This window comes from Micromonospora sp. A202 (assembly GCF_006715105.1).
GTDB lineage: Bacteria > Actinomycetota > Actinomycetes > Mycobacteriales > Micromonosporaceae > Micromonospora > Micromonospora zamorensis.
On the sequence record NZ_VFMP01000001.1, the window covers coordinates 3563773 to 3621443 of the forward strand.

At 71.4% G+C, this 57671-nt stretch carries 45 protein-coding genes (2 of these 45 only partly in view); 18 read left to right on the forward strand and 27 right to left on the reverse strand.

Going from position 1 to position 57671, the window contains the following annotated elements:
- On the reverse strand, nt 1–57 hold the start of the coding sequence (locus FBZ33_RS16670) for a hypothetical protein (RefSeq protein ID WP_141909764.1). The gene continues 1698 nt to the left of window position 1, outside the view; the window shows 57 of its 1755 coding nt (coding positions 1–57); it begins with the start codon at nt 55–57; its stop codon lies off the left edge, out of view.
- 143 nt (nt 58–200) lie between these two features.
- Here FBZ33_RS16670 and FBZ33_RS16675 point away from each other — a divergent pair, with 143 nt between their 5' ends.
- Complete coding sequence (locus FBZ33_RS16675; RefSeq protein WP_141909765.1) at nt 201–3233, forward strand: BTAD domain-containing putative transcriptional regulator; 3033 nt, start codon at nt 201–203, stop codon at nt 3231–3233.
- A 5-nt stretch (nt 3234–3238) separates the two neighbouring features.
- Here the strand turns inward: FBZ33_RS16675 and FBZ33_RS16680 are convergent, their stop codons facing one another.
- The 6 genes from FBZ33_RS16680 to FBZ33_RS16705 form a co-directional block, all read right to left on the reverse strand.
- The gene (locus FBZ33_RS16680) at nt 3239–3793 is read right to left on the reverse strand and encodes a dihydrofolate reductase family protein (protein ID WP_141909766.1); all 555 of its coding nucleotides are present in this window, start codon (nt 3791–3793) and stop codon (nt 3239–3241) included.
- Nucleotides 3794–3866: 73 nt separating this feature from the next.
- Nucleotides 3867–4445 (reverse strand): hypothetical protein, encoded by a 579-nt coding sequence (locus tag FBZ33_RS16685; protein ID WP_141909767.1) that lies wholly within the window; start codon nt 4443–4445, stop codon nt 3867–3869.
- Nucleotides 4446–4462: 17 nt separating this feature from the next.
- Nucleotides 4463–6307: a prolyl oligopeptidase family serine peptidase gene (locus FBZ33_RS16690; protein WP_141909768.1), complete on the reverse strand. Its 1845-nt coding sequence runs from the start codon at nt 6305–6307 to the stop codon at nt 4463–4465.
- Nucleotides 6308–8086 (reverse strand): N-acetylglutaminylglutamine amidotransferase, encoded by a 1779-nt coding sequence (locus tag FBZ33_RS16695; protein WP_141909769.1) that lies wholly within the window; start codon nt 8084–8086, stop codon nt 6308–6310.
- 99 nt (nt 8087–8185) lie between these two features.
- On the reverse strand, nt 8186–10855 hold the full coding sequence (locus FBZ33_RS16700; RefSeq protein ID WP_221629473.1) for a carboxylate--amine ligase/circularly permuted type 2 ATP-grasp protein: 2670 nt from the start codon (nt 10853–10855) through the stop codon (nt 8186–8188).
- Nucleotides 10856–11088: 233 nt separating this feature from the next.
- The gene (locus FBZ33_RS16705; RefSeq protein WP_141909770.1) at nt 11089–12438 is read right to left on the reverse strand and encodes a cellulase family glycosylhydrolase; all 1350 of its coding nucleotides are present in this window, start codon (nt 12436–12438) and stop codon (nt 11089–11091) included.
- 163 nt (nt 12439–12601) lie between these two features.
- Here FBZ33_RS16705 and FBZ33_RS16710 point away from each other — a divergent pair, with 163 nt between their 5' ends.
- On the forward strand, nt 12602–13579 hold the full coding sequence (locus tag FBZ33_RS16710) for an aldo/keto reductase (protein WP_141909771.1): 978 nt from the start codon (nt 12602–12604) through the stop codon (nt 13577–13579).
- Nucleotides 13580–13601: 22 nt separating this feature from the next.
- Here FBZ33_RS16710 and FBZ33_RS16715 read toward each other — a convergent pair whose 3' ends face one another.
- Genes FBZ33_RS16715 through FBZ33_RS16725 form a run of 3 tightly spaced genes read right to left on the reverse strand, consistent with a single transcriptional unit; the run spans nt 13602 to nt 16682 of the window.
- Nucleotides 13602–14345, reverse strand: coding sequence for a YqjF family protein (locus FBZ33_RS16715; protein ID WP_141909772.1), 744 nt, complete (start codon nt 14343–14345; stop codon nt 13602–13604).
- Between the two features lie 37 nt (nt 14346–14382).
- On the reverse strand, nt 14383–15552 hold the full coding sequence (locus FBZ33_RS16720; protein WP_141909773.1) for a winged helix DNA-binding domain-containing protein: 1170 nt from the start codon (nt 15550–15552) through the stop codon (nt 14383–14385).
- Nucleotides 15549–16682: an epoxide hydrolase family protein gene (locus tag FBZ33_RS16725; protein ID WP_141909774.1), complete on the reverse strand. Its 1134-nt coding sequence runs from the start codon at nt 16680–16682 to the stop codon at nt 15549–15551. Before FBZ33_RS16725 ends, FBZ33_RS16720 begins: the two co-directional genes overlap by 4 nt.
- Nucleotides 16683–16744: 62 nt before the next feature.
- Between FBZ33_RS16725 and FBZ33_RS16730 the strand changes: the two genes are divergently transcribed.
- From FBZ33_RS16730 to FBZ33_RS16745, 4 genes are all read left to right on the forward strand, one after another.
- The gene (locus FBZ33_RS16730; protein ID WP_141909775.1) at nt 16745–17713 is read left to right on the forward strand and encodes a YafY family protein; all 969 of its coding nucleotides are present in this window, start codon (nt 16745–16747) and stop codon (nt 17711–17713) included.
- A gap of 94 nt (nt 17714–17807) precedes the next feature.
- A complete protein-coding gene (locus FBZ33_RS16735) occupies nt 17808–18731 on the forward strand; it encodes an RNA polymerase sigma factor (protein WP_141909776.1) in 924 nt (307 codons plus the stop codon).
- A 112-nt stretch (nt 18732–18843) separates the two neighbouring features.
- Nucleotides 18844–19728, forward strand: coding sequence for an alpha/beta fold hydrolase (locus tag FBZ33_RS16740; RefSeq protein ID WP_141909777.1), 885 nt, complete (start codon nt 18844–18846; stop codon nt 19726–19728).
- A 120-nt stretch (nt 19729–19848) separates the two neighbouring features.
- Nucleotides 19849–20310, forward strand: coding sequence for a DUF5709 domain-containing protein (locus FBZ33_RS16745; RefSeq protein ID WP_099854338.1), 462 nt, complete (start codon nt 19849–19851; stop codon nt 20308–20310).
- 60 nt (nt 20311–20370) lie between these two features.
- Here the strand turns inward: FBZ33_RS16745 and FBZ33_RS16750 are convergent, their stop codons facing one another.
- The 5 genes from FBZ33_RS16750 to FBZ33_RS16775 all read right to left on the reverse strand — a co-directional run bounded on the left by FBZ33_RS16750 (nt 20371) and on the right by FBZ33_RS16775 (nt 27538).
- Nucleotides 20371–21951, reverse strand: coding sequence for a DHA2 family efflux MFS transporter permease subunit (locus FBZ33_RS16750; RefSeq protein WP_141909778.1), 1581 nt, complete (start codon nt 21949–21951; stop codon nt 20371–20373).
- A gap of 548 nt (nt 21952–22499) precedes the next feature.
- Nucleotides 22500–23756, reverse strand: a complete 1257-nt coding sequence (locus FBZ33_RS16760) for an HNH endonuclease signature motif containing protein (RefSeq protein ID WP_141909780.1) — start codon at nt 23754–23756, stop codon at nt 22500–22502.
- An 883-nt stretch (nt 23757–24639) separates the two neighbouring features.
- Nucleotides 24640–25215, reverse strand: coding sequence for a DinB family protein (locus tag FBZ33_RS16765; protein WP_141909781.1), 576 nt, complete (start codon nt 25213–25215; stop codon nt 24640–24642).
- Between the two features lie 79 nt (nt 25216–25294).
- On the reverse strand, nt 25295–26098 hold the full coding sequence (locus FBZ33_RS16770) for an IclR family transcriptional regulator C-terminal domain-containing protein (protein WP_088948609.1): 804 nt from the start codon (nt 26096–26098) through the stop codon (nt 25295–25297).
- A 3-nt stretch (nt 26099–26101) separates the two neighbouring features.
- Nucleotides 26102–27538, reverse strand: a complete 1437-nt coding sequence (locus FBZ33_RS16775) for an amidohydrolase family protein (RefSeq protein ID WP_088948610.1) — start codon at nt 27536–27538, stop codon at nt 26102–26104.
- A gap of 198 nt (nt 27539–27736) precedes the next feature.
- Between FBZ33_RS16775 and FBZ33_RS16780 the strand changes: the two genes are divergently transcribed.
- The 7 genes from FBZ33_RS16780 to FBZ33_RS16810 all read left to right on the forward strand — a co-directional run bounded on the left by FBZ33_RS16780 (nt 27737) and on the right by FBZ33_RS16810 (nt 34355).
- Entirely contained in the window at nt 27737–28873 is a 1137-nt protein-coding gene (locus tag FBZ33_RS16780) for a CaiB/BaiF CoA-transferase family protein (RefSeq protein ID WP_141909782.1), read from the forward strand.
- Nucleotides 28858–29628 carry a citryl-CoA lyase gene (locus FBZ33_RS16785; protein ID WP_088951811.1) on the forward strand — a complete coding sequence of 257 codons (771 nt, stop codon included), beginning with the start codon at nt 28858–28860 and terminating at the stop codon, nt 29626–29628. The genes FBZ33_RS16780 and FBZ33_RS16785 overlap by 16 nt, the downstream gene beginning before the upstream one ends.
- A 30-nt stretch (nt 29629–29658) precedes the next feature.
- Entirely contained in the window at nt 29659–30525 is an 867-nt protein-coding gene (locus tag FBZ33_RS16790) for an extradiol ring-cleavage dioxygenase (RefSeq protein ID WP_141909783.1), read from the forward strand.
- Nucleotides 30522–30884: a hypothetical protein gene (locus FBZ33_RS16795; RefSeq protein WP_141909784.1), complete on the forward strand. Its 363-nt coding sequence runs from the start codon at nt 30522–30524 to the stop codon at nt 30882–30884. The genes FBZ33_RS16790 and FBZ33_RS16795 overlap by 4 nt, the downstream gene beginning before the upstream one ends.
- Nucleotides 30881–31846 carry a zinc-binding alcohol dehydrogenase family protein gene (locus tag FBZ33_RS16800; protein WP_141909785.1) on the forward strand — a complete coding sequence of 322 codons (966 nt, stop codon included), beginning with the start codon at nt 30881–30883 and terminating at the stop codon, nt 31844–31846. The genes FBZ33_RS16795 and FBZ33_RS16800 overlap by 4 nt, the downstream gene beginning before the upstream one ends.
- Before the next feature lie 84 nt (nt 31847–31930).
- The gene (locus tag FBZ33_RS16805; protein ID WP_141909786.1) at nt 31931–33355 is read left to right on the forward strand and encodes an aldehyde dehydrogenase family protein; all 1425 of its coding nucleotides are present in this window, start codon (nt 31931–31933) and stop codon (nt 33353–33355) included.
- Between the two features lie 166 nt (nt 33356–33521).
- Nucleotides 33522–34355, forward strand: coding sequence for a helix-turn-helix transcriptional regulator (locus FBZ33_RS16810; RefSeq protein ID WP_088951813.1), 834 nt, complete (start codon nt 33522–33524; stop codon nt 34353–34355).
- Here FBZ33_RS16810 and FBZ33_RS16815 read toward each other — a convergent pair.
- Nucleotides 34333–35166 (reverse strand): AraC family transcriptional regulator, encoded by an 834-nt coding sequence (locus FBZ33_RS16815; protein WP_141909787.1) that lies wholly within the window; start codon nt 35164–35166, stop codon nt 34333–34335. The two genes, FBZ33_RS16810 and FBZ33_RS16815, sit on opposite strands and share 23 nt — an antisense overlap.
- Nucleotides 35167–35216: 50 nt before the next feature.
- Here FBZ33_RS16815 and FBZ33_RS16820 point away from each other — a divergent pair, with 50 nt between their 5' ends.
- Nucleotides 35217–35639 (forward strand): DUF2000 domain-containing protein, encoded by a 423-nt coding sequence (locus FBZ33_RS16820; protein WP_141909788.1) that lies wholly within the window; start codon nt 35217–35219, stop codon nt 35637–35639.
- Between the two features lie 54 nt (nt 35640–35693).
- On the opposite strand, the gene FBZ33_RS16825 is transcribed toward FBZ33_RS16820, so the two are convergent.
- Nucleotides 35694–38225, reverse strand: coding sequence for an FtsX-like permease family protein (locus tag FBZ33_RS16825; protein WP_141909789.1), 2532 nt, complete (start codon nt 38223–38225; stop codon nt 35694–35696).
- Nucleotides 38222–38980 (reverse strand): ABC transporter ATP-binding protein, encoded by a 759-nt coding sequence (locus tag FBZ33_RS16830; protein WP_141909790.1) that lies wholly within the window; start codon nt 38978–38980, stop codon nt 38222–38224. Before FBZ33_RS16830 ends, FBZ33_RS16825 begins: the two co-directional genes overlap by 4 nt.
- Before the next feature lie 146 nt (nt 38981–39126).
- On the opposite strand from FBZ33_RS16830, the gene FBZ33_RS16835 reads away from it, so the two are divergent.
- The 3 genes from FBZ33_RS16835 to sthA all read left to right on the forward strand — a co-directional run bounded on the left by FBZ33_RS16835 (nt 39127) and on the right by sthA (nt 42510).
- Nucleotides 39127–40329, forward strand: a complete 1203-nt coding sequence (locus FBZ33_RS16835) for a sensor histidine kinase (protein ID WP_141909791.1) — start codon at nt 39127–39129, stop codon at nt 40327–40329.
- Nucleotides 40326–40964, forward strand: a complete 639-nt coding sequence (locus FBZ33_RS16840; RefSeq protein ID WP_141909792.1) for a response regulator transcription factor — start codon at nt 40326–40328, stop codon at nt 40962–40964. The genes FBZ33_RS16835 and FBZ33_RS16840 overlap by 4 nt, the downstream gene beginning before the upstream one ends.
- Before the next feature lie 142 nt (nt 40965–41106).
- A complete protein-coding gene (sthA, locus tag FBZ33_RS16845) occupies nt 41107–42510 on the forward strand; it encodes a Si-specific NAD(P)(+) transhydrogenase (protein ID WP_141909793.1) in 1404 nt (467 codons plus the stop codon).
- Nucleotides 42511–42631: 121 nt separating this feature from the next.
- On the opposite strand, the gene FBZ33_RS16850 is transcribed toward sthA, so the two are convergent.
- The 9 genes from FBZ33_RS16850 to FBZ33_RS16890 form a co-directional block, all read right to left on the reverse strand.
- A complete protein-coding gene (locus tag FBZ33_RS16850; RefSeq protein ID WP_141909794.1) occupies nt 42632–44014 on the reverse strand; it encodes an endo-1,4-beta-xylanase in 1383 nt (460 codons plus the stop codon).
- A 37-nt stretch (nt 44015–44051) separates the two neighbouring features.
- On the reverse strand, nt 44052–45392 hold the full coding sequence (locus FBZ33_RS16855) for a PHB depolymerase family esterase (protein WP_141909795.1): 1341 nt from the start codon (nt 45390–45392) through the stop codon (nt 44052–44054).
- Nucleotides 45393–45698: 306 nt separating this feature from the next.
- Nucleotides 45699–47834, reverse strand: a complete 2136-nt coding sequence (locus tag FBZ33_RS16860) for an alpha-glucuronidase (protein WP_255508908.1) — start codon at nt 47832–47834, stop codon at nt 45699–45701.
- Nucleotides 47831–49864, reverse strand: a complete 2034-nt coding sequence (locus FBZ33_RS16865) for a beta-galactosidase (RefSeq protein WP_141909796.1) — start codon at nt 49862–49864, stop codon at nt 47831–47833. Before FBZ33_RS16865 ends, FBZ33_RS16860 begins: the two co-directional genes overlap by 4 nt.
- A complete protein-coding gene (locus FBZ33_RS16870; RefSeq protein WP_141909797.1) occupies nt 49861–50550 on the reverse strand; it encodes a YesL family protein in 690 nt (229 codons plus the stop codon). Before FBZ33_RS16870 ends, FBZ33_RS16865 begins: the two co-directional genes overlap by 4 nt.
- A 126-nt stretch (nt 50551–50676) precedes the next feature.
- Nucleotides 50677–52314 (reverse strand): extracellular solute-binding protein, encoded by a 1638-nt coding sequence (locus FBZ33_RS16875; protein ID WP_141909798.1) that lies wholly within the window; start codon nt 52312–52314, stop codon nt 50677–50679.
- A gap of 55 nt (nt 52315–52369) precedes the next feature.
- On the reverse strand, nt 52370–53281 hold the full coding sequence (locus FBZ33_RS16880; protein WP_255508909.1) for a carbohydrate ABC transporter permease: 912 nt from the start codon (nt 53279–53281) through the stop codon (nt 52370–52372).
- The gene (locus FBZ33_RS16885; protein WP_088948629.1) at nt 53278–54267 is read right to left on the reverse strand and encodes a sugar ABC transporter permease; all 990 of its coding nucleotides are present in this window, start codon (nt 54265–54267) and stop codon (nt 53278–53280) included. Before FBZ33_RS16885 ends, FBZ33_RS16880 begins: the two co-directional genes overlap by 4 nt.
- A gap of 9 nt (nt 54268–54276) precedes the next feature.
- Nucleotides 54277–56652, reverse strand: a complete 2376-nt coding sequence (locus tag FBZ33_RS16890) for a glycoside hydrolase family 3 N-terminal domain-containing protein (protein WP_141909800.1) — start codon at nt 56650–56652, stop codon at nt 54277–54279.
- Nucleotides 56653–56970: 318 nt separating this feature from the next.
- Between FBZ33_RS16890 and FBZ33_RS16895 the strand changes: the two genes are divergently transcribed.
- Nucleotides 56971–57671, forward strand: partial view of a LacI family DNA-binding transcriptional regulator gene (locus tag FBZ33_RS16895; RefSeq protein WP_088951817.1) — the 5' portion only. Its footprint extends 337 nt past the window's final position; only the first 701 of its 1038 coding nucleotides appear in the window; the start codon lies at nt 56971–56973; its stop codon lies beyond the right edge, outside the window.

Here is a 57671-nt window from a genome sequence, read left to right on the forward strand (position 1 = left end):
CAACGGCCTGGCCGCCTCATCGGCGGTCGAGAGCGTGCTGCTCTGCCCTGTTGCCATTGCGGCAGCGTAGTGGCGTGGGTCACATCGAGACTGTCGGCCATCGGCCATAGGCGTAAATGCGTCAGGACAATACGCTCGCCGCCTGAACCTCGAATTCCCACCATGACCACGAAGGCGGTTGCCGCACTAGGCTGACCGCCGTGCAGTTCGGGGTGCTCGGGCCGCTCGCCGTGACCACGGACGCCGGCGAGCCGGTGGTGGTGCCCGGCACGAAGGTACGCGCGCTGCTGGCCGACCTGCTGGTCAACCGCAACCAGGTGGTCTCGGCGGACCGCCTCATCGACGACCTGTGGGGCGAGGACTCCCCCGCCAACCCCGCCGGCGCCCTCCAGGTGCGGGTGTCCCAGTTGCGCAAGGCGCTCAACGACGCCGAGCCGGGTGCCCGCGAGCTGGTCGAGTCCCGGCCGCCGGGCTATCTGCTGCGGGTCGACGCGGTCGACGTCGCCCGGTTCGACGAGCTGGCCCGGTGCACCGACGTCGAGCGGTTGACCGATGCCCTCGCGTTGTGGCGCGGCGAGGCGTACGCCGACGTGGCCGACGCCGAGTTCGTCCGCGCGGAGGCGACCCGCCTCGCCGAGCAGCGCCTCGCCGTCCACGAACGGTTGGCCGAGGCCCGGCTGGCCCGGGGTGAACACGACCTGGTCGCCGCCGACCTCGCCGAGCTGGTCACCCGGCATCCGCTGCGTGAGGGCCTGCGGGCGGTGCAGCTCCGCGCGTTGTACGCGGCCGGCCGCCAGTCCGAGGCGTTGGACAGCTACGCCGACCTGCGGGACCGGCTCGCCGAGGAGCTGGGCCTCGACCCCGGCCCCGAGCTGGTCGCCCTGCACCGCAGGATCCTCGAACAGGACGCCGCCCTCAGCGCACCGCCGAAGGCCACGGTCATCCGCACCAGCCTTCCCGCCCCGCTCGACGAGCTGGTCGGGCGGGCCGAGGCGCTGGCCGAGTTGGGCGAGCTGCTCCCCCGGCAGCGGTTGGTGACGCTGGTCGGGCCGGGTGGCGTCGGCAAGACCAGACTGGCCGTCGAGGCGGCCCGCGCGCAGTCCCTTCCCGACGGAGTCCAGCTGGTCGAGCTGGCCCCGCTGCCCGTCGGTGACGCGCTCGTCGCCGAGCAGGTGCTCGCCGCTCTGGGCAGCTACGAGGCGGCCGGCACGAGCATGTCCCCCGCCGACCGGCTGGTGACGACCCTGCGGCACCGACACCTGCTGCTCGTGCTGGACAACTGCGAACACGTCATCGACCCGGTCGCCGAGCTGGTCGCCCGGCTGCTGCGCGAGGTGCCCGGGCTGCGGGTGCTGGCCACCAGCAGGGAGCCACTCGGACTGACCGGTGAACTGCTCTGGGAGGTACCCCCACTGCCCGTGCCGGATGACGGTGACCTGGACACGGTCCGGCGCTCGGCGGCGGCCCGGTTGTTCGCCGCCCGCGCCGCCGCGCAGCAGCGCGGGTTCCGCCTCGACGGGCAGAGCGCCGCCGCGGTCGCGCAGCTCTGCCGCCGCCTCGACGGCCTGCCGCTGGCGCTGGAGCTGGCCGCGACCCGGGTGCGCGCGCTGGGCGTGCGCGGTGTGGTGGAACGGCTCGACGACCGCTTCCGGCTGCTCACCACCCAGCAGCGGGACGTGCCACCGCGGCAGCGGACGCTGACCGCGGTGATCGGTTGGAGCTGGGACCTCCTCGACGAGACCGACCGGATGGTGCTGGCCCGGCTGGCGGTGTTCCGGGACGGCTGCACCCCGGAGGCCGCCGAGTACGTCTGCGGGACCGACCTGGACACCCTCGCCCGGCTGGTGGACCGGTCGCTGGTGGTGCTGGACGACTCCGGCGCCAACCCGCGCTACCGGCTGCTCGAATCGGTCGCGGCGTTCTGCCTGGACCGATTGACCGACGCCGACGCGGTGCGCACCCGGCACGCCACCTACTACACGGAGCTGGCCGAGCGCGCCGACCCGGAGCTGCGCGGGGCCGACCAGCAGCGGTGGCTGGCGCTGCTGGACGCCGAGATGGCGAACCTGCGATCTGCGCTGGTGCACGGCGGAGGGCTGCGCCTGGCGGTCGCGCTGAGCTGGTACTGGCACCTGCGCGGCCGGCTCACCGAGGCGCGGCGGGCCCTGGCCGTGCCCGGTGACCCGGACCAGGAGACCCGGGCGGCACCCTGGCGGGTCGGGTTCGCCCTGTCGCAGGGCGAGGCGACCGAGCCGGACGACGTACGCGCCGCGGTGGCCGCCGACCCCGGCGGCCACGCCGCGTGGTTCGCGGCCAACGCGGTGATCGAGCACGGCGACCTGGCCCTGGCGGCGGAGCTGCTGCCCACCGCCACCGTCGACAGGTGGACCGAGGCCGCGGTGCTCACCTCCCTGGCCCACATCGCGCACGCCAACGGTGACCAGGCCACCCTGGAGGACACCGCGACCCGCAGCGCGGCGCTCTTCGCCGACCTCGGCGACCGGTGGGGTCGGCTCCGTGCCACCGAGTGGGTGGGTGGCCTGGCCGACATGCGCGGCGAGCACGAGCGCGCCGCCGCGCTGCACCGCGAGGGGCTGCGCTGGGCCGAGGAACTGGCGCTGTGGCCGCAGGTCTGCGCGGAGCTGTCCTGGCTGGCCTGGCTCGCCGTGCAGACCCGCGACTACGCCCAGGGTCGGGAACTGGCCGAACGCGCGTACGCCCTGGCGGTCGAGCAGGGCTCGCCCGGTGCGCTGGTCTTCGCGGAGATGAGCCTCGGGCTGGCCGCCCGCCGCGACGGCAAGCTCGACCTGGCCGTCACCCACCTCAGCCACCTCGCCGAGCTGGGCCGGGGCGAGAGTCAACCCGCGCTCTACCTGCCGATGGTCCTGGTGGAGCTGGGCTACGCCCTCGAGCAGGGCGGTGACCCGGATGCCGCGCTGGCCCTGCACATCGAGGCGTTCGAGGCCGCCGAGGCGATGACCACGATGCGCGACGCGGTCGGCCCCCTGGAGGGGATGGCGGCGGCGGTCCGCTCCCCCGAGGTGGCCGCCCGACTGCTGGGCGCCGCTGCCGCTGCCCGACTCGCCACGCAGTCCCCCGCCGCGCCGGCCGAACGCGACGACACCGACCGGACGACCGAACGCCTGCGAGCCGCACTCGGGCCGCAGCGGTTCGACGCGTTGCTCGCCGAGGGCACGAAGCTGAGCCCGAGCGAGGCCCGGGCTCAGCTCTGATCTGGTCAGGCCGGCGTCTTCGGCGCGTACGAGGCGACGATCACGCCGCTCTTGTGCACCCGGGTGTCGACCAGGTCGAACGAGGCCTTGAAGTCGGTCAGCGGCACCGTCAGGTTGGCGCCGCCCTCCAGCACCGGGTGGATCCAGAACCGGACCTCGTCCACCAGGCCCGCCCGGATCAGCTGGGCGGTGACCGAGCCGAAGCCGTACTGGATGATGTTCCTGCCCGGCTGGGCCTTGAGCGCGGTGACCGCCTCGACCAGATCGCCCTGGAGCACCTCCGTGTTGTTCCAGGTGGGGTCGGTCAGGGTGGTCGAGGCGACGTACTTCTTGACGTTGTTGAAGTACGCGGCGCCCGTGGTCGGGTCGCTCTCATCCATGTTCGGCCAGACGGAGGAAAAGCCGTCGTAGGTGGCCCGGCCCATCAGCATCGCGTCGGCCTCGGTGGTCTGCGCCCCGGCGAGGCTGGCGGCCTCCTCGTCGAAGTACGGCGACGTCCACATCGGGTTGTCGATGACGCCGTCGAGGGTGATGTAGGTCGAGTTGATGAGCTTGCGCATCGGGATCTCCTGGGTGTTTGTCGTGCTCTCCGGTGACACCCAGAACTCTGCCAATGCCCACTTACGATTCGCTTCAGGTGCCCTTACCGGCGTCCCCGGCCGCACCCGGAGCCGCTTGCGACAGCGGGTCGGTCAGCGGGATGGGCAGCGCCTGCGGGGTCACCGTGCCGCCACCGGTCGAGTGCGCCGGCGCGGGGCGGTCACCGGTGCGGCTGTGCAGGCGTCCCTGCCCCGCCGGCCCGGCACGCCGGGTCACCTCGACGGTCACCATCCGCACCGGCAAGGGCGGCGCGGTGAAACGCCCGACACCCCACCGCACCCAGATCGGAATCCGGCCGGCGTCCGCCTCCGCGCGCAACTTCTGCACCGTACGGGCCCGGTCGGTGTGGTCGACCTCCACCACGACCGGCGGGCCGTCCGGGCGGGCACACGCCACGTCCAGGACCGAGTGCCGTTGCTCCAGCGGCGGCGGCAACGGCAACACGCTGGGGGCGCGACGATAGACCCGCCAGCCCTGGGCCTCGGCCCACCCCACCACCGAGTCGATCACCCGCGCGGTGACCTCGTCGGCGCTCAGGTCGACGAAGGTCAGATCCACCAGAGCGCGACCGAGGTCGGACGCCAACCGCTCGCCCTCCGCCGTGACCTCCACCGGCGCAGGATAACGCCTCAGCCGACGGTGGTCGTGGCCGCGGCGAGGTGCCGGGTCAGCCAGGCGGTGGTGGCCGTACGCGCCGCCTCGGCGTTGGCGCGCGTCAGGAAGTCGTGCCCCTCGCCGGCGAGCACCAGGTGCCCGTGCGGCACGTCCCGGGCGGTGAGTGCCTGCGCCACCTGCGCCGACTCGCCCGCCGGCACGTTGGTGTCGTTGGCGCCGTGGATGAGCATCACCGGCACGTCGAGCCGGTCGAGGTGGGTCATCGGCGAGAGGTCACGCAGCAGTTCCGCGTCGCGCTGCGGGTCGCCGTACTTGCTGACGGCGGCGGCGGCGATCCACGGCTCGGTGCCGGCGTAGAAGGTGTGGAAGTCGGAGATCCCGCACTCGGCGACCCCGGCGGCGAACAGCCCGGGGAAGTTCACCAGCACCGCGAGGACCAGGTAACCACCGTAGGAACGGCCCAGACAGCCGAGCTGGCCGGGCCGGGCGACGCCGCTGTCGACGAGGAAGTCCGCGCAGGCCGCCACGTCGGCGATCGCGCCGTACCGGCCGGCGAGGTTGTCGGCCGCGACGAAGGACCGGCCGAAGCCGGACGAGCCGCGCACGTTCGGCGCGAACACGGCGATGCCCTGCGCGACGAGAGCCTGGAACAACGGGTTGTAGCAGGGACGTTCCTGCGCCTCCGGGCCCCCGTGCAGACTGATGGCGGTCGGCCAGGGACCCGGCCCGACCGGGCGGTAGAGCCAGCCGGAGAGCGGCAACCCGTCGCGGGCACGCAGGTCGACGAGGTGTGGCGCGACCCCGCCGTCGCCCGTACGCGCCACACCGGTGTCCGGCCGCAGCGGGCGCAGCGCCCCGCTCGTCGGGTCCACCAGCCAGACCTCCCGAGGCTGCACCGGCCCCTGCGCGGTGACGCAGAGCAGGTCACCGCCGGCGGCGAAGACGGCGTCGTCGAGCACCTCGCCCGGTGCCACCACGACCCGCTGCACGCCGCTGGCGAGGTCGAGCAGGCTCATCTCACTGCGGCCACCGTAGGTGTTCCACAGCAGCGCGACCCGCCGCCCGTCGGCGCTCGGCACGGCCTGCTCCAGCTCGGCGTCCGGTCGTCCGGCGAGCCGGGTCGGCGGCTGCTCCGGTCGGGTCAGGTCGACCCGCACCAGCGCGGCGAGTTCCGAGAACGCATCGGTGCGGGCCAGCACGCTGGTCCCGTCCGGGCCGAACCAGCCCTGGTCGGTGCTGCCCTGGCCGGTGTCCGGGAACAGTCGCCGTCGAACGCCTGTCGCCACGTCGAGCACCTCCAGCCAGCGCGCGTTGCGCGGGCCGCGCCGCAGCAGGGCGATGCCGACGTCCGGGGTGACGTCCAGGAGCGTGAGCAGGTCACCCTCGGCGAGCACTCGCCGGTGCCCGGTGCCCGCGTCGACCAGGACGGCCCGGGCGTGCTCGTCGGTCTCGGTGACCATCAGGACCGCACCCTCGGGCAGCCAGCCGGCCAACGCGGCGTTGCGACGGCCGAACCCGGCGACCTGGCGGCGTCGTGACCCGTCCGGGCGCAGCACCCACAGCTCGGTGCGGGGAGCGCCGCCGGGGGCGACGACGCAGGCCAGCCACTGCCCGTCCGGGGACCAGCTCAGCGCGAGCACCGGGTCGTCGCCGGTGGGCAGCGCGACAGCCTCGGCGGCGTCGACGTCGCGGACCCAGACGCCCGGCGCGCCGGCCCGGTCGGAGAGGAACGCCACCCGGCGACCGTCGGGCGACGGCGCGGGCGCGTGGTCCTCGCCGGGAGGCAGCGGCGGTGCCGGCCGGTGGCCGACGGGTCGGGCCCGTCGGGCGGTGCGCGGCACCTCGGTCCGTACGCTCATCTAAACCCCGATCCGCTGCAACCAGAGCTCCAGCAGCCCGAGCTGCCAGAGCGCGTTGGAACCCAGCGTGGTCCGCCGGGCATTGGGCGCGTCCAGCAACTCCTCCAGGTAGTCCTTGCGGAACAGGCCCCGCTCGCGGGCCGGCCGGGCGGTCAGCGCGTCGCGCACGTCGTCGAGCAGCGGGCCGGAGAGGTGCCGGATGGCGGGCACCGGAAAGTAGCCCTTCGGCCGGTCGATCACCGCGTCCGGGACGATGCCGCGGCTCGCCGCCTTCAGCACGCCCTTGCCGCCCTGCGCCAGCTTCATCCCCGGTGGGCAGGCGGCGGCCAGCTCGACGACCTCGTGGTCGAGGAACGGCACCCGGGCTTCCAGCCCCCAGGCCATCGTCATGTTGTCCACCCGCTTGACCGGGTCGTCGACCAGCATCACCAGGCTGTCCTGCCGCAGGGCCGCGTCCAGCGCGGTGTCCGCGCCCGGTGCGGCGAAGTGGGCGGCCACGAACTCCAGGCTCGCGTCGTGGTCGAGCATCCACTCCGGCGCCAGGTGCCCGCCGAGCGCGTCGTGACGACGGTCGAAGAACACCCGGGCGTACGCCTCGACGGCGTCCGCCCTGGCCACGTTGGCCATCGGCGGGTACCAGTCGTAGCCGGCCAGGATCTCGTCGGCGCCCTGCCCGGACTGGACCACGGTGATCCGCTGCGAGACCTCCTCGGACAGCAGGTGGAACGCGACGCAGTCGTGGCTGACCATCGGCTCGCTCATCGCGGCGATGGCGTCGTGCACGGCGGGGACGAACCGGCTCGCGCCGATGCGGATCTGGTGGTGGTCGGTGCCGAAGTGACGGGCCACCAGATCGGAGTAGTGGAACTCGTCCCCGCTCTCCCCCGCCGCCGCCTCGAAGCCGATGCTGAAGGTGGCCAGCCCGGTCTGGCCCTGCTCGGCCAGCAGGGCGACGATCAGGCTGGAGTCGAGGCCGCCGGAGAGCAGTACGCCGACCGGCACGTCGGCGACCATCCGTCGGCGTACGGCGGTGCGCAACGCCGCCATGAGCCGTTCCTGCCACTCGTCGGCGGACATCGGATCGGCCGCGGCCCGGGTGAACTCCGGCCGCCAGTACAGCGTGTCGGTGCTCCGGCCGGCCGCGGTGATCACCCGCACGGTGGCCGGTGGGAGCTTGCGCACCCCGGCGAGGATCGTGCGCGGCGGGGGCACCACCGAGTGGAAGCTCATGTAGTGGTGCAGCGCCACCGGGTCGAGGTCGGTGTCCACGTCACCGGCGGCCAGCAACGCCGGCAGGGTGGAGGCGAAGCGGACCCGCCCCGGCCCCTCGGCCAGGTAGAGCGGCTTGATGCCGAGCCGGTCGCGGGCCAGCACCAGGGTGTGCGTGGCCATCTCCACCAGGGCGAACGCGAACATCCCGTAGAACCGTTCGACGCAGGCCGTCCCCCACCGGTGGTACGCCTTGAGGATCACCTCGGTGTCCGAGGTGGACCGGAAGGAGTAACCGGCGGCGATCAGCTCGTCGCGCAGCTCCCGGTAGTTGTAGATGCAGCCGTTGAAGACGACGGCCAGACCCAGCTCGTCGTCGACCATCGGCTGGGCGCCCGCGTCGGAGAGGTCGATGATGCGCAGCCGTCGGTGCACCAGGGCCGCCGGCCCCTGCTGCCACCGGCCCTCACCGTCCGGGCCACGGGAGGCCAGGGCGGGGAGCATCCGCTCGACGGCCGCCATGTCCGGTGGCGTCCCGTCGAAGCGGAACTCGCCTCCGATACCGCACATGCCACGCACCTCTGTTCGGCTCGGGTCCGCTCGGGCCGCTGACCGGTCCAGGTTTGGCGGACCGGGTTGCGTCCCGATGACGGGCGGGTCAAGCGTGGGTTACACCGACGGCCGTTCGTCTCCACCGAGCAGCCAGGTGTCCTTGGACCCGCCGCCTCGGGACGAGTTGACGATCATGCTGCCGGCCGGCGCGACCCGGGTCAGCGCCACCGGCGCGACCTCGGCGGTGTCGCCGAGGAACACGAAGGCCCGCAGGTCGACGTGACGGGGAGCGAGAGCCGTGCCGTCGAATACCGGGTGGGTGGTCAACGCGATCATCTCCTGGGCGATCCACCGGTGCGGGGCCGCGAGGATCTGCTCCCGGACGGCGTCCAGCTCCTCCGCCTCGGCCCGGGGGCCGATCACCACCCGGTCGCCGCCGTACCCGTCGACCGGCTTGAGCACCAACTCGTCGAGCCGGCCCAGCACCTCGGCCCGCTGGTCGGGCAGCCCGCACAGGTACGTGGGCACGTCCCCCAGCAGAGCCTTCTCGCCCAGGTAGTACTCGATCAGCCGGGGCACGTACGCGTACAGCGCCTTGTCGTCGCCCACACCGTTGCCCAGCGCGTTGGCCAACGTGAGCCGACCGGCGTGCACCGCGGCGAGCAGCGGCCAGCCCAGCGGCACCCCGTCGGCGCCCGGCGCGTGCAGCAGCGCATCCTCGTCCATCCGTAGGTAGATCACGTCCACCTCGTGGCGGCAGCCCTCGCGGACCAGCCGGACCCGACCGTCCTCCACCAGCAGGTCGTTGGTCTCGGTCAGGGGCACGCCCATCTCGTCGGCGAGCAGCCGGTGCTCGAACCACGCGGGATCACCGGGACCGCTGCTGAGCACCACCACGGCGGGATCGTCGGCAGCCGCAGGCGCGGCGGCGACCAGCGCCCGGTACAGCATCGCCGGTGTCTCGTCGGCGGGCAGCAGATCGGCCGGCACCGGCAGCTCCGGCAGCACCGCCTGTGTCAACCGGCGGTTCTGCACCGCATAGCCGATCCCGGAGGGCACCCGCAGGTTGTCCTCCAGCACGTACCAGCCGCCATCCGGGTCCCGGACGAGATCGGTGCCGGACACCTGGGCGCGGGTTCCCCGCCGGCCCATCAGCGCCCCGGTCGGGCGCAGACCGGGCGAGGATTCCACCACCCATGCCGGCACCACCCCGTCGGCCACCACGGCCCGGTCCGCGTAGACGTCCCGCAGGAACGCATCGAGGGCGCGGGCGCGCTGCACCAGGCCGGTGCGCAGGGTCCGCCAGTCGGCGGCGGGCACGACGCGCGGCACCAGGTCGACGGGGAAGAGCCGGGTGCTCGCCTCACCGGCAACGCTGAACGTCACACCGCGGGCCCGCTGCTCCTCGTCCCGGTCGTTCTCCCGTTGACGCAGACCGCCGGCGCCGAGGCCGCGTAGGGCGGCCAGCAATGGACGGTACGCGGGCTCCGGCCCGCCGGGCCCGAAGACCTCGTCGGACGAGTCGGTGTACGTGGGCAGGACGGGCAGCGGCGAGACTCCGGGCAGTGGCCCCCGGACCCGGCCCCGGGTCTCGTCGAGGAGCAGGTCGACCACGTCGGCCAACCGGCCGCGCCGCTCGTACGCCCGCCGCTGCCGCGCGGCGGAGCTGCCACGCTCCAGCGCGTACCGGGTCAGCTCGCTGACCTGCTCCCAGTCACCGGTCGTCTCCAACTGCGGACGCAGGTCGGTCATCAGGCGACGAACCGCCTCGGCGGCCGGCACCGGCCGGGCCGAGCGGGGCAGGTCGAGCAGGTGACCCTCCAGCCCGGACCGGGCCGCCCGCCACACGGCGGCGCGCAGCACCGGTGGCCGTACGCCGGTGCGCTCGACCCCGGCTCGCAGCGCCGCGACCTCCCGCCGGACGAGCGCCCGGAACAGGCCGGTGAGCAGGACGATGGTCTCCACGTCGGAGTTGGCGTCGGTGATCCGCAGCTCCACTGTGGGCACATGGGCCGACGGCCGGACGTCGAAATAGATCATGGCAGGGTCGGTGATGGTCTCGGAGGAGATCAGCTCGGCGACCAGAGCCTCGTGGTCCGCGGCGCTGGTCACCTCGCCCGGGTCCCCCGCCGTGGGCCAGCGTTGCCAGACCAGCGACCGGACGCTGGCGTAACCGCTGTCCTGACCCATCCAGTACGGCGAGCTGGTGGAGAGGGCGAGCAGGACCGGCAGCCACGGCTGGACCCGGCGGGTGACGGCCACCGCGAGATCCCGGTCGGACACCCCTACGTGCACCTGCGCGCCGCAGATCAACTGCTCCCGGGCGAGCAGCTGGTATTCGTCGAGCATCCGCCGGTAGCGGGAGGTGGGGGTGACGCTCGGGTCCCCGTCGGCGCGCAGCGGCACCGTACCGGCCGCCACGATGCCCAGCCCGGCCCGGTCCGCGACCCGGACGGCGAGTTGACGCAGCCGGGTCAGCTCGTCGCGGATCTCGTCGAGGGTGCGACAGACCGCGGTGTTGGTCTCCACCACGCTGCGGTGCAGCTCCGCGGTGAACGAGGTCGCCGGCAGCCGGTCGAGCAGTTCCCCGGCCCGGGGCACCAGCTCGCGGGTGTGCAGGTCGACGACGTGGAACTCCTCCTCCACGCCGATCGTGGCCAGGTCCGCCGGGTCACCGTCGTCCAGCGACGCGACCGGGTTGATGCGGGGCGTGGGCAGCGTCCGGCCGTTGCCGGACCGGCCCATCGACCCGTCGAACGTCGGCGCGTTCGTGGTGTTGTCGGCCATGGTCACCCCGGTTCGCGTGTCGGTGGTCTCGGCTGTCCGACGAGCGTTCCCAGGGTTGGTACCGGGGGTGTTTCCAGCGCGTTAAGGTGACGCGCCGTTCTGGCCGGGCTGCTCAGCGACGCGCAGCACGCTCCTGCCGGGTCGACGGGCATGGCGATGTCGGGGTATCCCGTCGATCCGGATACCCCGACATCAGTGAACGCGTGTCGATCACGGCCTGGGAGCGGCCGGGATCACCTCATGTTGGTGACCACGAACGGCGCGTGGCCGTGCAGGTAGTTGTTCCACCCGCCGGTGACCGGCGCTCCCGGGCTGAGCAGGTTGGTGGTGTCGGTGCCGACGTCGAGCTTCCACGCGGTCCAGGAGATGCCGTTGGTCTTCATCCAGTCGATCCAGGACTGCGCCTCCGGCAGGCAGGATCGGCCGTCCAGGCCGCCGTCGGCGTGGCTGGCGCCCCACTCCGTCACGAACAGCGCCAGGCCGGCGCGGATCGCCGCATCGCCCTTGGTCCGCAGCGACGCGCCGTGCGTGCACGAGTAGAAGTGCAGCGTGTACATCAGGTTGGTGCCGGTGACCGGGCTGGCCGCCGCGACGTCCACGTCCTGGGACCAGGTCGGGGTGCCGAGCACGACGATGTTGTCCGGGTCGGCGGCGCGGATCGCGGAGACCACCGCCTGGTGGTACGGCTTGATGACGTTGGTCCAGCTCACCTGCAACGGCTCGTTGTAGGGCTCCCAGATGACGTTGGGCAGGTGACCGTAGCGGCGGGCCAGATCACCGAAGAACGCCACCGCCTGTGACTGGTTGTTCTGCGCCTCGTGGGCGTGCCAGTCGACGATCACGTACACACCGGCGGTGACCGCGTTGTTGATGATGGTCTCCACCTGTGCACGCGCCTTGGCCGGGTCACTGAGGTACGCGCCCGCCGGCTCCACGCCCATCGCCGCGCGGATCACCTGGAGGTTCCAGTTGTCCCGCATCCAGGTCAGCGCGGAGAGGTTCTCGGCGTACGGGGCGGTTTCCCAGTTGAGCCACATGCTGCTGATGCCGCGCAGCTGCACCCGTGCGCCGGTCCTGTCGCACATCGTCGTGCCGCAGACCCGCAGCTGCCCGTACCGCTCGACCGGGGTGCCGGTGGTCGGTGGCGGGGTCGTGGGCGGTGGCGTCGTGGGCGGCGGCGTGGTCGGGGGTGGGCCGCCGGCGCACGACGCGCCGTTCACCGTGCAGTTGACCGGAGTGCCGGAGCCGTTGACGAGGAAACCGAACGACGTGGAGGCGCCCGCGGCGAGGGTGCCGTTCCAGGACACGTTGGTGAAGGCGTAGCGGCTGCCGGAGGTCGACTGCTGCGCGTTCCACGACTGGCTGACGGTCGAGGAGGACGGCAGGTCGAACTCGACCCGCCAGCTGGTGATCTGTGCGGAGGTGTCGTTGGTGACGGTGATCTGCCCCTGGTAGCCGTTGCCCCAGTTGTTCGTCACGGAGAACACGGCGGTCGCCGCGCTGGCCGGGGTGGCGGCCATGGCCACCCCACCGGCCAGCAGGCCGGCGACGGCCAGGGTCGTGACAAGTCTCAGTGCGCGCATGCGGAACCCGCTTCGGATCGACGGTGGTGGTCTGAGGCGGGGCGGCGCCTTCGCGCACAATATCGATCAGTGCCAATGGAAGCAAGGCGGGGGCGCCAGGACCCGAGGCCGCTGAACCCCCGGGCGGGTGCGGGCCGGCAGCGCTGGTCGTAGCGTGGGGCGCATGCGAACCACCACGCTGGGCAGCGCAGGTCCCGAGGTCGGCGTCATCGGCCTCGGGTGCATGGGCATGAGCCACGGATACGACATCAGCGGCCCCCGCGACGACGACACCTCGATCTCGGTCATCCACCAGGCTCTCGACCTGGGCGCCACCCTGATCGACACGTCCGACGTGTACGGGCCGTACACCAACGAGGAACTGGTCGGGCGGGCGCTGGTCGGTGGCCACCGGGAGCGTGCCGTCCTGGCGACGAAGGTCGGCCTGGTGGCGACCTCCCCCACCGGCGGTCCCGGCAACTCGCCGAAGATCGGCAACAACGGCCGTCCGGAGCACATCCGCGCGGCGATCGACGACAGCCTGCGCCGGCTCGGCACCGACCACGTCGACCTCTACCAGTTGCACCGCGTCGACCCGGAGGTGCCCATCGAGGACTCCTGGGGCGCGATGGCGGAGGTCGTGGCCGCGGGAAAGGCGCGGCAGATCGGACTGTCCGAGGTGACGGTGGCCCAGATCAAGCGAGCCCAGGCGGTGCACCCGGTGGCGTCGGTGCAGTCCGAGTTGTCGCTGTGGACCCGCGACCCGCTGGCTGAGGTGCTGCCGTACTGCGCCGAGCAGGCCATCGCCTTCCTGCCGTTCTCCCCGCTCGGTCGCGGTTTCCTCGCCGGCCGGTTCACCTCGTTCGACGACCTGCCCGCCGACGACTTCCGCCGTGGCCTGCCGCGTTTCCAGCAGGACGCGCTGCGCGCCAACCTCGCCATCGTCGCCCGGGTCCGGGAGATCGCGGACCGGGCCGGCGTCACGTCCGCGCAGGTCGCGCTCGCCTGGGTGGTCGCCCAGGGTGATCAGGTCATTCCGATCCCCGGGACCAAGACCCCGAAGTACCTGGCGGACAACTGCGCCGCCGGCGATGTCCGGCTCGGCGCCGAGGACCTGGCCGACCTGGACGCCCTGCCCGCACCCGAGGGCGGTCGCTACTGACAGCCCGGCGGCCCGGCTCCACTCAGCCGGGCCGCCGGACCGCCACGGGCGGGCCGAACCTGACCCCGACACCGGGCGAGTAGAGCACGCTGACCGGCGGGCCGACCGGTGCCGGCAGCCCGGCGGCGGCAATCAGCTCGTCGTCGAGGTGCAGCAACTCGGCCCGGTGCAGCGGCCAGCGTGGGTGCCAGTTCGGCAGGTGCAGCGTGCGCCCGTACGCCCGGGTGTGCAGCCCCCAGCGGGCGGTGACGAAATGCTCAAGGGGCGTCGGATCGCTGACCTGCTCCCCCACCCGCACCACCATCCGACTCGTCGTGCCCGCCGGGCCGGGCCAGCGTCGCCGGCACCGGTAGGTGAGGCGGTCGCCGTCGCGGTCAATCCGCATCGACGACCAGAGGTACGGCAGCCGCAGCGTCGCCTGCGCCACCAGCACCGGCACCAGGCGGGACGCGTCGAGCGATCGGAACACGACGGCCCGCCGGCCGAGGTCGTCGACCGAGTAGAGCCGGACGTTGGTCTCCCAGAAAGTGCCGAAGTACGGCACACCGGGGCCCCGCCCGAAGCCCAGCCCGACCATCCGGAAGCCGATCAGCCCGACGTGGCTGACGCCGTCCAGCGTGTCCGGACGGGTTCCGGCTGGCAGCAGCGGTGCGACGAGCGCGGGGTCGACGGCCCAGTGCAGGAAGGTGAGGTCCTCCCAGCGCTGGCCCAGGACGGCCCAGGGGAACGACTGCCGGGGCGAGTGGTCGACCGGTTCGGGGTGCACGCTCTCATCCTCGCCCACGCGGTGGGCCGGCGTGGTCTCAGGCGTGCGGACCGACACTGACGGTGCCGATGGTCAGCGACGCCTTGCCCTCCAGGATCTCGCCGATGCGTTCGACCTCCTCCGCCAGCTCCCGCTGCTGGGCGGCGTCGAGCGTCCGCAACGGCTCGACAGTGACGCGGATCGAGCGGCCGGAGCGGCGTTGATGCCACACCCCGGCGACCACACCGTCCACCAGCAGCACCGGATAGTTGCCGGCCTGGCCACCGGCGAGCGCACGCTCGGCGGCGGCACCGGGGAAGAGCCGTTCGCGGGGGTGGCAGCCGACCGCGTACGCGTCGAAGTAGGGCAGCAGTCGCAGCCCGGACGGCCGGTCGTCGGGGAACCCGATGTCGTCGGCGGCCACCCAGGCCCGGGTGCCCTCCACTGTCACCTCGGCAAGGTCGAGCGAGTCGAACAGCGACGTCGCCCACCCCGGGGGCACCGCCATCCACCGGGCGAACTGCGCCGGGGTGGCCGGCCCGTACGCGTGCAGGTAACTGCGGACGAGTGCGGCCAGGGCGGCGGGACCGGGCATAGGCGCGAAGTCGGGCAGCCACCGGGCCGGGCTGGTGTACGTGCTGACCCGACCGCGATTCGGGCCGAAACAGATCACTCCGCCTCGGGTGGCGGCGGTCATCGCGGCGATCCACCGGGGCCATTTGTCCTGGAACGCCTCCATGACCAGGTCACCCGCCCACGGGCCGGTGCGGGCGACGATCTCCTCGGTCAGCTCGACGGTGGTCAGGTCGGCTTCGGCAACCGCCTCGGCGATGGCCGCGAGGACCTGCTCGGTCTGCCGGGGTGTCAGCAGGACCGCACTGCGCTCCCACGAGGGGGTCGGCAACGCTGTCAGCGCGCCGACCCACATCGGCAGGTCCGCTGCGGCGAGCAGGTGCACGGTGCCGCGCGGCCCACGGGTCTTGACCAGCGTGCGGTCCGTCCACAGAGCCCGGCGCACCAGGGCGCGGGTCGCGCCCGGCACCCGCAGCCCGATGGACAGCTCGGCGGCGGATGCGATCTGGGCGTGCGCGCCGCAGATCGTCGACACCACGTCGGCGACGCGTGCGGCGTCCGGTGCCGCCTCCGGTGCCGCATGCACCACCGGTGTGCCGAGCCGGTGCCGCCGTAGGCGTCGGGCGGACACCTGCGCCCAGCTCAGGTCGGTCATCGCAGGCCCTTGAAGAACGCGCGGATGTCCGCCGCGTGCGCCAGCGGCTCGTCCATGGCCACGAAGTGGCTGCCCGGGTTGCCCTGCGGCCAGTGGACGATGGTGTTGTCCCGCTCGGCGAGGCGGCGCATCAGCGCGGACCCGCCGCCGTACACACCGGACGGCACCCGCCGCTGGCCGGTGGGCCAGGCGAATCCGCCATCGTCGGCGACGGTGAGTCGCTCGTACATGGGCCACGACGACGTTCCCGACGTGCCGGTGAACCAGTAGAGGCTCACGTTGGTGAGCAGGTGGTCCCGGTCGATGGCCTGCTCCGGCGTAGGCACCGTCATGGTGAACTCCTTGAACTTCTGCATCATCCAGGCCAGCAGCCCGACCGGCGAGTCGTTCCAGGCGTACGAGAACGTCTGCGGCGCCGCTCGCAGCAGGGCGTGATGGTCCACGCCACCGCTCATCCACTGCTGCATCTGCTCCCACTCGGCGCGTTCCGCCGCGCTCATCTCCGGCACGTCGGCGGCGGTCGGAAAGCCGAACCCACCGTCGATGTGTACGCCGACCACCCGCTCCGGCGCCACCGCCGCCACCCGCGGGGCGACGTACGCACCGAGGTCGCCGCCCTGGGTGCCGTAGCGGTGGTAGCCGAGGTTGGCCATCAGCTCGGCCCACATCCGGGCGAGCCGGTCGATCGTGAACCCGGCCGGCGGCGCCTGCGAGAAGCCGTAGCCGGGCACCGACGGCACCACGAGGTGAAACGCCTGCGTGGGGTCCGCGCCGTGGGCGCGCGGGTCGGTCAGCGGGCCGATCAGCTCGGTGAACTCGACCACGGAGTTCGGCCAGCCGTGCGTCAGCAGCAACGGCAGCGCGTCCGGCTCCGGCGAGCGGACGTGCAGCAGGTGCACGTCCAAGCCGTCGATCTCGGTGACGAACTGGGGCAGGTCGTTGAGCCGAGCCTCGTGCGCCCGCCAGTCGTAACCGCTCGCCCAGTGTTCGGTCAGCTCGCGGAGGTAGTCCACCGGCACCCCGCGGCTCCAGCCGGTGCCGGGCAACGAGCGGGGCCACCGGGTGCGGGCGAGCCGGTCACTCAGGTCGTCCAGGTCCGACTGCGGTATGTCGATGCGAAATGGCGTCATGCCGGAAACGCTACGGGCCATATAGGACAGGTTCTGGCACACATCGCTGGCATGCTGAGATCATGTCCGACACCCCCGCCCGACTGCTGGGCCTGCTGTCGCTGTTGCAGACGCCGCGCGAGTGGCCCGGCAGCGAACTGGCCACCCGACTCGGCGTCAGCCTGCGCACCATCCGCCGCGACGTGGAGCGACTGCGCGACCTCGGCTACCCGGTGCAGGCGACGATGGGGGCGATCGGCGGTTACCGCCTGGTGGCCGGCAAGGCGATGCCTCCGCTGTTGCTCGACGACGACGAGGCGGTGGCGATCGCTGTCGGTCTGCGCACCGCCGCCGGTCACGCGGTGGCCGGTATCGAGGAGGCCTCGGTACGGGCGCTGACAAAGCTCGAACAGGTGCTGCCGTCCCGGCTGCGGCACCGCGTCAGCGCACTCGGGGCGGCCACCGAACCGCTGCTCACCTGGGCGGGACCGACGGTCGACCCGGCGCACCTGAGCGCGCTGGCCGGCGCCGTCAACAACCGGGAGCAACTGCGGTTCACCTACCGCCGTCGTGACGGCGTGGACACCGTACGGCTCGTCGAGCCGTACAAGCTGGTGTCGGCGGGTCGGCGCTGGTATCTGGTGGGCTACGACAACGACCGCGACGACTGGCGGATCTTCCGGGTCGACCGGATCACCGACCTGCGGAATACCCGGACCCGGGTCGCCGCCCGGCAACTGCCAGCGTCGGACGCCGCCTCGTTCATGACGGAGAAGCTGCTTGAGCTGACGCCCGTCTACCGGGCGGTGGTGACGCTGTACGCGCCGGTCGAGCGGATGGCGGGCCCGCTCGGCGGCGCCGGCGTCGATCTGGAGCCGATCGACGCGACCTCCTGCCGGTTGCGCAGCAACGCGGACACGCTGGAGTGGCTGGCGTGGCGCCTGCTGACTCTCGGTTGCGACGTGGAGGTGCACGAGCCGCCGGAGTTGATCGCGCACCTGCGGCAGCTCGGGGTCCGGGCCACCCGCGCCGCCAGCCCATCCACAGCGTAGGACGGCCGCCCGAGCCGGGCATCGACCCGCCGACCCGCCGTACGCTTGGTCGAGCACAAGCGTACTAAATCGGCATTTCGGGGAGGTACTGGGCGTGACGCAGAGCGACGCGGAACTGGTCGCGCTGGCGCAGGCGGGAGACGCGGCGGCACTCGGAGCGCTGCTGGCCCGGCACGAGGCCGAGATGCGGGCCGTCGCGTTGAGCGTCCTCGGTTACGGACCGGACGCCGAGGACGCGGTGCAGGACGCCATGGTGGTGGCGCTGCGTCGCATCGGCGAGGTCCGCGACCCCGCCGCCGTCGGCGCGTGGCTGCGTGCCATCGTCCGCAACAACAGTCGGATGACCGTGCGCGGGCCCAGAGCCGTCCCGGTCGCCGAACCGGAGTGGTTCGCCCGCCCCGCCGACACACCCACCCCCGAGGAGGCACTGGACCGTGGCGCGATGCGCGACTGGGTGTGGCACGCCATCGGGCAGTTGTCCGAGCCGGACCGGCTGGTCACCCTGTTGCGCTACTTCAGCGACGCGTCGTCGTACGAGCAGATCGCGGCCGTGTGCGGCGTGCCGGTCGGCACCGTCCGCAGCCGCCTCAGCCACGCCCGCCGCGCGCTCGCCGGCGGCCTCCGCGCGGCGGCGACCGCGGCGCACACCGACGTCACCGCGGCGACCGAATCGCGGTGGCGAGAGGGTCGCGACATGATCGCGACGGCGATGGGCGGCGACTTCGACCGGGTGGTTCGTGAGAGCTGGTGGCCGGACGCCGAGATGGTCGTGCCGGGCGGCCCGCGCGGTGGTCGTGACCTGGCGATCCAGGGCATGAACCGAGACCTGACAGCAGGGGTACGCCAACGGCTGCGCAACGTGGCCGCCAGCGGCGACGTGCTGATCTGGGAGACCGACCTGATCAGCCCGCCCGACGACCCGGAGCACTGCCCACCCGCGGCGCTGTGGTTGCAGGTGCTGCGCGAGGGTCGGGTGCGCCGCCTCACCCTCTTCCACCCCGTCCCGGCGGGGGTCTGAAGAAACTTCCCCGACCGAGCGAACTTTTCCTTCGGCCCGCGCATCTGGTCCGCGTCATGCGCCAGTTGCCGTGCGGCATTCGCCGCACGGGTCTCGGAACGGGAGATAGTTCATGGGTTCCACCAGCCACGACGTCAGCGCCCTCGCACCGGGCGCCCACACCTTCACCGTCGACGGCGTTCGGCAGGTCTACCACGTCGCCGGCACCGGCCCGGTCTGTGTGGCGCACTCCGGCGGGCCCGGCATCGAGTGGGCCTACCTGCGGGCGCCGAGCCTGGAGGAGCACTTCACGATGGTGTACGTCGAGCCGGTCGGCACCGGCGCCTCCGGGCGCCTCGACGATGCCGCCGACTACCGTCTCGACACGTACGTCCGGTTCCTGCACGCCGTCGTCGAGCACCTCGACACACCCCGGGTCCACCTCCTCGGGCACTCCCACGGCGGTTTCGTCGTCCAGCGCTACGCCCTCGCGCACCCGGACCGGGTCGCCGGACTCGCCCTGTACGACACCTCACCCGTCACCGGCGCCGAGTTCTGGGCCGAGGCGATGGCCGGTCTGGCCGCGTACCCGCAGCGGCACCCGGACCGGCCGGAGGCCGCGGCGGTTCCGGCCGCCTTCGGGCAGATCAGCGCGGCGACGGACGACGAATCGTTGGGGGCCGCCCTGCGTGCCGCCCTCCCGGTGTACTTCGCGGACTTCTGGGGCCGACAGGACGAGTTCGTCCCGTTCCAAGCCGCCGTACGCATCTGGTCGGCGCCGGCCGGCGCGCAGGACCCCACGCCCTTCGACGTACGGGACAACCTCGGCGAGATCACCGTGCCCGTCGTGGTGATCGCGGGGGCGTACGACTTCATCTGCGGTCCCCGTTGGGCCGAGCAGGCGCACGCGGGCCTCAAGGACGCACGGCTGGTCGTGCTGGAGCACAGCGGGCACTTCGGGCACATCGAGCAGCCGACGGAGTTCACCGAGGCCGTGGTGGGGCTGCTGAGCCGCTGACCCGGCACCGGTGTCGCAGCCCGAGGTCCGTTCGTCACAGGGGGCAGGCCTCGGGCTGCGCCGGCGTTGGACGGTCATAGGCTGGGCACTTTGGTGCACCGTGACGCAGAGGAGACCGCCGTGAGCCAGACCGAACGGATGGATTCCGTCGACGAGTGGAACGTGGCCGAGGACGACGGGGTCCTGGACGCCTCGGACACCCTGGACGACGACCGCGTCGGTGACCCCCTCGACACCGGCATCGTCGCCGAGGACCACTGGACGGCGGCGAACCGGTTCGGCACCACGCCGGCCGAGGAGCGGGCTGGCGAGTCCCTGGAGCAGTACCTCGCCCAGGAGGTGCCGGATGTCGACCCGTACGCCGAGGGCGGCGACGACGAGGACGAGCTGACCCGCCGGGGCTACGAGGCCGAGGCGCGCGCCGGCCGTCTCGTCGCGTACGACGAGGGCGTCCGTGAGGACGACGAGGCCGAGTCGGTGGCGTGGGACGCCGGTATCGACGCGGGTGCCGCCAGCGCCGAGGAGGCCGCGATCCACGTGGTCGAGGACCCGGACGGCCCCGGCGACGGCCCGCTGCGCTGACGACCGCCCGACAGCGCCGCGCTCACCATCCGTGGATGGTGAGCGCGGCGGGCCGGTTGCTCAGTGGATGACGACGGGCGTCTTGACCAGCTCGCCCTGCGGGTCGTCGAGCTGCGCCGGCTGACGTCGGCGCGGCAGCAGGGCCGCCGGGATGAACGTGAGCACGACCAGCGCGAACGCTACCCAGAACGTGGTGGCGAACGACTTGGCGGCGAAGTCGAGCCCGCGTTCGATGATGGACGGGTCCACCGGCATCTGCTGGAGCAGCTCCGGCCGCTGCTGGGAGGCGATTGCCAGCCCGGCCTCGGTGACCGGCTTGCCGCTCTCGTCCACCAGGCCGGGGATGGGCCGGGAGCCGTTCAGCTCGTTGGTGAGGATCACCGACATCACGGCGGCGCCGACCGACCCGCCGATCTGCTGGAGGATGTTGACCAGCGTGGAGCCGCGTGCCACCTCCTGGGCCTGCAACGTCCGCAACGCCGACGTCATGATCGGCATCATCGTGCCGCCCATGCCCAGGCCCATCACGAACAGCGACCCGCCGAGCAGCCAGTACGAGGTCTGCGGGTCGACCTGGGTGAAGCTGAAGAACCCGACGACGATCAGCCCCAGCGCGAACGGGACGGTGCGCCCGATCGGCACCCGGTCGGCCAACGTGCCGGCGATCGGCATGGTGATCATCGCGCCGAGGCCCTGCGGGGCCATCAGCAGACCGGCCGCCAGCGTCGTCTCGCCGCGCACCTGCAGGAAGTAGCTCGGGAACAGCAGGCCGGCGCCCATGAACGCGATGATGAACACGAACAGCGTCAGCGACGCGATGGTCAGGCTGCGGTTGCGGAACAGCCGCAGGTCGAGCAGCGGGTGCCGGGGCTTGAACGAGTAGAGCACGAACGCCACCACCAGCACGCCACCGACGAGCATCGGGGCCCACACCTTGGCCTCAGTGAAGGTGCCCGCCTCCGGCAGCGACGAGACGCCGTAGAGGAAGAGCGCCAGGCCCGGCGAGAGCATGAGCATGCCGACGAAGTCGAACGACTCGGACGGCTCGGGGGCATCCTTCGGCAGCGCCATCTGCGCGTAGATCAGTGCGACCACACCGATCGGCAGGTTGATCAGGAAGATCCAGTGCCAGCTCGCGGTGTCGATCAACCAGCCGCCGAGGATCGGGCCACCGATCGGCCCGAGCAGCATCGGGATGCCGAGGACGGCCATCAGTCGGCCGATCCGGTGCGGCCCCGCCGCGCGGGTCATGATGGTCATGCCCAGCGGCATGAGCATGCCGCCGCCGAGGCCCTGGAGCACGCGGTAGCCGATCAGCTCGCCGATCGTGTCGGCCGTCGCGCAGAGCCCCGAGCCGATGGTGAACAGGGCCAACGCCACCATGTAGAGGCGTTTGGTGCCGAACCGGTCGGCCGCCCAACCGCTGAGCGGGATCACGGTGGCCAGGGCCAGGGTGTAGGCGGTCATCGTCCACGCGACGCGGGCGTACGACGCGTCGAACTCGCTCTGGAAGGTGGGCAGCGCCACGCTGACCACCGTCACGTCGAGGATCGACATGATCGCGCCAAGAACGACGACGCCCGCCACCTTGAGCACCGCGGCGTCGAGTTTGTCCGCTGTCGCGACGGATTGCTGTGTCACTGACTCTCCTGAAGTCGATTGAGCCGGCCAATGGTGGGCGGTGGCGGCGATGCCGCGCCGACCAGGCGCGGGGCGCGACGTGCCAGGACGACGACGCGCGCAGGCAGACTAACTGTCGGTTGTGACGATTCGCCGCCGGTTTTCGTGACCGCCGGGCCGCCTATCCGAACGGCCGTCCATTTACAGCCACTCGTCGGGGTGGCGACCAACCAGCAGAACCACCAGCAGGCGGGCAGCGATCGGATCAGCCCGGCGAGGGCCAGGGATCGGCTGCGGCGGCCAGGCGATCCCCATCGTCTCGTTCGGCGCGTCCACCACCGGCACCGCGGCGAGGGCGGCACGGCGGGCACGACGAGCACGGCCGGCACGACGAGCACGGCCGGCACGGCTGGCACGGCGGGCACGGCCGGCACGACGAGCACGGCGGGGTCAGGGCGAGCCAGCGTGCGGATCCTGGTCCCGTGCCTCGGTGGCCGGCCGGAATCAGGGCGCTGTGCTGGCCACTCGATCGGCCTGCTGACCGGGGTGGTCGTTGCTGCTCGTGGTGCTCACGTTCGTCGGTTGTAGTGGTTGCGACGGGGTAGTTGTTCGGGGTCGAGCCAGGCCGGTGGGACGAATTCGGGGTGGCCGTCGCCTGCCAGGCGCACGGTCCACTCACTGTGGTGCAGGTGCAGGTGCCGGTGATGGTGGCCGCAGAGCAGGACGGCGTTGGCGAGGCTGGTCTGGCCGCCGTCGGCCCAGTGCTCGATGTGGTGTGCGTCGCACCAGCGCGGTGGTCGATCGCAGCCCGGAAAGGCGCAGCCACCGTCCCGCAGGACCAGGGCTCGCCGGAGGGGGCCGGTGATGAGGCGGCGTTGCCGACCGATGTCGAGTGGCTGGCCGGATCCGCTGAGGACGGCGGGAAGGATGCCTGCGTCGCAGGCGAGTCGGCGCACGGCCTCGGGGGTGAGGTGCAGGCCGGTGTCGAGAGTGCCGCTGCCCAGTTGCCGGCTCAACCCGTCGTAGCTGGTGGTGACGACGACCTGGGCGCAATCGCCGCCGTGCTCGGGCAGCTCGCCGGTGCGCAGGGCGAGGCGGCACACATCGCTGAGGGCGTCGTGCCGGCGCTGCCCGGGAGAGCGCTGGTCATCAGGGCCCGACGGTGCGCTCAGGGGGTCGATGGCGGCGCGGAGCAGCCCGAAGGTCTCGGTGTCGAGGATGCCGGTGAGTCGCAGACGACCGTCGGTGAGGGTGGAGAGGGTGAGGTGGCGGGCGCGGGTGGCACGGCGGGCTTCGGCATCCAGGGCGGCTTTGGTGGCGGCGTCGGCGATGTCGGGTGCAACGTGGTCGAGGATGCGGGTGCTCAGTTTGCGCAACAGGGTGGGGTCGAATTGCCCGGCCCACTCGACGAGCACTCCGAGGGCCGTGTCAGCGGCCTCGGGACCGGCGGCGGTCTGCACGGTGTCGATCGTGTCGGTGATGACCCGGGCCTGCTCCACGGTGATGTGGCCATCGGCCAGTGCGAGGCGTACGCCAGGGTTGCCGGTGTCCAGGACGGCGGCGAGGTCGACGAGGCGGCGAGCGGCCGGGATGGTGAGGCGTAACCGTTCGCGGAGCCAGACCGCGGTGGATGAGGCACCCTGCGTGGTGGCGGTGCCTCGGCCGTCGAGCTCACGGATCAGGGCCAGCTTCACCGCCGCGAGACACTGCTCGATGCGGTACGCGGTGTCGAGCGCGGCGATCAGCTCACCCTCGGGCAGTGCCCAGATGGCCGTGTCGGCGCAGGCAGCGATGGCGTCCTCAGCCTGCGGCAACTCCTCGACCATGACCCAAGACTAGAACAGGTGTACGACAGTTCCAGTCATCATGATCGATTCGCGGCAGGCCCGGCCAGGCGGCAAGCCCACCGAGGAACGGAGACTCCGCGCCGACGGCCCCGCCGCCGTAGGCCGTGCCGACCGTGGAGGATGCCATCCGTGGCTCTGGTCGCGGGCCAACGACGGGATCCTGCAGTGGCGAGCCTGACCGCCCGCTACGCCAACGCGCATCCCTCTACCGGGCCAGCCCGGTCCTCGTCGCCGCCATCATCTGGCTGCCACGACCGGCAGAGGACACGACCGGCAGAGAACCAGGTCCTGTTTCATAGCTCGGATCGGAGCCATTCGTTGATCGCAACGACGTGGAGGACAATTTAACAGCGGCGGAGCCACCAAGGATCATCCCCGGGCGTTTGGGGGTCGTGATAAGTACGTCTCAACAGGGCGTCATCCAGACGGTCGACAACGACTCGGAGCTCTCGCGCGGCATGGCCGGGCAGCATGGTGACTGCCTCCTCCAAGCGCAGACGCGCCCAGCCATCGCCACAACAGGAACAGGTGAACTTCGCTTCCCACGGTCTCCACCGACGCTGCCCGCCGTATGCATGCACGCCCCATACGCTGACTGCGGCTGCCACCATGCCCGGCAGCCACCGCCGCCCCTCCAGCAGGCGGACAGCAGCGTTCCCGGGACCGGAGAGTCCAGGAACATCCCGATAACGGGTCCACGGGCTTCGCGTGATCGGTACGGGGCTACGAAGCGATTGAGGCTGCCTACGAGGCACGGCCCCTTCTGTGGAAGGTCACGCCTCAGATCCTCTCACGAAGGTCAACAGGCACTTAGCCGGCCGAAGCGACGCCGCAGCCCTGGTAGCGAACCCTTCTGAAACACCTAGCTGCTGCGTTTGCTGGCGTCGAGGGCAGCCTGCTCCACTCGCTGGCGGTGGTCCAGCCACCACGACTCGTCGGCGGGGGGCAGGTTGTCGTTGCTGGGCAGCAGCCCGGCCGCGCCGTCGATGAGTTCGCGCACGATGTCAGCGTGGCCGGCGTGCCGTTGTGTTTCCGCGATGACGTGGACCAGGACGTGGTGCAACGTGACCGCTGCGTCACCCCACCACGGCACGCGGCCGACCTCGTCCAGCGCGAGGGCTTCGATGGTGGTGTCGGCGTGGGCGATCGCGCGACGGTACACCCCGACGATCTCCTCGCGGGTCTCATCCGCGGTCGCCCACATGTCGGCATTGGCCTCCGCTCCGTCGCCGAGGTACGAAAGCTCCTGGTCGAACGGTCGGCCGAACACTACGCCGAAGTAGAGGATCTCCATGGCCGCCGCGTGCTTCACCAGACCGAGCAGGTTGGTCCCGGTGGGGGTCAACGGACGCCGAATATCGTATTCACCGAGCCCGTCGAGTTTCCACAGCAGCGTGTCGCGGCCGCCCCTCAAGTAACTGTGCAGGTCTGCCTTCATCGCGGCACTATGGCATCCGGTCGGGTGCCCGCGCCGCCCCGGACGATCCGCGGACCTCATGCCCGGCAGGCCAGCGCACCTAGACGGTGACCACCGGCACGGCGGCGGTCAGCGCCCAGTCGTGCCCGATGTCGGCGGCGGCGCGCAGCAGCCTCGGCAGATGCTCTTCCCGCAGGGTCTCCAGCGAGGTCTCGGCCGCGTGCACTGTCACGTTGATGGCGGCGACGACACGTCCGTCGCCGTCACGTACGCCGGTCGCGACGGACCGGATTCCCGGGGCCAGGTCCTGGTCGGCGAGGGCCCAGCCCTTCGCCCGCACCTCGCGCAGCACGGCGTCGAGGTCGCCCGGGGAGGGCTGCCAGCGTGGTGTGATGCCGGAGCGGGTCGGCTCGGCGAGCACGGCGGCCAGGGTTTCCGGTGGCAGTGCCGCGAGCAGCACCTTGCCCATCGACGTCGCGGGAGCCGGGAAGCGGGTGCCGATGGTGACGCCGAGCGTCACGATCTTCGGGACGGCCACCCGGGCGACGTAGACGATGTCGCTGCCGTCCAGCTGGGCCATCGAGGTCGACTCGTTGGTCTGCGCGACCAGCTTCTCCATGTGCGGGCGGGCCACGTCCCACATGTTCAGCGCGTTGACGTACGCCATCCCCAGCTCCAGGACGCGCGGGGTGAGGGTGTGGCCACGGCCGACCGCGCGGACGTAGCCCAGCGATTCGAGCGTGATGAGGATGCGCCGGACAGTCGGCCGGGCGAGGCCGGTGGCGGCGGCGATCTCGCTGAGCGTCATCGACGGGCAGGCCGGACGGAAGGAGCGCAGGACGTCGAGGCCACGGGCGAGAGCCTCGATGAAGTCGGGCCCGGCGCCCCTTCCGTTGTCACTCATGTCCTAATGCTTCCATTGCGCCGAGCCGGCGTCCCACTCGGTGTACTGGTAGGGGTTCTCCAGGATCGCGGTCTCGGGGACGTCCGGGTTCATGCCCCGCTGCCACGCCTCCTCCCCCATCGTCTCGCGGAGGTGGTCGATGGTCGAGGCCACCGCGGCCCGCGCGGCGGCGAGGTCGACGCCGACGAGGCGGCCGTCCTGCTTGACGATTCGCCCGCCGACCAGCACGGTGTGCACGTCGCCGCGCTGGGCCTGGAAGACGACGTGACCGTGCGGGTTCAGGATCGGGAACATCACCGGCGACGCGTCGTTCTTGATCAGAACCACGTCGGCCTGTCGGCCGGCGGTGAGGGCGCCGATCGTGGAGTCCATGCCGAGCGCGCGGGCGCCGCCTCGGGTGGCCCACTCGACGACCTGCTCGGCGCGCAGGTGACAGTGGGTGATGGTCTCCTGTTTGGCGTGCGCCTCCAGATGCTCGCGGGAGCGGTCCGCGCCGAGCGTGCTCCGCATCGCCGAGAAGAGGTCGCCGCTCCACCACACGCTGGTGTCCATCGACAGCGACACCGGGATGTCGTGGTGGCGCAACTGCCAGGTGGGCGGGTAGCCCTGACCGGCGCTCTGCTCGCTCTCCGTGGAGACGGAGACGGAGCCGCCGGTCGCGGCGATCCGGTTGTACGAGTCATGGGTGAGCGTCGCCGCGTGCACGTAGACCGTCGACGGGGTCATGAACCCGTTCTCGTGCATCAGCCGGATGCCGTCGTCATTGGTGGCGCCCCAGACTCCGGCGTGGGTGGTCACCGCGGCGCCCAACTCCCGGGCCACCTCGAAGGCGGCCCGCTCCGGGAAGGCCGGGTCACCGGTGACGTCGAACGCCATCTGGAAGCCGGCCAGCTTGCCGCCGTCGATGCGGCGGCGGTGGAAGTCGCGGAACTCCGGCGAGGTGGCCCACTGCCAGGGCCCCTGCTGGATGTTGCCGTAGGCGAGCACGAACCGTCCGTCGACCGCCTCCAGGGCGTCCACCGCCGCGTCGGCGTGCTCGGGCGTCTGGAGCCCGTGTGACCAGTCGACGGTGGTGGTGACACCCGCGTCGATCGCCTCGATGGCGCCGAGCAGGTTGCCGGCGTAGACGTCCTCGGGACGGAACAGCTTGCCGGATTCGAGGTAGTACCAGACGAAGTACTGGGTCAGGGTCCAGTCGGCGCCGTACCCACGCATGGCGGTCTGCCACATGTGCCGGTGGGTGTCGACCATGCCCGGCATCAGGATGCCGCCGGTGGCGTCGATCTCCAGGGCATCGTCGGGCGCGGTGAGGCCGACGCCGACCTCCGCGATCCGGTCGCCGACGACCAGCACGTCGGCGCCGGGCAGCACCGTGTGGGCGTCGTCCATGGTGAGAACCAGGCCGTTTCGGAAGACCACCGGCCGGTCGGTTGCGCTCATCGCCACCCATTCCTTTCCGGGGTACGAGGGGAGCCCGGACTCTTGTCCGCTGTGCGGCCAGCCCGAGTGGCGCAAGTGTGGTCCCGGTCACGAGACGTGTCAAGAGCGTGTTTCCGCGCGATGAATGCACCGTTGACAGGCCCCCTGCGGTATCGCAAGCTGTTCGGGCGGACAGGTGTCCGCAGGACGGGCGGAAACATGGTGCAGCAATCGACGGGGCCACTGGCCGGCCTGCTCGTCGCGGACTTCTCCCGGATCCTCGCCGGGCCGTACGCGACGATGCTCCTGGCCGACCTGGGCGCACAGGTGATCAAAGTGGAGAGTCCCGGTGGCGACGACACCCGCACCTGGATGCCGCCCACACGCAACGGCGTCTCGACGTACTACCTCGGCATCAACCGCAACAAGCGGTCGGTCGCCCTGGACCTCAAGAAACCGGACGACGTGGCCGCCGCGCAGGAGCTGGCCCGCCGCGCCGACGTGATGATCGAGAACTTCCGGCCGGGCGGCCTCGCGCGGTTCGGCCTCGACTACGACAGCGTCGCGGCGAGCAACAACAGGATCGTGTACGCGAGCATCAGCGGTTTCGGCACCGGCGCGGGTAGGGACTTCCCCGGCTACGACCTGATGGTGCAGGCGATCTCGGGCCTGATGAGCCTCACCGGCGACCCGGACGGCTCGCCGTACCGGGCCGGGATCTCCGTCTTCGACGTCATGGCCGGGCTGCACGCGAACATCGGCATCCTCGCCGCGCTGCGCCACCGTGGCGAGACCGGGCGGGGTCAGCACGTCGAGGTCAACCTGCTCAGCTCGGCGCTGTCCGGGCTGGTCAACCACTCCAGCGGCTACGTCGCCGGCGGCACCGTCCCGTTCCGGATGGGCAACGCGCACCCCAGCCTCTTCCCGTACGAGCCGCTGCCCACCGCCGACGGCGAGCTGATCGTCATCGCCGGCAACGACGGGCAGTTCCGCAAGCTCTGCCAGGTGCTCGACCTGCCCGAGCTGCCCGACGACCCGCGCTTCGGGCGCAACCAGGACCGCACCGCCAACCGCGAGGAGCTCCGACCGCTGCTGGTGCAACGACTCGCCCAGCGGACCAAGGACGAGTGGTTCCGGGACCTGCTCGCCGCGGGCGTCCCCTGTGCGCCGATCAACACCATCGACGGCGGCGTGGCGCTCGCCGAGGAGCTGGGGCTCGATCCGGTCGTGGCCGTCGGTGACGTGCCCGGCGTCCGCAACCCCATCACCTTCTCCGACACCCCGGCGCGCTACGAGCTGCCGCCGCCCGGGCTCGACGAACACGGCGAGGAGATCCGCGCGTGGCTGAAGAACTGAGCTTTCCGACCGGGATCGGCACGTCCGACCCGACGAGCATCTCCCTGCTCGGGCAGGACCTGGCCGGCGACCTGATGGGCGAGGTCGGCTTCGGCGAGCTGGCGTACTGGCTGGTCGCCGGCCGCCGGCCCACCCGGGGTGAGGTGCGGGTCTTCGAGGCGGTGCTGGTGGCACTCGCCGATCACGGCTTCACCCCGACGGCGATCGCGGCCCGGCTGACGTACCTGTCGGCGCCGGAGTCGTTGCAGGGCGCGCTCGCCGCCGGCCTGCTCGGCGGCGGCTCCCGCTTCCTCGGTGTCACCGAGGACTGTGGACGCTTCCTCGCCGACACCCTCGCGGGGGCCGGTGAGGTGACCGACTACGACGCGCTGGCGCTCGACGCGGTCACCCGGGCCAGGCAGGAGCGCCGACTGGTCCCCGGGCTCGGGCATCCGGTGCACAAGGAGCAGGACCCGCGCACGCCCGTGCTGATCCGGATCGCCACCGAGGAGGGTCTGCACGGCCCGCACCTGCGGCTGTTCGAGGCGATCGGGCGGGTGCACCCGCAGGTGCTCGGCCGGACCCTGCCCCTCAACGGCGCCGGGGTCTGCGGGGCGGCGCTCGCCGACCTCGGGCTCCCCGTCGAGATGCTGCGCGGTTTCGCCCTGCTGGCCCGCGCGGCGGGGCTGCTCGGGCACCTCGCCGAGGAGCGGCGCCGCCCGCTCGGCATGGACATCTACCGCACCGTGGACCGCAACGCCGTCTACGAGCCCTGATCCCCCTCTGCTGCCAGCGAAAGGAGCCCAATGGCCACCGTCGTAGCGGTCATCGCCTCCACCCACCACCCCTTCTACTACCGGGCCAGCACGGCCACCGGCGATGACCGGCCGCCGTTCGCCGACGAGTGGACCAGCAAGATCCTGGCCTTCCGGGAGACGTTGACCCGGGCCCGGCCCGACGTGCTGGTGATGGTCGGCTCCGACCACTTCCACCAGCTCTGGCTGGACAACATGCCGCAGTTCCTGGTCGGCAAGGCACCCTCGTACGACGCGAACTGGTACAACGAGGAACGCGAGTTCGGGCTGCCCCGGATGCTGCTCAAGGGCCAGGAGGACCTGTCCGGGCACATCCTGCGGGCCGGGCTCGACTCCGGTTTCGACCTCGCGTTCAGCAACGAGCTGCGCATCGACCACAGCATCACCTGCCCGATCATCACGCTGCGGCCCGAGGCCGACCTGCCGATCGTGCCGATCTACACGAACATCTTCGCGCCGCCGCTGCCGCAGCCGAAGCGCTTCGTGCAGCTCGGCGAGGCCATCCGGGAGATCGTCGAGTCGTGGCCGTCGCACCTGCGGGTGGCCGTGATCGGCACCGGTCACCTGTCACTGGAGCTGGGCGGCCCCCGGCAGTTCGGCCCGCACGGCCCGGACCCGGAGTTCGACCAGCGGGCCGTCGAGTGGATCGCCAACGGCGACCTGGACGGCTGCCTGCGCGAGGTCACGCTGGACAGCCTGCACTCGCCGGGCAACGCCACCCACGGCTTCATGGACTTCATGCTCATGATGGGCGTGGCCGGGGCCGGCGCGAAGGCCGACCACGTCGACACCCTCGATCTGTTCCACACCATGGAGGCCTACTTCACCTGGTACCCGAACGGAGCGCCAGCGGCATGAGCAAGTACCTGCTGAACAAGTTCCTCTTCATGGTCGACCGGGACCCCGAGCTGGTCGAGCGCTACCGCAGCGAGCCGCGTGACCTGGTCACCTGGTGGGAGGCCGAGTGCGCCAACACAGTGCTGAACTGCCACACCGGCGAGGCGAGCACCTGGTTGCGCTTCGACGACGTGGAGCGGGAAGCGTTGGCCACCCACGACCACGTGAAGCTGTTCGAGTTGGGGGCACACCCGTTCCTCACCCTGACCCTCTTCATCGCCCTCTTCGAACGGGACAACACCGAGCCGCTGGAATACCAGAAGTCCTACGGCGCACGGCTGGCGCACTTCCCGATGCCCTACCCGGACATCGCGACGTGATCCGCGCGGCAGTGCTCAACGCCTGCGGCACACCGCCGACGATCACCGAGCGGCCGGCGCCCGTGCCGGCCGACGACGAGGTGGCGGTCACCGTCGAGGCCTTGCCGATCACCCCGCTGGACCTGCTCTGCGCCAGCGGCACCAGCTACTTCGGCGCGCCGAGCACCCCGTACGTGCCGGGTGTGCAGGGTGTCGGCCGGCTCGCCGACGGCTCGGCCGTCTGGTTCGGCACGTCGGCCGGGATGAGGTCCGGCGTCGACGGCAGCATGGCGACCACCGTCGCGGTGCCCTCCGCCGACGTGGTGGCGCTGCCGTCCGGCGTACCGCTGACCCTGCTCGCGGCCCTGGGTCTCTCCGCGGTGGCCGCCCACGCGGCGCTGACCCACGGCGGTGGCCTGACCGCCGGCGAGCAGGTCATCGTGCTCGGGGCCGGCGGCGTGGTCGGCCAGGCTGCCGTCCAGCTGGCTCTGCTCGGCGGCGCCCGCCGGGTCATCGCCGTGGCCCGCTCTGCCTCGGCACGGGCCCGCGCCGAGGAGCTCGGCGCGGCGGTCGCCATCCCGCTGCTGCCCGACGACGACGTCGCGTCGATGGCCGACCGACTCCGTGAGGTCGCCGACGGTCCGGTCGACCTCGTCCTCGACCCGGTCTTCGGTGTCCCGGCGGCGGCGGCCCTGCGGGTGCTGCGCCCCGGTGGCCGGTTGGTCAACCTGGGCAGCGCGGCGGGGGCAACCGCGCCGATCGAGTCCGCCGTGCTGCGCGGCGGCTCGCTGCGAATGGTCGGCTACACCAACAACGGGCTGTCGACCGCGCAACGGGCGGCGGCGCTGGGCGTGGTGGCCGGGCACGCGGCGGCGGGGCGGCTCACCGTCGACCACGAGATCGTGCCGTTCGACTCGGTCGCGGACGCCTGGGCCCGGCAGGACGCCGGCATCGCCGCCGGGCGAATCGTGCTGGCGCTCTGACCGGGCCGGGTCCCAGCCAGGGACCGCGAGACCCTGGATAGAGCGCACCTGGTTGGGGTGCCGGGCCGGTGCGACGGTCGGTCCATGACAACTTCCACCTACGCCGTCACCGGCCACTGGATCGGTGGCGAGACCGTCGCCGGCTCCGCCGGCACCCTTCCCGTCGTGAACCCCGCCACCGGCGAGGTCGTCGCCGAGACCCCGGCCGGCACCGCCGATGACGTCGACAGTGCCGTCGCCGCCGCCCGGGCAGCCTTCCCGGCCTGGGCGGCGACCACGCCGCAGCACCGGGCGGACGTCCTGCGCCGCCTCGGCGCGGGCCTCGCCGCCCGCACGGAGGAGATCGCCCAGGCGATCACCGCCGAGATGGGCTCTCCGATCGGGATGTCCCGGACCGCCCAGGTCGGTTTCCCGGCCGCGGTGGTCGAGTCGGTTGCCGGCCTGGCCGACGACTTCGCGTGGACCGAGGAGGTCGGCAACTCGCTGATCGTCCGTGAGCCGATCGGTGTGGTCGGTGCGATCACACCGTGGAACTTCCCGTTGCAGCAGATCGTCTCCAAGCTGGCGCCGGCGCTGCTCGCCGGCAACACGATGGTCTTCAAGCCGTCCGAGAACGCCCCGCTGACCGCGCGCATCCTCGCCGAGGTCGCCGCCGAGGCCGGCGTACCGGCGGGTGTGTTCAACGTCGTCTACGGCACCGGGGCGGTCGTCGGGGAGGCGATCTCCGCCCACCCGGACATCGACATGATCTCGTTCACCGGCTCCACCCGTGCCGGGCAGCGGATCTCCTCGGTGGCCGCGGCGACCGTCAAGCGGGTCGCGCTGGAGCTGGGCGGCAAGGGCGCGAACATCATCCTCGACGACGCCGACCTGCCCGCCGCGGTCGAGCGGGGTCTCATGATGGCGTTCAGCAACGGCGGTCAGGTCTGCGGCGCGTGGCCGAGGATGCTGGTGCCCGCCTCCCGTCAGGACGAGGTCGTGGCGTTGGCCGTCGAGGCGGCGAAGCAGTACACCGTCGGCGACCCGAACGACGGGGCCACCCGGATCGGTCCGATGGCCTCCGAGGCACACCGGCAGAAGGTCGTCGGCTACATCGAGCGGGGCAGCGCCGACGGTGCCCGGCTGGTGTTCGGCGGGCCGGACCGGCCGGAGGGCCTGACGAACGGCGCCTACGTCCAGCCGACGATCTTCGCCGACGTCGACCCGTCCTCCGCGATCGCTCAGGAGGAGATCTTCGGGCCGGTGCTGACGATCATCCCGTACGCCGACGAGGAGGAGGCCGTGGCCATCGCCAACGGCACCCTGTACGGCCTGACCAGCGGTGTCTTCGGCGAGCCGGAGCACGCCCTCGCCGTGGCGCGGCGGCTGCGCGTGGGCCAGGTCGACGTGAACGCCGGGCACTGGAACCCGCTCGCGCCGTTCGGCGGCTACAAGCAGTCCGGCAACGGCCGCGAGTTCGGCCGCTTCGGCCTGGAGGAGTTCCTGGAGACCAAGTCCATCCAGCGCTGACCGAACCGGACAACCCCCCACCCGCGGGACGCACCGGCCCCGCGTCCCGCTGGCCCGCCTGCCCCAGGATCCCGCGCGATCTTGGGGCAGGCGGAACACCGTCGCCGGGCTCGCCTGTTGCAGTGAAAAGGCCGGCCCCTGCCGGCACGCAGTGATCGGAGACACCGTGGACCGCGCCCAACTGGCCAGTTTCCTGCGCACCCGACGGGAGGCGCTCCAGCCCGAGGACGTGGGGTTGCCCCGGGGGCCGCGTCGGCGTACCGGTGGGCTGCGGCGCGAGGAAGTCGCCACGTTGAGCGGGATGTCCACCGACTACTACAGCCGGTTGGAGCAGCAGCGGGGGCCGCACCCGTCGGAGCAGATGCTCGCCGCCCTGGCCCGTGGCCTGCGGCTCTCCCTGACCGAACGCGACCACCTGTTCCAGCTCGCCGGCCACGCGATCCCCCACCGGGCGGTACGGGCCGACCACGTCAACCCGGGGATGATGCGCATCCTCGACCGGATGCACGACACCCCGGCCCAGGTGGTGAACCACCTCGGCGAGACCCTGGCGCAGACCGCGCCGGCCGTCGCCCTGCTCGGCGACGAGACCCGGTACGCCGGGCTGGCGCGCAGCGCGCACCACCGCTGGTTCACCGACCCGACCGCGCGGCAACTGCACCCGGCGGAGGATCACCGGACGCAGAGCCGCCTGCTCGTGGCGGACCTGCGGGCGTCGTACACCCGTGACGGGCGCGGCTCGCGGGCCGCCGCCCTCGTCGACGACCTGCTGGCCAGGAGCCCGGAGTTCGCGCAGCTGTGGCGCGAGCACCCGGTGCCGACCGGCTACTGCCCGTCGAAGCACTTCCTGCACCCGGAGGTCGGGGCGTTGGAGCTGCACTGCCAGACCCTGGTGGACCCCGACCACTCCCAGACGCTGCTGGTCTTCACCGCCGTGCCCGGCTCGGAGAGCGACGAGAAGCTGCGGCTGCTCGCCGTCATCGGCGGCCAGCTCGTCTGATCCCGGTGACCGGCCCGCCGAGGTAGCGGGCCGGGCTGACGCCCAGGTACCGCCGGAAGTGGCGGGTCAGATGCGCCTGGTCGAAGAATCCGGCCGCGACGGCGGCCTCGGCCGGTCGCTGCCCGGCGAGGAGCAGGCGACGGACCAGCTCGACCCGGCGGCCGGTCAGGTACGAGTGCGGCGGCACGCCGTGCACGTGGGTGAACGTCCGGACCAGGTGGGTCGGGTGGGCGTGCAGAAGCTCGGCGGCCTCGCCCAGCGTGACGCCCTCGACGGTGCGGGCGTCCAGCAGCTCCCGGAGTCGCACCGCGAGGCCGGGTCCGGCCGGCTGGCCCTCGACCGGGGGGCGCTGACGGAGCTGGCCGCGCAGCCGCTCCAGGATGAGCGCGAGCCGACTCTCGGCCTCGAACTCGTCCCCGGGTGCGGCGAGCACCTGGTGCAGGTGGTGGATCCGGTCGCGTAGCTGCGGGTCGGCCAGGTCCGGTTCGTCGACCGCCCGGCCGACCAGCTCGGCACCGAGCGCCGAGGTGTCGAGATACAGGACCCGTTTGCGGAACCCGCCCGGTGTGGCGGAGCTGCCGTCGTGCGGCACGTACGGCGGCAGCAGGGTGACCGACGTGCGCAGCGCACCGTGCCGGTGCCGGTCCAGGTCGAAGCGGACCGCTCCGTCGTCGACGATCAGCAGCGTCCACACGTCGTGGATGTGTCGGGGATAGGCGTGGTCCACGAAATGGGCGTGGAAGACCTCGGCGACCCCGGCTACCAGGGGTCGCCACGCGTTGACGTGCGAGCCCGCCGGGCGGGTGGCCACGCTAAGAACGTACAAGACCAGTCTGTCTCGGGGCGGGCAGGCTCGACGCCATGACCGAACCGATCCGCTTTCCCACCAAGATCGCTGTGCTGCTCCGTGACGACCTGGCGAGCTGGCAGCGGTTGAACGTCACCGCCTTCCTGGTCAGCGGCATTGCGAACGCCCAGCCGGAGCTGCTCGGCGAGGAGTACCGCGACGCGGACGGCACCCGGTACCTGCCGATGTTTCGCCAGCCCGTGCTGGTCTTCGCCGGCGATCGGGCGACGCTGGTCGGCGCGCACTCGCGGGCCCTCTCCCGCGGGCTGGGGCTCGCGGTCTTCACGGCCGACCTGTTCGCCACCGGCAACGACCGGGACAACCGCGCGGCCGTGCAGGCGGTCGGTCGGGAGAAGCTCGACCTGGTGGGCCTGGCGCTGCACGCCCCGCGCAACGTGGTGGACAAGGTGCTCAAGGGCGCGTCGATGCACCCGTGACACTGACCGTGTCACCACGGGTCGGCGCCCCACTCCGGCGCCGACCCGTGGTGGTCAGCCGTCGGCCCCCAACGCCGCCACCGGGCTGACCCGCGACGCCCGCCGTGCCGGCAGCACTCCGGCCAACGCGGTCAGCGCGACCAGCGTCACGAAGAGCCCGACCAGCGGCAGCACCGGCACGGTCAGCGGTGCGTTGATCCCCAGGGCGTGCACCGCCAACCAGGCGTACGGGACGCCGAGCAGCAGACCGATGGTCGCACCGATCACCCCGTACAGGCCGGACTCGACGGTCAACATGGTGCGTAGGCCGGTCCGGGACAGGCCGATCGCCCGCAGCAACCCGGACTCGCGGATCCGCTCCACCACCGACAGCGCGGTGGTGGAACCCACGCCGACGACGGCGATCAGCACGGTCAGGCTGACCAGACCGACAGCGATCCAGATCAGGGTGCGCACCAGGGCGTCGTTGCGGTCCCGTTCGTCGGCGAGCACCGCGAGGCCCACCCCGTCGGTGCCGGCGATCGCCTGCCGCAGCGCCCGCACACCGGCGGTCCGGCCGTCCTCGCCGGCTCCGGCCGCGTCGGCCAGCAGACCGGTGTACGCCGTGGGAACGCCGAGCCGGTCGAGGTCCCCCCGGTCGGCCAGGATGCCGACGTGCAGGGGGCCTTCGGCGGGGAGGACCGCGGCGACGCGTACGTCCACGGTCCGCCCGCCGAGGGTGAGCGTGGCGGTGTCGCCGACGTGCAGTCCGGCGTCCCCGGCGACCCAACCGGCGAGCACGATCCGACCCGGACCACGATCGGCCAGGGCACCCTGCGCCACGTCCAGGTCCCGGATCGTCGGCAACGCGGCCACGTCCAGGTCGCTCGTCGGGTAACCGGACTCGATGTCGCCGAGCTGATCACCGCCGCGCGTCAGGGTGACGTCGCCGACCCGCCGGTACGGCACCACCCGGGCCAGCGCCCCGTCCGCCGTCTTCGCCTGGGTGACGAGGGCCCCCGGCAGCGTCCCGCCGTTGCTGGTGACCTCGAAGTCGGTCGGCGCGGACAGCGCCACCTCGCGGTCGGCGAGGACCTGAAGCGACGCGCCGCCGATGACCACCCCGGAGATCAGGGTGACGCCGAGCGCGACGACGACGGAGACCGCTGCCGCCCGACGCGGCGCCCCACCGATCCCGCCGACCGACATCCGCCCGAGCGGTCCGAGCTGGCGCAGCGGCCAACCCACCACGGCCAGCACCGGCCGCACCAGCAGCGGCCCGAGGGCCACCAGCGCGAAGAACGCCAACCCGCCGGACCCGACCAGCAGGAGCAGCGGCATCACAGGGTCGTACGTCGACTGGTCCGGCTCCGGCAACTGGCTGACCGTCACGACGGCGGCCAGCACCGCGCCGACTGCCAGGAGCAGCCCGAACACCAGGCGGAGCACCCCGATGCCGCGCCGGCCGGAGGTGGTGCTCGCCGTCCGCAGTGCCTCCAGCGGGGAGACCCGGGCGGCCGAGAGCGCCGGCGCCAGGACGGCCAGCACGGTGACCACGACAGCGCCGATCACCACCACGCCCGCCGTCGCCAGTGGCAGGCCCGGCGAGGAGACGGCCATGCCGGAGGCGCGCAGGATGGCCGGCAGCGCGTACCCGAGGGCGAGTGCGCTGGCCACCCCGATGACGCCGGCGACCAGCCCGGTCAGCGCCCCCTCGGCGGTCATCGCCCCCACCAGGGCGCCCCGGTCCGCGCCGACCGCACGCAGCAACGCGAGCTGCCGCATCCGCTGGGCGAAGACGATGCGGAAGGTCGAGGTGACCACCAGCGCCGCCGCGACGACAGCGATCGAGACGAACATGCCGACCAGGATGAAGAGCCTGCCGACCTCCTCGGCCGCCGCGTTGGCCTCCGCCTGGCGTACCTGCGCACCGGTCCGGATCGGCTGGCCGGCGACCGCCGCGACCACCTGTTGGCGGATGGTCTCCGTCGACGTGCCCGGCGCCACCCGCACGTCGACGCGCTCCAGGGCCGTCAGGCGTCCCCAGGACGTCACGACGTTGTCCGGGGCGTACGCGTCGTACCCGGCGTCGGCCGCGCTGTCGACCAACCCGGTCACGGTGAGCCGGGCGGGCGTGGTGAGTTCACCGCCCGTGCCGCTGGTCGTGGCGCCGACCGGCAGCCCGAGCCGCTCGGCGGTTCGCGGGGTGACCGCGATCTCGCCGGGGGCGTCGGGGTAGCTGCCTTCGATGACCCGGACCCTGGTCAGCGGGCCGGTGCCCGGATCGGCCTGGAGGTTCAGGTACCCCTCACCGATGGACACCCCGGTCGACACCCGGCTCACCGCCTCGGCCACACCGGGCACGGCGCGGACGCGCTCCAGATCCGCCACAGTGGGTGGCGCGTGGTCGAGGTCGCCGATCACCAGGTCGGTGGCGGCCGGGGTGCCGCTCAGGTTGTCGCGCACGGTTCGTTCGGTGATCTGCTGCACCAGCACGGTGCCGAAGACGACGAAGGACGCGACCAGGATCGCCAGACCGGTCAGGATCAGCCGGCCGGGTCGTCGGGCCGCGGCGCTCGTCTGGGTACGCAGCACTGTCGCCCTCATGCGCGGGCCGCCAGATCACGCAGCGCGTCGGTGACCGAACCCTGGTCCGGCTTGTCGATCTCGCCGGCGATCCGACCGTCGGCGAGCAGCACCACCCGGTCGGCGTACGCGGCGGCGATCGGGTCGTGGGTCACCATGACGACGGTCTGACCGAGGTCGCGTACCGAGTCGCGCAGGATGGTGAGCACCTCCGCGCCGGAGCGGGAGTCGAGGTTGCCGGTCGGCTCGTCGGCGAAGACCACCTCGGGCCGTGCCACCAACGCCCGGGCCAGCGCCACGCGCTGCTGCTGACCGCCGGACAGCTCGCTCGGCCGGTGCTTCAGGCGGTCGCCGAGGCCCAGCAGGTCGACCAGGCGCGCCAGGAGTTCGGCGTCGGGCTGCCGGCCGGCGAGGTCCAGCGGCAGGGTGATGTTCTGCGCGGCGGTCAGCTGCGGCAGCAGGTTGAAGGACTGGAAGACGAACCCGATCCGCTCCCGGCGTACCCGGGTCAGCGTCCGGTCCGACTGGCCGGTCAGCTCCGTGCCGCCGAGCAGGACACGGCCGGAGGTGGCGGTGTCGAGGCCGGCGAGGCAGTGCATCAGGGTCGACTTGCCGGACCCGGACGAACCCATGATCGCGGTGAACTCGGCCCGACCGAAGCCGACCGAGACACCGTCCAGGGCACGGACCGCGGTGTCCCCGCTGCCGTACACCTTCACCAGGTCGACGGCGGCGACGGCCGCTTGGCTGGTGTCCGGTGGGGCGTGGGTCGTCATTGTTCCTCCAGTGGCTGCGATGTGACCTGGGAAGCCTCGCCGCCACCGACGGGTGGGCGCATCGGCCCGGGGCCGGGTATCGCGGTCGCCGGGTCTGTCTTTCGGCCGATCTGCCACCTCCGTCCGGTTGGCTACGCTGGGTCATCATGAGCGCGCCGGATCTTCGACTGTGGTGGATACGTCTGGCCCAGGCTGCCGGGCTGGTTGCCTTTGGCCTGCTCGCTCTCTTCGACTTCGCGGCCAGCACGGCGGATGACCGCGGCATCGTCGGTCTCGTGCTCCTGCTGGTGCCGATGGGGTTGGCGGTGGCGACGGTGCCACTCTGGCTGCCGGTGCACCGGCCGGGTTCCCGCCGGCTGCCGGTGGCCGCGCTGGCACTCGCCACCGCCTCACTGGCCGTGACCGCGGGGGTGGTGCTCATCTCCGGAGGCGGTGGCATCCTGCCCGCCCGCACCTGGGGGCTCGCCGAGTCGGCCGGGCTGATCGGTGTGGTCTTCGTGGTGAGCCGCTGGGGCGCGCCCCGGCTCGCCCCGTGGGCGGCGGTGGCGGCCGGGCTCGCCGTCGCCGCGATGCCGCTGCGCGTCGGCACCGAGAACCTGCTGGTGATCTTCGGTCTGCTCCAGGTAATCGCCGCGGCGGGCGCCGCCGGGGTGGGGCTCTACCTGCGGATCGTGGCCGCCGGTCGGGAACGGGCGATCGCGCTGGTCCGGGCCGAGCAGCGTGCCGAGTTCGCCCGCGATCTGCACGACTTCATCGCCCACCACGTGACCGGCATCGTGGTGCAGGCGCAGGGCGCCCGGTTCGTCGCCGAACAGGACCCGCAACGGGTCATCGTCGCCCTGGAGCAGATCGAGCGGGCCGGTGCGGAGACGATGGCCTCGATGCGGCGGATGGTCGGGATCCTGCGTAACCCGAACGCCCCGCCGGACGCGCCGTTGGCCCCACTGGCCGGGGTGAGCGAGTTGGAACCACTGGTGACGGGGTTCAACGGGGCAGCGAATGCGCCAGCCCGGCTGCACGTCGACGGCGACCTGGGCGGACTGCCGGTGGAGGTCTCGACCTCGGCGTACCGGGTGGTGATGGAGGGGCTGACCAACACCCGCCAGCACGCGCCGGACGCCCGATCGGTGGACGTGGCAGTGCGACGTACCTCCGACTGGCTTCTGGTCCGGGTGGCCGACGACGGCGCCACCGGGCGCACCGCGCCGGCCCGGGGGCACGGCTTCGGTCTGATCGGCCTCACCGAGCGGGTACGCGCCCTCGGTGGCACGATCACCGCCGGACCGGGGGTCGCCGGTGGGTGGGTGCTCGATGCGGCGTTCCCGCTGCGCACGGCGGTGGGGCGGTGATCCGGGTGTTGATCGCCGACGACCAGGCGATGGTCCGGACCGGCTTCGGCATGATCATCGGGTCGCAGTCGGACATGACGGTGGTCGGCGAGGCCGCCGACGGAGTCGCGGCCGTGGAACTGGCCCGGCGGCTGCGCCCGGACGTGGTGCTGCTGGACATCCGGATGCCCCGCCTCGACGGTCTGGAGGCACTGCGGCTGCTCGCGGGGCCGGGCGTCGCCGACCCGATCCGGGTGGTCGTGGTGACCACCTTCGACCTGGACGAGTACGTGCACACCGCGCTGTCCAACGGCGCCTGCGGCTTCCTGCTCAAGGACTCCGGCCCGGCGCTGCTCATCGAGGCGGTCCGCGCGGCCGTGTCCGGTGACGCGCTGATCAGCCCGTCCATCACGGTACGGCTGCTGGAGCACCTCAGCTCCCCCGCTCCGGCCCGCGACGACGCCGGGCTGTCACCACGGGAACTCGACGTGGTGAAGCTCGTCGCTCGGGGCCTGACCAACGCCGAGATCGCCGCCCAGCTCTTCATCGCCGTCGGCACGGTCAAGACCCACCTGGCCAGCGTGCAGATGAAACTCAAGGCCCGCAACCGGGTCGAGATCGCCGCCTGGGCCTGGGAACGGCGCCTCGTCGGCTAGAGGCACGCGATGGCCGGCGGGCCGAATGGGGTTGGGTGGTGACCGAACACCACCCGCCTGGCGGCCTCTGCACGGTGGCGGACGAATAACGCTCGACTCCGGGGTCTGGCGCGCGCCGCGACATATTGCGACGCTAACGCCTGTGTATGACTACGACCTGTTGGTGCTGGGCTCCGGACCCAGCGGTCAGAAGGCCGCGATCGCCGCCGCCAAGCTCGGCAGGCGGGTCGGCATCGTGGACCGCCGCGACATGATCGGTGGGGTGTGCATCAACACCGGCACCGTCCCCTCCAAGACCCTGCGCGAGGCCGTGCTCTACCTGACCGGGCTGAGCCAGCGCGACCTCTACGGCAGCAGCTACCGGGTCAAGGACGAGATCACGGTCAGCGACCTGGCGGCCCGGACGCAGCACGTGATCGCCCGGCAGACCGACGTCATCCGCAATCAACTGGCCCGCAACCGGGTCGCGATGATCACCGGCACCGGGCGCTTCGCGGACCCGCACACGATCTGGGTCGACGGCGGCTCCGGCCGCGAGTCCAGAGTGACCTTCGACAAGATCATTATTGCCGCCGGCACGCGCCCGGCCCGCCCGGACAGCGTCGACTTCGACGACCGGACGATCGTGGACTCCGACGGCGTCATCAATCTCCAGGCCGTGCCGCGCAGCATGGTCGTGGTCGGCGCCGGCGTGATCGGCATGGAGTACGCGTCGATGTTCGCCGCGCTCGGCACCAAGGTGACAGTCGTGGAACGCCGGGACCGGATGCTCGAGTTCTGCGACGAGGAGGTCGTCGAGTCGCTGAAGTACCACCTGCGCGACCTGTCCGTGGCGTTCCGCTTCGGCGAGGAGGTCGCCGCCGTGGAGAAGCACCAGACGGCGGCGCTCTGCATCCTCAAGAGCGGCAAGAAGATCGTCGCGGACACTGTCATGTACTCGGCCGGCCGGCAGGGCCAGACCGACGACCTCGCGCTGGAGGCGGCCGGGCTGGAAGCGGACCGACGGGGCCGGATCGCTGTCGACGCCAACTACCGCACCCCGGTCGACAACATCTACGCCGTCGGCGACGTGATCGGCTTTCCCGCCCTCGCGTCCACCTCAATGGAGCAGGGCCGATTGGCCGCGCAGCACGCCTGCGGCGAGCCGATCCGGGAAATGCACGGGCTGCAACCGATCGGCATCTACACGATCCCGGAGATCAGCTTCGTCGGGCAGACCGAAGCGCAGCTCACCGACACCTCGACACCGTTCGAGGTGGGCATCGCGCGCTACCGGGAGCTGGCCCGGGGCCAGATCGTGGGCGACTCGTACGGCATGCTGAAACTGCTGGTCTCCCCCGACGACGGCCGACTGCTCGGGGTGCACGTGTTCGGCACTGCCGCCACCGAGATCGTCCACATCGGTCAGGCGGTGATGGGCTGCGGCGGCACGATCGACTACCTGATAGACGCGGTGTTCAACTACCCGACGCTGGCCGAGGCGTACAAGGTCGCGGCCCTGGACGCCTCCAACAAGATCCGCAACATAACCCGCATAGACGGCTGACCCCGCCCCGCCCACCCCATCCTCCGACGGGGTCGATCATGGAGTTGTGGTGGGCAGCATCACCGCTTTCGCGGCTTCTGCCGGGCACCACAACTCCATGATCGACGGGGCGGTGGGGAATCTAGCTTGCTGAGCAGGTTGGGGTCAGGGTGCCGGCGGTGCCGTTGGCCTGGAAGCCCCACTCGGTGAACTGGCCGGCGCCGACCTGGCCGTTGTAGGCGACGTTGGTCCAACTCGTCGAGCCGGTGCTACCGCTGCGGTTGGCGTTCCAGGCGTTGGTGACCGTCGCGCCGGACGGCAACGCGATGCCGACCGTCCAGCCGTTGATGGCCGACGAGCCGGCCGTCACCTTCACCGTGGCCACGAAGCCACCCGTCCACTGGTTCACCGACACCGTCGCGGTGCAGCCGCCCTGCCCCGGAGGCGGGGTCGTGGGCGGGTCGGTCGGCGGGTCGGTCGGCGGATCGGTGGGTGGGTCCGTCGGCGTGGTGCCGTTGTTCAGTGCGGCGAGGACCGCGTCGTACGCCGGCTTCTTGGACCCGTTGCTGTTGAACAGCAGCGGCGTCTGCGACGCCCGCCACGAGTCACTGTCGCGGATGCCCCACACGGTGATGCCGTTGCAGCGGGGCACCGCGAGGCAGTCCTCCACCACGCTGCGGTAGGTGGCTGCGGATGCGCCCTGGATGTCCAGTTCGGTGATCTGCACGTCCACACCCAACGCGGCGAAGCTCGACAGCGTGGTGCGGTAGTTGCTCACGTAGGGCGAGTCGTTGTTGAAGTGCGACTGGAAACCGACGCAGTCGATCGGCACACCACGGGCCTTGAAGTCGCGGACCATGTTGTACACGCCCTGCGTCTTGGCGTGCGTCCAGTTGTCGGTGTTGTAGTCGTTGTAACAGAGCTTGGCGTTCGGGTCGGCGGCACGCGCGGCGCGGAACGCCGCCTCGATCCAGTCGTTGCCCGTGCGCTGGAGGTTGGAGTCACGGCGGCCACCGGAGCTGCCGTCCGCGAACGCCTCGTTCACGACGTCCCACGCCACGACCTGGCCCCGGAAGTGGGTCGCCACCTGCGTCACGTGGTTGAGCATCGCCGACCGCAGAGCGGTGCCACTCATGCTCTCCATCCAGCCGGGCTGCTGGGAGTGCCACGCCAGCGTGTGACCACGCACGTTCATGCCGCGGCTGCGCGCGTGGTTGACGATCTGGTCCGCCGCCCCGTAGCTGAACTGGCCCTGCTGCGGCTCGGTGGCGTTCATCTTCATTTCGTTCTCGGCCGTCACCATATTGAACTCACGGTTCAATATCGTCGTGTAGGCGCTGTCGGAGAGCTTGAATCCGGCCACGGCCGTACCGAAATAGCGGCCCTTCTCGGCGGCGGAAGCGCCGAGCGTGGTCCCGGCGGCGGCGGGTGCCGTCGCGAACAGCGCCATGCCGGCGGCGAGCGCACCCGCGCCGGCCAGCGCGAGCGCGGCTCTCGATGCCGCCTTCCACTTCGTTCTTCTCATCGTGCGACTCCTTCTGTGGTGATGGGGTGGTGGGGAATCAGGACACCGAGCAGACGGCACCGTTCAGGGCGAACGACGAGGGCTTGCCGGTGCCGCCGGCATGGGTGGCCTGGAAGCCGATCTCGACCGACGCGTTCGGGGCGATGGCGGCGTTGTAGGAGACGTTGCGGGCGGTGACCGCACCGCTCGTCGGGGCGTACTGGGCGTTCCAGCCGCTGGTGATGACCTGTCCGCTGGGCAGCGTGAAGGCCAACGCCCACCCGTTCACGGCGGCCGTGCCGGTGTTGGTGATGGTCACGCTCGCGGTGAGCCCGTTGTTCCAGGCGTTGACCGTGTAGCCGACCCGGCAGGCGCCCGCGCTGGGCGGCGGCGTTGTCGGAGGCGGCGTCGTCGGAGGTGGCGTGGTCGGCGGCGGAGTCGTCGGGGGCGGAGTGGTCGGCGGCGGAGTCGTCGGCGGAGTGGTGCCGTCCAGCCCGAAGAAGCGGATCACCTGCGCGGCGTCGACCGGCAGGTTGTGCGAGACACCCTGCATGCTGATCGCCTCGACCGGCGCCATCGCGCCGCTGCTGCCGTAGCGGGTGCGGGTGTAGCCGGACTGCGGGGTGTCGGTGAACGTCGGGGTCTGGCTCAGCCCGTGCACGTTGGTCCACTGCTTGACCTGCTCACCGAAGTTCGGGTAGCGCAGCGTCTCGTCGTTGGTGCCGTGCCAGATCTGCATCCGTGGTCGCTGGCCGGTGTAGCCCGGGTACGCCTCGCGGACGAGGTCACCCCACTGCTGTGGGGTCTTGATGAGCTGCCCGTTCGCGCACTCGCTGTTCCACTCGGAGCTGCCGCCGGTGGCGAAGCAACCGAACGGCACCCCCGCGAAGGACGCACCCGCCGCGAACACGTCCGGATAGACGCCCAGCATGACGTTGGTCATCATCGCCCCGGAGGAGGTGCCGGTGGCGAAGATCCGCGCGGGGTCGGCCGAGTAGCGCTGCCGCACGTACTCGACCATCGACATGAGCCCGACCGGGTCGCTGCCACCGCCACGACGTAACGCCTGCGGCGAGTAGACGTCCCAGCACTTGCTGCTGCGGGTGGCCGACGGGTAGATCACGATGAACCCGTACCGGTCCGCGAGGGATGCGTACTGGGTGCCCGAATGGAACGCCGGGCCCGTTCCGGTGCAGTAGTGCATGGCCAGGAGGATCGCCGGTCGGGTCGCCACCCGGTCCGGGACGTAGAGGTGCATCTGGAGGTTGGTGGGGTTGGTGCCGAAGTTGGTCACCTGCGTGAGCGTCGCCGCCGACGCCGGTGTGGGGAACGTCAACGCGGCGGCGGCCAGCGTCACGGCCGCCAGCACGACGCCAAGCGTCCTTGTCTTCAGTGTCATCGTCGCGATCCCTTGCGAAAAAGGCGCGTGGAAGGGGACTTAAGTCGAGGACTGCCCTTCGCCCGACCTTGACCGCGGCTCGCGTGACCATGCCAGCTTCAATCGAGAACACTCGATTGTCAAGAGTTCCGGAAACCTTTCGCCGCAACGGATCCAGCGACCACCTGCGCTCCGATTGGTATCAACGGGCGTGAGCACCGCCGACTGGTGGCGAGCAATTACCGGGACGTTCTCGAAACGTACCGGGCCTACCGGAGACACCACGGGAAGGCCCGATCCGACGGCCGTGCCTCCCCGTCGTGCCGATCAGTAGATGGTCCGCCCTCGCTGGTCGGGCACCCCGGACTTGCGGTGGAAGTACGTGTTGATCTGGTCGCGCCACTCGGTGGCACAGCGCACCTGCTCGTCGAGGCGCTCGGCCACCCGCTCGTACACGGCCGGGTCGATCATCCCGTTCAGGGTCTGCCACCGCCGTCGCATCGCCATCACCTCCTCGACACCGGCGAAGTGGGTGTCGTAGATGTGCTGGATGACTGTCGACCCGCTGTGCAGGACGTGCCCGTACGGCACGTGGTGGAAGAAGAGCAGCAGCTCGTCGGGGCAGCTCTGCGGCGACTCGTACACCTGGGCCCAGTACGGCGGGTACTGGCCGGCGAAGCCGGTGCCCGACGCACGGCTGCGGTCCACGCCCACACCGTCGCGGTCGGCGAAGTGGTAGGTGCCCCACCGCGTGTACTCGTACCCGTCGACGCCGGGACCGTAGTGGTCGCCCGGGTGGACCATGAAACCGACACCCAGCGGCGCTGTGTAGCGCTCGTAGGTGCGCCACGAGTCGTCCATGATCTCGTGCAGGGTCCGCCCCACCAGCTCCGGTTCGGCGGTCGCCGACGGCGGGAAGGTCAGCGCGATCCACTCGTCGAGGACCGCCCGCGGATCCAGTCGCGGATCCCAGGCGAGCCGCCCGAACGTGTACAGGTTGGCCTGCGCCAACGGGTGCCCGGTCCAGAAGAGGTCATCGCCCACGTTGGCGACCGCGACCAGACCACCGCCCGCGCCCGACTCCCCCGCGGCGATGTCGGCGACCGTCCGCCCCTCGGGCCCCCACGGCGCGAACCGCAGCACCTCACCCCACCACGAGCCGAGGTGGCAGACGTGTCTCTGCTGACCGGTGTATTCCTGGGTGACCTGCAACTCCACCGCCAGCCGGGTGGCGGGCATCGCGGCGATTACCGGGGAGACCGGTTCCCTGGTCTGGAAGTCCACCGGCCCGAACTTCACCTGCACGACCACGTTGGTCCGGAAGCGCCCGTCGAGCGGGGCGAAGTGGTCGTACGCGGCGCGCGCCCGGTCGGTGGACCGGTCCCGCCAGTCCTGGTGGTGGTTGTAGACGAACGCCCGCCAGTGCACCACTCCCCCGAGCGGGGCCAACGCCTCGGCCAGCACGTTCGCCCCGTCGGCGTGGTCCCGCCCGTAGGTGAACGGGCCGGGCTGCCCCTCCGAGTCGGCCTTCACCACGTAACCGCCGAAGTCCGGGATGCGCTCGTACACCCTTCGGGTGGTCGCGGCCCACCAGACCCGCACCGCCTCGTCCAAGGGGTCGGCGGTGGACAGGCCGCCGAGGACCACCGGCGCGGCGAAGGTGATCGACAGGTGCACCCGGATGTTGTACGGCCGCAGCACGTCCGCGATCTCGGCCACGTCGCCGAGCCGGTCGGTGAGCAGCAACGCCTCCGTCCGGGCCACGTTGACGTTGTTCACCGAGATCGCGTTGACACCGCTCGCGGCCAGCAGCCGCCCGTACTCCCGGACCCGGGCCAGGTCGCCGCGCGGGCGGCCGTCCTGCCAGAAGATCGAGCCGCCCGCGTACCCCCGTTCGACCTGGCCCATCACCGGGTGCACGGCCACGTTGTCCCAGTGGTTCAGCATCCGCCGGCGCAGCGCCGGCCGGTGCCGCTCCGGCGGGCGGGCCGGATCGAAGGCTGCCGCGCAGAGCCGGACCACGTGGAACAGCCCGTACAGCAGGCCGGCTGGCGCGTCGGCGAGCACCACTGTCACCTCGCCGTCGCGGGCCAGCAGGAAACCCTCGTCGCCGAGCGGCTCACCGCCGATCCCGGTCAGCGCCGCCTCGGCCGCCGACCGGGCCGCCTGCACCGCCGGGCTGGGCAGCTCGTCGGCACCGCGCAGGGCGAGCACCAGGTCGACGTCGACGTCCCACGAGGGTGAGTGCCACACCCGCCCGCCGTAGCGCGCACAGGCACGCGAGACCTCGTCCAGGACGGTGTCGACGAGCAGGCCGTCGCCGTGCACGAGGACGCGGCGCGCACCCAGCGACCGGAACGCCTCCGGGGGCAGCCAGGCCGCGTGGACGCGCGGCTCGCGGGGTTCCATCGGTTCCTCGACGAACATCAGGTGCTCCAGGTGGACGGACTCCTCGGCGTTCACCCGTCCTCCCGCAGGACGACGACACCGTACGCCGGCAGGCGCAGGGCCGAACTGGTCAGTGCCCGGTCACCGGTGAGCAGGTCGACGCCACTGGTCGGGGCGGTCACCTCGATCGGCTCGGCGCGGTGGTTGAGCAGGAACAGCAGCCGCGATCCGTCCGGCGCGACCCGCACGGCGGATTCCAGGTCCGGTGTGTCCGGGTAGGGCCCGAGCACGTCGTGCCGGGCAAGCACCTGTCGGACCACCCAGGACACCCCGGTCTGGTCCAGGCCGGCTGCCACGTACCAGCCGTCGCCGGCGCCGAAGGGGTTACGGGTCACCGCGGGAGTGCCCGCGTAGAAGTCGGCCTGGTACGTGCCGACCACCTGCGCGCCCTGCGGGATCACCAGCTCGAACAGCAGCCGCGCCTCGACGTCGACCTGATCGGTGCCGCCACCGAGGCGGACCGGGTTGACCACCTCCGGGCCGCGGGCGTCCCACTCGTCGATCCGGACACCCATCAGCTGCCCGAGCGGGCCTGGCACGTCCATCAGGAAGGCCTGGTCGTTCTCGTCCACCCGGCCCGACAGGTAGGTGGTGAGCACCGATCCGCCGCGCTCAGCCACCGCCTCCAGGCGCTGCGGCAGATCACCCTTGAGCATGTGCAGGGCCGGCGCGACGACCACGTCGTAGCCGGACAGGTCGGCGGTCACCGCGACGACGTCCAGGTCCACGCCGGCGTCCCAGAGCGCCCGGTGGTACGCGAGCACTACCTGCTGGTAGCGGACCAGCCGGGACGGCCCGTCGGAGATCTCCAACGCCCACCAGCTGTCCCAGTCGAACAGCAGCGCCACCCGGGCCGGCGTCCGTGCGCCCAGCGACGCCGCGCCGAGTCGGTCCAGCTCGGCGCCCAGCTCGGCGACGTCCCGGAACACCCGGGTGTCGGAGCGACCGGCGTGGCCGATGACAGCCCCATGGTATTTCTCGCTCGCGCCACGGGAGGCCCGCAGCTGGAAGAACAGCACCGCGTCCGCGCCGTGCGCCACCGCCTGCCAACTCCACAACCGCATGAGACCGGGCCGCTTCAACGGGTTGACGTCCCGGCACGCGGTGACGCCCGGCGACTGTTCCATCAACCAGAACGGCTGGCCGTCCTTGAGCCCGCGCATCAGGTCGTGGGTCAGCGCCATCCGGGCCGCCGACTCGTCGTCCGGCGGGTAGTTGTCCCAGGAGGCGAAGTCAAGGTGCGCGGCCCAGCGGTGGTAGTCGATCGGCCGGTACATGCCCATGAAGTTGGTCGTCACCGGCAGGCTGGGGCTGGACTCCCGGATGGCCGTCTTCTCGTCGAGGAAGTTGGCCAGCATCGCGTCGGAGGAGAACCGCAGGTAGTCCAGGGTGATTCCCTGGAACGCGGTGTGGTCCGGCCCGCGCCAGTGCTCGGTGAGCGCCGACGGCGGCTCGATCTGCTCCCAGTCGGTGAAGGTGTGCGACCAGAAGGTGGTGTACCAGGCCGCGTTCAGGTCCTCCAGGGTGCCGTAGCGCTGGCGCAGCCAGGCCCGGAAGCCGGCCGCGCAGAGGTCGCAGTAGCAGGCGCCGCCGTACTCGTTGCCGATGTGCCACGCGACGACCGCCGGGGTGTCGGCGTAGCGGCGGGCGACCCGGCGGGCCAGCTCGACGGAGAGCCGGCGGAAGACCGGCGAGCTGGGGCAGGAGTTGTGTCGTTGCCCGAACCGGTGCTTGCGGCCCTCGAAGTCGGTCCGGGTGACCTCCGGGTACGCCTTCGCCAACCACGCCGGGTGCGCCCCGGTGCCGGTCGCCAGGCAGATTCCGCGTCCCTCGGCGGCGGCCCGCTCCACGATCCGGTCCAGCAGCGAGAAGTCGTACACGCCCTCGGCGGGCTGGACGAGCGCCCAGTCGAAGACGCCGATGGTGACCAGGTCGATCCGGGCGCTGTCGAAGAGACGGTGGTCCTGCTTCCACACGTCCTCGGGCCACTGCTCCGGGTTGTAGTCGCCCCCGAAGGGCACCTTGGCGGTGACGGGCAGGCTCATGGGGTGAACTCCTTCCGGATCAGGTGGATCATCGGGTCACTGACGCGCAGGAACGCGAGGATCGCGACCGAGCCGAGCATCGCCAGCACCGCCTCGGAGAAGACCGCGGTGATCCCGGCCGCCGCGGCCAGCAGCAACGCCGTGCCGACGGTGACACCGGGGGTACGCACGAGGAAGTGCACGGCCAGCCGGAGCACGTCCCGGGTGCGGAAGTCGAACAGCGCGGTGATCACCAGGGCGTTGGCCGCGCAGAGCGTCACTCCCCCGGCGAGCAGGACCAGCGGCACCACCCACCAGCCCGCGAGGCCGACGGCGCCCCGGTAGGCGAGGTTCAGGGCGAGCACGGTCAGCCACAGCAGCGTCGGCACCCAGACGCGCAGCGTGCCGGACAGGTTCGCCCGGTACCCGCGCCAGAACAGGGCGGCGGGCCGCAGGTCGGTCAGGTCGAGGCGCTGGTGGCGCAGGACGTACAGGGCGGCGGAGATCGCCGGGCCGACCGGCAGGAGGAACAGCGCGACCAGCGGCAGGTTGCTGGGGTCACGACCCAGCAGCAGCAGTGGGAGCAGGCCGGGCACTGTGGTGAGCAGAAGCAGCAGCTCGACCACGAGCAGGATGTAGACCCGGGAGGTGATCCGCGACAGCGGCCCGTCGCCGAACTGTCGCCAGACCTGGGCGGTGCCGCTCACTGTTGCTCCTTCCGGTCGGTCCCAACGACCGGCAGAGCGCGGTGGGTCGCGCGCGTCGTACCGGCCGGTGGTGGCCGGGAGGTCCGGTCGGGCTGCGGTGCGCCGCCCGACCGGATCTCCCGCTGATCAGCCGTTGTTCTTCTGGAACCGTTCGTACGCCTTGTTGACCACGTCGATGTACTGCTCGGAGTTCTTCGCCTTCAGCTCGGCCACGTACGCGTCCCACTCGGTGAGGGGCCGCTGACCCAAAGCGAACTTGAGCGTGTTCTGGGTGACGAAGTCCTTCAACGGCGTCTCCCAGAGCGACACCTGCTCGCGCTCCTCGTCGGTCAACGGGGCGGGCGGGGGCACCACCCTGGGCGGGCGGGCGTCCATCACCTTCTGGAACTCCAACTCCTCCGGAGAGAAGAACCCACGCACCAGGTCTGGGCTGCCACCGTAGGCGAAGACGCCGTTCTGGAAGCCGAAGTCCTTCTGCAGGTGCTTGGGGGCCTTCGGGTTGAGGCCGAGGAAGTCGACTCCGGGGTTGAGTGTGCGCTTGCCGGACGCGTCCTTGGTGAAGGTCGTGCCCTCGATGCCCCAGCGGGCGAACTCCAAGCCGGCGTCGGAATACCACAGCCAGTCGATGAACTGCATCATGGCCACGAAGTTCTTGCTCTCCCGGGCCTTCGCGGAGATCATGATGCCGTTCTCCAGTCGGGGGAACGGGTTGACCTCGCCGGCCGGGCCGATCGGCAGCGGGATCTTGGCCATCTTCGCATTCGGCAGGGTCTTGGCCAGGTCGGGCCGGTGGTTGTTGACCAGGGTCTGCGCGTTGCCGGTGACCACGAAGGACTTGCCGTTGGCGAGCTTCTGGCGTGCCTGGTCGTCGGTCTGGGTGAAGCTCTCCGGGTCGAGCAGACCCTCGGCGACGAGCTTGTGCAGGAACGTGACCATCTGCCGGTACTGCTCGGACGCCCCGGTGTAGTTGAACTTCTTCGCCGCCGGGTCCCAGGTGGCGTGCTGGTAGTCCCAGCCGGCCTGGGTGCCGTGGGCGGAGCCGAGGATGTTGAGCAGCGCGCCGGTCGGGTTGGGCTTGCTGAAGAGGTCGGAGTACGGGTAGACGTTCGGGTACTTGGCCTTCATCGCCTTGAGCACTGTGTACAAATCGTCCCAGGTCTTCGGGACCGCGAGGTTGAGCTCCTGCATGATGTCGGTGCGCACCAGCACCGTGTAGTCCTGCGTGGGCTTCTCGTGCATGCCGGGCAGCAGGTAGAACTTACCGTCGGACTGCCGCAGGTTGTCGATCTCCGGCTTGAGGTTCCACTTGGCGATCTTGTCCTTGAGGTTGGGCATCAGATCCAGGTAGTCGCTCACCGGGAGGACCGCGCCGGACGACACGAACGCGTTCTCCTGCGGGTGGTACGTCTTCGGGATGATCAGCGGAGCGTCACCGGCGCCAATGAGGAGGCTGCGCTTCTGCTCGTAGTCACTGAGTGGCACGGCGACCGGCTCGATCTTGACGTTGGTCCGCTTGGTCAGCTCGGACCAGAACAGCCAGTCCTCCTTGAGCGGATAGAAGGTGTGGTTGTTGTAGAGCGTGGAGAAGGAGAGCGCCTCGGTGGCCTTGAACTGGTCGCCGACGCCGTAGTTGGCCATCGCGCCGGCCCGGTTCTCGGAGAGGTCCTTCGACTCGCCGGGGTCCTCGGAACAGGCGGTGGTGAGGCTGAGCGCGAGCACACCCGCGGTGGCTATCGCCACCCGGCGCCACGTCTTGTGGAGCATGGCTCGTCCTTTCGGTGGTGGGGGTGAAGGAAGTGATGCGATGCAGCGCCCGGCGTCATCCCTTGACCGCGCCGAGCATCACGCCGGAGACGAAGTACCTCTGGACGAAGGGGTAGACCGCCAGGATGGGCAGAGTGGTGAGCACGATCGTCACGGCCTGGAGCGTGGCCGCGGCCTGCACGACGTCGGCGTCGGCGGCGCCGGACTGCTGTGCGTCGGTGGCACCCGCGATGAGGTTGCGCAGGTACACGGTGACCGGCAGCAGATCCTGCTGGTCGATGTAGAGGAACGCGGTGAACCACGAGTTCCAGAACGAGACGGCGTAGAAGAGCACCATCGTCGCGATGATCGCCTTCGACAGCGGCAGCACGATCCGCAGCAGGATGCCGTAGGTGTTCAACCCGTCGACCGCCGCGGCCTCCTCCAACTCGATCGGCAGGCTTTCGAAGAACGCCTTCATGACCAGCAGGTTGAAGACACTGATGGCGTTGGGGATCACCACGGCCCAGATGGTGTTCTTCATTCCCAGGCTGGTGACCAGCACGTAGTTGGGGATCAGGCCACCGGAGAAGAACATGGTGAACAACGCGATGCCGACGAGGACCCCGCGGCCCTTGAGCTGCGGCTTTGACAGCACGTACGCGTAGCACGTGGTCAGCACGATCGAGATGAGCGTGGCGACCACCGTGTACACCAGCGTGTTGCGGTAGTTCGTCCAGAACAGCGAGTCGGACATCACCAGCTTGTACGCGGTCACGTCGAACCCGCGCGGGACGATGCTCACCTTCCCGGCGAGGATGTACGCCTCGTCGCTGAGCGAGCGGGCCACGATGTTGAGGAACGGGTACAGCGTCACGATCACGACGCCGATGAGGACGACCGTGTTGACGATCCGGAAGATCCGGTAGCCCCGGCTGTCCACCGGCCCGCGCGTCTTCGGGGCCTCGCGCTTCGTACCGAGGATCACCACAGGCTCGTCCCCACAGTGCGACGGGAGATGAGGTTCGCCGACAGGACCAGGATCAGCCCGATCACCGCCTCGAAGAGACCGATGGCGGCCGCGTAGCTGAAGTTGCTGGACTGGAAGCCCATCCGGAACAGGTAGGTGGAGATCACGTCCGCGGTCGGGTACGTCAGCGGGTTGTAGAGCAGCAGGATCTTCTCGAACCCGACGGCCATGAAGCTGCCGATGTTGAGGATCAACAGGGTCACCATCGTGGGCCGGATGCCCGGCAACGTCACGTGCCAGGTCTGCCGCAGCCGGCTGGCTCCGTCGATCCGGGCGGCCTCGTACAGGTCCTCGTCGATGGTGGTGAGGGCGGCGAGGTAGAGGATCGTTCCCCAGCCGACGGTCTGCCAGACCTCGGACGAGACGTAGATGGTGCGGAACCATTCCGCCTGCTGGAGGAACGCCACGGGATCGCCGCCGACGATCCGGACCAGCTGGTTGGCCGTGCCGTCGATCGAGGTCAACTGCATGACCATCGCCGCCACGATCACGATCGACAGGAAGTGCGGCAGGTACGACACCGACTGGACGAACCGCTTGAACCGGCGGGCACGCACCTCGTTGAGCAGCAGCGCCAGCACGATCGGCAGCGGGAAGCAGAACAGCAGGGTCAGCGTCCCGAGCACCAGGGTGTTGGTGAAGACCTCCCAGAACGTCGGGTCGGTGAAGAACATCCGGAAGTACCGCAGCCCCACCCAGTACTCGCCGAAGATGCTGCCGCCCGGCTTGAAGCGGCGGAACGCGATGATGTTCCCGAGCATCGGCAGGTAGCGGAAGACCAGGAAGAACAGCAGCGGAAGGATGGCCAGGGAGTAGAGCTGCCAGTCCCGGCGCAGCGCCTGCCGCCAGCTTCGGCGGCGGCGCGGCGAGCGCGGGGCGGGGCTGGGGGCCGCCGCCGGAGACCGGGGCGGTGCCGGCGGCGGTGGCCGCAACGTGGATGTCATCCTCGCCTCCTAGACGGACTGCGGAACGGCCACGAGGGGCTCGACCCGCACCGACGTGAACAGCTCCCGGTGGTGGCCCAGCTCGCGCTCGACTCCGGTCAGCCGCAGCGACAGGGCCGCCGCCACGTCACCGCTGGACCGGCCGAACCGCAGCTCGACCTCGCCGGGCTCGACGATCCGCCGACCGGACAGGCCGACGAACGACGCCACGTCGGCCGGTACGCCGAACGTCACGTGCGCCACCTCGCCGGGCTCCAACGGCAGTCGGGTGTAGCCGACCAGGCGGACCACCGGGCGGGTGGTCTGCGCGACCGGGTCGTGCAGGTAGAGCTGGACCACCTCGGTGCCGGCCCGGTCGCCGGTGTTGGCGACAGTGATCCGCACCCGCACCTCGCCGTCGGTCGGCCACGCGGCCGGCTGGTCGTGCGTGCCACCCGCCGGCTCGACAACCGTGGCGTCGGACCAGTCGAAGGTGGTGTAGCTCAGCCCGTGACCGAACGGGTAGGCCGGCGTCGGGTCGATCGAGGACACCTTGTTGCGCCGGCCGAGCGGGGGTGCCAGGTAGGTGCTCGGCAGTCCGCCAGCGTCCCGGGGCACACTCACCGGCAGCCGCCCGGACGGGTTGACCGCGCCGGTGATCACCTCGGCGAGCGCCTGCCCGCCGAGCTGGCCGAGGAAGAACGCCTGCACGACGGCCGCCGCGGCGTCGAACTCCGGGCCGAGCGCGTAGGGGCGGCCGGTCATCAGCACCAGGACGACCGGGGTGCCGGTGGCGAGGACGGCACGGGCCATGTCGGCCTGCACACCGGGCAGTCGCAGGTCGGCGGCGTCGCACCCCTCGCCGGAGGTGCCCCGACCGAACATCCCCGCCCGGTCGCCGACGGCGAGCACGCACACGTCGGCGGCGGCAGCCGCGGCGACCGCGGCCGGGATGCGAGAGGTGTCCTCACCGGTGATCGTGCAGCCCTGCTCGTGGCTGAGCAGCGGGACGCGTCGGGCCAGCTCGTCGCGCAGCGAGGGGATGTCCAGGCCCAGCCCGAACTCGCTGTGGTGGACGCCGACGTGGTTGGGGAACGAGTAGCAGCCGAGCATGGCCATGGGGTCGTCGGCGACGGGGCCGACCAGGGCGACCCGGTTGCCGACGGGCAACGGGAGGACGCCGGTGTTGCGCAGCAGGACGACGGCCTCCCGGGCCAGGCGTACGGCGACGTCCTGGCTGGCCTCGTCGTCGAGACGCAGCGACGCCACGTCGTCGGGCAGTTCCTGCCAGCCCTCGTCGAGCAGACCGATCTCGATCTTCTGGATCAGCACCCGGCGCAGCGCGCCGTCGATCAACGCCTCGTCGACCTCGCCACGGCGCACGGCCTCCACCAGCGGGCTGCCGAAGGTGTCCACTGTGGGCAGTTCGACGTCGATCCCGGCCCGCAGGGCGAGCCTTGCCGCGTCGGCGGGGCCGTCGGCAACGCCGTGCAGGGTCTCCAGGAAGCGTACGGAGAAGTAGTCGGCGACCACGGTGCCGGTGAAGCCCCACTCGTCGCGCAACAGCCCGGTCAGCAGCCCGTGGTCGGCGGCCACGGGCAGGCCGTCGATCTCGGCGTAGGAGTTCATCACCGAGCGGGCGCCGCCGTGGCGCAACGCCATCTCGAACGGCGGCAGGATGACGTCGGCCAACTCCCGGGGCCCCATCGGCACCGGCGCGAGGTTGCGTCCGCCACGGGAGGCGGAGTAACCGGCGAAGTGCTTCAGCGTGGCGACCACGCCGGCCCGCTCCAGGCCCCGCACGTACGCGGCACCGGTCGTCCCCACCAGGTAGGGATCCTCGCCGATCGTCTCCTCGGTGCGGCCCCAGCGGTAGTCGCGGGTGACGTCCAGGACCGGGGCGAGACCCTGGTGTACGCCGGCTGCGCGCATGGACCGTGCGATCCGGTCGGCCATCGCCTCGACCAGGTCGGGGTCGAAGGACGCGCCCCAGCTCAGCGGGGTCGGGTAGACGGTGGCCCGCCACGCGGCGAACCCGGTCAGGCATTCCTCGTGCACCTGCGCCGGGATGCCGAACCGACTGGCGGCCACGATCTGCGCCTGCGAGGCCGCCAGCGACCGGGCGCCGAGCACCGGGTCGACCGGCGCGGTGCCGAACGGGCGGGTGAGCTGGCCCAGCCCGTGCTGGATGACGGTGCTCCACTGCGGCAGCTCGCTGATCATGTCGGACTGGTGTGGCGCCACCCCCTCGCCGGAGGCCTCCGCGCCGACCCACACGCCGACGAGTTGGGCGATCTTCTCCTCCAGCGACATCTTCGGCAGGAGCGCGTCGGCCCGCTCGGCCGGCGTCAGCCGCGGATCGCGCCACGGCGCGGTGTCGCTGTCCCCGGGCAACTGACTACTCATGCCTTGACCCCTCAGCTCCGGCCACGTCCCCGTGCCCTCGTGGAACCCGTTCCGTGGCGGACATTTTCACGATCCGAAACTTTCCGGAAATCCGCGCAACCTTTTCGGCAACCTAAGGTCCCCATCGATGTGTGTCAAGAGTCTCAATCGGACGTCCGAGGGCCGCATCCTGCACACAGTGACTCTGCCGACAGCACTCCGTGGCGCACACGCCATATACGAGCCCACCTACGGCCGGACCGACTGTCGCACCGGCTGGCGTGGCCGACTGATCGTGTTAAGGTCTGCCGAAACTTTCGGATGCTGCTTGAGGTCGCGATGACAGAGCACCGCCCGCTCGACCCACCCGCCTCCACCACCATCGCGACCATCGCCAACGATGTCGGCGTCTCGGTCGCGACCGTGTCCAAGGTCCTCAACGGACGTGGCGATGTCGCCCCCGGCACCAGAGCCCGGGTGGAGGCGAGTCTCGACCGCCACCAGTACCAGCGCCGCGCCCGCCGGCCCTCGCCCGGCGGAGGACGTGTCGAACTCGTCTTCCACGAGTTCGACACGGGATGGGCGATGGAGATCCTGCGAGGTGTGGAGGCGGTGACCACCGCGGCCGGCATCGGGTTGTCGGTCGCCCAACTCGACGGCGCGCACCGCCCGCCGGCCCGATGGTTGGAGGCGCTGCTCGCCGACCGGCCGTTGGGCGTGGTGTTCGTCCTCTCCCACCTGGCCGAGGCGCAACAACAACACCTGCGGCGCCAGGGCATACCGTTCGTCGTCGTCGACACCGACAGCGCGACCTCGGCCTCCGTGCCCACCGTCGGCTCGAACAACTGGAACGGCGGCCTGCTCGCCGCCCGGCACCTGCTGGATCTGGGGCACCGGCGGATCGCCATCATCTCCGGGCCACCCGACGTGCTCTGCAGCCGCGCCCGCGCCGCCGGCTTCCAGTCGGCCCACGAGGAAGCCGGGATAACGGTCGACCGCGAGCTGGTCCGTTACGGCAGTTTCTCTGCCGGCGCCGGGCA

What these genes read in the sequence shown, in the direction of transcription:
- FBZ33_RS16680 (WP_141909766.1), bottom strand. Translation starts at nt 3,793, where the DNA reads ATGCGCAAGCTCATCAACTCGACCTACATCACCCTCGACGGCGTCATC.
- FBZ33_RS16690 (WP_141909768.1), bottom strand. Translation starts at nt 6,307, where the DNA reads ATGAGCGTACGGACCGAGGTGCCGCGCACCGCCCGACGGGCCCGACCC.
- FBZ33_RS16695 (WP_141909769.1), bottom strand. Translation starts at nt 8,086, where the DNA reads ATGTGCGGTATCGGAGGCGAGTTCCGCTTCGACGGGACGCCACCGGAC.
- FBZ33_RS16700 (WP_221629473.1), bottom strand. Translation starts at nt 10,855, where the DNA reads ATGGCCGACAACACCACGAACGCGCCGACGTTCGACGGGTCGATGGGC.
- FBZ33_RS16705 (WP_141909770.1), bottom strand. Translation starts at nt 12,438, where the DNA reads ATGCGCGCACTGAGACTTGTCACGACCCTGGCCGTCGCCGGCCTGCTG.
- FBZ33_RS16710 (WP_141909771.1), top strand. Translation starts at nt 12,602, where the DNA reads ATGCGAACCACCACGCTGGGCAGCGCAGGTCCCGAGGTCGGCGTCATC.
- FBZ33_RS16720 (WP_141909773.1), bottom strand. Translation starts at nt 15,552, where the DNA reads ATGACCGACCTGAGCTGGGCGCAGGTGTCCGCCCGACGCCTACGGCGG.
- FBZ33_RS16725 (WP_141909774.1), bottom strand. Translation starts at nt 16,682, where the DNA reads ATGACGCCATTTCGCATCGACATACCGCAGTCGGACCTGGACGACCTG.
- FBZ33_RS16730 (WP_141909775.1), top strand. Translation starts at nt 16,745, where the DNA reads ATGTCCGACACCCCCGCCCGACTGCTGGGCCTGCTGTCGCTGTTGCAG.
- FBZ33_RS16740 (WP_141909777.1), top strand. Translation starts at nt 18,844, where the DNA reads ATGGGTTCCACCAGCCACGACGTCAGCGCCCTCGCACCGGGCGCCCAC.
- FBZ33_RS16760 (WP_141909780.1), bottom strand. Translation starts at nt 23,756, where the DNA reads ATGGTCGAGGAGTTGCCGCAGGCTGAGGACGCCATCGCTGCCTGCGCC.
- FBZ33_RS16765 (WP_141909781.1), bottom strand. Translation starts at nt 25,215, where the DNA reads ATGAAGGCAGACCTGCACAGTTACTTGAGGGGCGGCCGCGACACGCTG.
- FBZ33_RS16770 (WP_088948609.1), bottom strand. Translation starts at nt 26,098, where the DNA reads ATGAGTGACAACGGAAGGGGCGCCGGGCCCGACTTCATCGAGGCTCTC.
- FBZ33_RS16775 (WP_088948610.1), bottom strand. Translation starts at nt 27,538, where the DNA reads ATGAGCGCAACCGACCGGCCGGTGGTCTTCCGAAACGGCCTGGTTCTC.
- FBZ33_RS16780 (WP_141909782.1), top strand. Translation starts at nt 27,737, where the DNA reads ATGGTGCAGCAATCGACGGGGCCACTGGCCGGCCTGCTCGTCGCGGAC.
- FBZ33_RS16790 (WP_141909783.1), top strand. Translation starts at nt 29,659, where the DNA reads ATGGCCACCGTCGTAGCGGTCATCGCCTCCACCCACCACCCCTTCTAC.
- FBZ33_RS16795 (WP_141909784.1), top strand. Translation starts at nt 30,522, where the DNA reads ATGAGCAAGTACCTGCTGAACAAGTTCCTCTTCATGGTCGACCGGGAC.
- FBZ33_RS16805 (WP_141909786.1), top strand. Translation starts at nt 31,931, where the DNA reads ATGACAACTTCCACCTACGCCGTCACCGGCCACTGGATCGGTGGCGAG.
- FBZ33_RS16820 (WP_141909788.1), top strand. Translation starts at nt 35,217, where the DNA reads ATGACCGAACCGATCCGCTTTCCCACCAAGATCGCTGTGCTGCTCCGT.
- FBZ33_RS16825 (WP_141909789.1), bottom strand. Translation starts at nt 38,225, where the DNA reads ATGAGGGCGACAGTGCTGCGTACCCAGACGAGCGCCGCGGCCCGACGA.
- FBZ33_RS16830 (WP_141909790.1), bottom strand. Translation starts at nt 38,980, where the DNA reads ATGACGACCCACGCCCCACCGGACACCAGCCAAGCGGCCGTCGCCGCC.
- FBZ33_RS16835 (WP_141909791.1), top strand. Translation starts at nt 39,127, where the DNA reads ATGAGCGCGCCGGATCTTCGACTGTGGTGGATACGTCTGGCCCAGGCT.
- FBZ33_RS16850 (WP_141909794.1), bottom strand. Translation starts at nt 44,014, where the DNA reads ATGAGAAGAACGAAGTGGAAGGCGGCATCGAGAGCCGCGCTCGCGCTG.
- FBZ33_RS16855 (WP_141909795.1), bottom strand. Translation starts at nt 45,392, where the DNA reads ATGACACTGAAGACAAGGACGCTTGGCGTCGTGCTGGCGGCCGTGACG.
- FBZ33_RS16865 (WP_141909796.1), bottom strand. Translation starts at nt 49,864, where the DNA reads ATGAGCCTGCCCGTCACCGCCAAGGTGCCCTTCGGGGGCGACTACAAC.
- FBZ33_RS16875 (WP_141909798.1), bottom strand. Translation starts at nt 52,314, where the DNA reads ATGCTCCACAAGACGTGGCGCCGGGTGGCGATAGCCACCGCGGGTGTG.
- FBZ33_RS16885 (WP_088948629.1), bottom strand. Translation starts at nt 54,267, where the DNA reads ATGACATCCACGTTGCGGCCACCGCCGCCGGCACCGCCCCGGTCTCCG.
- FBZ33_RS16890 (WP_141909800.1), bottom strand. Translation starts at nt 56,652, where the DNA reads ATGAGTAGTCAGTTGCCCGGGGACAGCGACACCGCGCCGTGGCGCGAT.